General features: G+C 58.1%; 41 protein-coding genes (1 of these 41 running past the window's edge). 12 read left to right on the forward strand and 29 right to left on the reverse strand.

What is annotated here, in order from left to right; genetic code table 11:
• The 3 genes from U9R81_RS10920 to U9R81_RS10930 form a co-directional block, all read right to left on the reverse strand.
• On the reverse strand, window positions 1-260 hold a 260-nt coding region (locus tag U9R81_RS10920), incomplete at its 3' end, for a hypothetical protein (RefSeq protein WP_322495484.1).
• A 317-nt stretch (window positions 261-577) separates the two neighbouring features.
• The gene (locus tag U9R81_RS10925) at window positions 578-1,408 is read right to left on the reverse strand and encodes an alpha/beta hydrolase (RefSeq protein WP_322495485.1); all 831 of its coding nucleotides are present in this window, start codon (window positions 1,406-1,408) and stop codon (window positions 578-580) included.
• Window positions 1,362-3,122 (reverse strand): PQQ-binding-like beta-propeller repeat protein, encoded by a 1,761-nt coding sequence (locus U9R81_RS10930; RefSeq protein ID WP_322495486.1) that lies wholly within the window; start codon window positions 3,120-3,122, stop codon window positions 1,362-1,364. The genes U9R81_RS10925 and U9R81_RS10930 overlap by 47 nt, the downstream gene beginning before the upstream one ends.
• Window positions 3,123-3,513: 391 nt before the next feature.
• Here U9R81_RS10930 and U9R81_RS10935 point away from each other — a divergent pair, with 391 nt between their 5' ends.
• Window positions 3,514-4,026 (forward strand): class I SAM-dependent methyltransferase, encoded by a 513-nt coding sequence (locus tag U9R81_RS10935; protein ID WP_322495487.1) that lies wholly within the window; start codon window positions 3,514-3,516, stop codon window positions 4,024-4,026.
• Window positions 4,027-4,554: 528 nt separating this feature from the next.
• Here U9R81_RS10935 and U9R81_RS10940 read toward each other — a convergent pair.
• The 16 genes from U9R81_RS10940 to gmhB form a co-directional block, all read right to left on the reverse strand.
• Window positions 4,555-6,225: a hypothetical protein gene (locus U9R81_RS10940; protein ID WP_322495488.1), complete on the reverse strand. Its 1,671-nt coding sequence runs from the start codon at window positions 6,223-6,225 to the stop codon at window positions 4,555-4,557.
• A 21-nt stretch (window positions 6,226-6,246) separates the two neighbouring features.
• Window positions 6,247-7,896 (reverse strand): glycosyl hydrolase, encoded by a 1,650-nt coding sequence (locus U9R81_RS10945; protein ID WP_322495489.1) that lies wholly within the window; start codon window positions 7,894-7,896, stop codon window positions 6,247-6,249.
• Window positions 7,893-9,305, reverse strand: a complete 1,413-nt coding sequence (locus U9R81_RS10950) for an O-antigen ligase family protein (RefSeq protein ID WP_322495490.1) — start codon at window positions 9,303-9,305, stop codon at window positions 7,893-7,895. The genes U9R81_RS10945 and U9R81_RS10950 overlap by 4 nt, the downstream gene beginning before the upstream one ends.
• Window positions 9,306-9,674: 369 nt before the next feature.
• Window positions 9,675-10,616, reverse strand: coding sequence for a glycosyltransferase family 2 protein (locus U9R81_RS10955; RefSeq protein WP_322495491.1), 942 nt, complete (start codon window positions 10,614-10,616; stop codon window positions 9,675-9,677).
• Window positions 10,597-11,814, reverse strand: a complete 1,218-nt coding sequence (locus U9R81_RS10960; protein WP_322495492.1) for a glycosyltransferase family 4 protein — start codon at window positions 11,812-11,814, stop codon at window positions 10,597-10,599. Before U9R81_RS10960 ends, U9R81_RS10955 begins: the two co-directional genes overlap by 20 nt.
• Before the next feature lie 48 nt (window positions 11,815-11,862).
• Complete coding sequence (locus tag U9R81_RS10965; protein WP_322495493.1) at window positions 11,863-13,035, reverse strand: glycosyltransferase family 1 protein; 1,173 nt, start codon at window positions 13,033-13,035, stop codon at window positions 11,863-11,865.
• Window positions 13,019-14,005, reverse strand: coding sequence for a glycosyltransferase family 2 protein (locus U9R81_RS10970; RefSeq protein WP_322495529.1), 987 nt, complete (start codon window positions 14,003-14,005; stop codon window positions 13,019-13,021). The genes U9R81_RS10965 and U9R81_RS10970 overlap by 17 nt, the downstream gene beginning before the upstream one ends.
• Window positions 14,005-15,327 (reverse strand): glycosyltransferase family 4 protein, encoded by a 1,323-nt coding sequence (locus tag U9R81_RS10975; protein ID WP_322495494.1) that lies wholly within the window; start codon window positions 15,325-15,327, stop codon window positions 14,005-14,007. Before U9R81_RS10975 ends, U9R81_RS10970 begins: the two co-directional genes overlap by 1 nt.
• Before the next feature lie 12 nt (window positions 15,328-15,339).
• Entirely contained in the window at window positions 15,340-16,785 is a 1,446-nt protein-coding gene (locus tag U9R81_RS10980) for a flippase (protein WP_322495495.1), read from the reverse strand.
• On the reverse strand, window positions 16,782-17,891 hold the full coding sequence (locus U9R81_RS10985) for a glycosyltransferase family 4 protein (RefSeq protein ID WP_322495496.1): 1,110 nt from the start codon (window positions 17,889-17,891) through the stop codon (window positions 16,782-16,784). The genes U9R81_RS10980 and U9R81_RS10985 overlap by 4 nt, the downstream gene beginning before the upstream one ends.
• A 223-nt stretch (window positions 17,892-18,114) precedes the next feature.
• Window positions 18,115-19,281, reverse strand: a complete 1,167-nt coding sequence (locus tag U9R81_RS10990) for a DUF1624 domain-containing protein (RefSeq protein WP_322495497.1) — start codon at window positions 19,279-19,281, stop codon at window positions 18,115-18,117.
• A gap of 150 nt (window positions 19,282-19,431) precedes the next feature.
• Window positions 19,432-21,915 (reverse strand): hypothetical protein, encoded by a 2,484-nt coding sequence (locus U9R81_RS10995; protein ID WP_322495498.1) that lies wholly within the window; start codon window positions 21,913-21,915, stop codon window positions 19,432-19,434.
• A gap of 28 nt (window positions 21,916-21,943) precedes the next feature.
• Entirely contained in the window at window positions 21,944-23,896 is a 1,953-nt protein-coding gene (locus tag U9R81_RS11000; protein ID WP_322495499.1) for a hypothetical protein, read from the reverse strand.
• A 6-nt stretch (window positions 23,897-23,902) separates the two neighbouring features.
• The gene (locus tag U9R81_RS11005; protein WP_322495500.1) at window positions 23,903-25,828 is read right to left on the reverse strand and encodes a lipopolysaccharide biosynthesis protein; all 1,926 of its coding nucleotides are present in this window, start codon (window positions 25,826-25,828) and stop codon (window positions 23,903-23,905) included.
• Window positions 25,829-25,842: 14 nt separating this feature from the next.
• Entirely contained in the window at window positions 25,843-27,411 is a 1,569-nt protein-coding gene (locus U9R81_RS11010) for an efflux RND transporter periplasmic adaptor subunit (RefSeq protein WP_322495501.1), read from the reverse strand.
• Between the two features lie 13 nt (window positions 27,412-27,424).
• Window positions 27,425-28,027, reverse strand: a complete 603-nt coding sequence (gene gmhB, locus U9R81_RS11015) for a D-glycero-beta-D-manno-heptose 1,7-bisphosphate 7-phosphatase (protein WP_322495502.1) — start codon at window positions 28,025-28,027, stop codon at window positions 27,425-27,427.
• A gap of 812 nt (window positions 28,028-28,839) precedes the next feature.
• Between gmhB and U9R81_RS11020 the strand changes: the two genes are divergently transcribed.
• Window positions 28,840-31,164: a hypothetical protein gene (locus U9R81_RS11020; RefSeq protein ID WP_322495503.1), complete on the forward strand. Its 2,325-nt coding sequence runs from the start codon at window positions 28,840-28,842 to the stop codon at window positions 31,162-31,164.
• Between the two features lie 100 nt (window positions 31,165-31,264).
• Here the strand turns inward: U9R81_RS11020 and U9R81_RS11025 are convergent, their stop codons facing one another.
• The 4 genes from U9R81_RS11025 to U9R81_RS11040 all read right to left on the reverse strand — a co-directional run bounded on the left by U9R81_RS11025 (window position 31,265) and on the right by U9R81_RS11040 (window position 35,056).
• Window positions 31,265-31,999 carry a glycosyltransferase 87 family protein gene (locus U9R81_RS11025; RefSeq protein ID WP_322495504.1) on the reverse strand — a complete coding sequence of 245 codons (735 nt, stop codon included), beginning with the start codon at window positions 31,997-31,999 and terminating at the stop codon, window positions 31,265-31,267.
• Window positions 32,000-32,657: 658 nt separating this feature from the next.
• Window positions 32,658-33,455 carry a hypothetical protein gene (locus U9R81_RS11030; protein ID WP_322495505.1) on the reverse strand — a complete coding sequence of 266 codons (798 nt, stop codon included), beginning with the start codon at window positions 33,453-33,455 and terminating at the stop codon, window positions 32,658-32,660.
• A gap of 15 nt (window positions 33,456-33,470) precedes the next feature.
• On the reverse strand, window positions 33,471-34,256 hold the full coding sequence (locus U9R81_RS11035; RefSeq protein ID WP_322495506.1) for a hypothetical protein: 786 nt from the start codon (window positions 34,254-34,256) through the stop codon (window positions 33,471-33,473).
• Window positions 34,253-35,056: a dolichyl-phosphate beta-glucosyltransferase gene (locus U9R81_RS11040; RefSeq protein ID WP_322495507.1), complete on the reverse strand. Its 804-nt coding sequence runs from the start codon at window positions 35,054-35,056 to the stop codon at window positions 34,253-34,255. The genes U9R81_RS11035 and U9R81_RS11040 overlap by 4 nt, the downstream gene beginning before the upstream one ends.
• Window positions 35,057-35,702: 646 nt before the next feature.
• Here U9R81_RS11040 and U9R81_RS11045 point away from each other — a divergent pair.
• Window positions 35,703-36,701 carry a GHMP kinase gene (locus U9R81_RS11045; protein WP_322495508.1) on the forward strand — a complete coding sequence of 333 codons (999 nt, stop codon included), beginning with the start codon at window positions 35,703-35,705 and terminating at the stop codon, window positions 36,699-36,701.
• 94 nt (window positions 36,702-36,795) lie between these two features.
• Complete coding sequence (locus tag U9R81_RS11050) at window positions 36,796-38,226, forward strand: DNRLRE domain-containing protein (RefSeq protein ID WP_322495509.1); 1,431 nt, start codon at window positions 36,796-36,798, stop codon at window positions 38,224-38,226.
• Window positions 38,227-38,234: 8 nt separating this feature from the next.
• On the opposite strand, the gene U9R81_RS11055 is transcribed toward U9R81_RS11050, so the two are convergent.
• On the reverse strand, window positions 38,235-40,643 hold the full coding sequence (locus U9R81_RS11055) for a penicillin acylase family protein (RefSeq protein WP_322495510.1): 2,409 nt from the start codon (window positions 40,641-40,643) through the stop codon (window positions 38,235-38,237).
• Between the two features lie 734 nt (window positions 40,644-41,377).
• On the opposite strand from U9R81_RS11055, the gene U9R81_RS11060 reads away from it, so the two are divergent.
• Complete coding sequence (locus U9R81_RS11060) at window positions 41,378-42,415, forward strand: sensor domain-containing diguanylate cyclase (protein ID WP_322495511.1); 1,038 nt, start codon at window positions 41,378-41,380, stop codon at window positions 42,413-42,415.
• Between the two features lie 127 nt (window positions 42,416-42,542).
• On the opposite strand, the gene trhA is transcribed toward U9R81_RS11060, so the two are convergent.
• Window positions 42,543-43,190, reverse strand: coding sequence for a PAQR family membrane homeostasis protein TrhA (gene trhA / locus U9R81_RS11065; protein WP_322495512.1), 648 nt, complete (start codon window positions 43,188-43,190; stop codon window positions 42,543-42,545).
• Window positions 43,191-43,570: 380 nt separating this feature from the next.
• The gene (locus U9R81_RS11070) at window positions 43,571-45,364 is read right to left on the reverse strand and encodes a S8 family peptidase (RefSeq protein WP_322495513.1); all 1,794 of its coding nucleotides are present in this window, start codon (window positions 45,362-45,364) and stop codon (window positions 43,571-43,573) included.
• A gap of 142 nt (window positions 45,365-45,506) precedes the next feature.
• Here U9R81_RS11070 and U9R81_RS11075 point away from each other — a divergent pair, with 142 nt between their 5' ends.
• The 5 genes from U9R81_RS11075 (at window position 45,507) to U9R81_RS11095 (ending at window position 49,402) form a co-directional block, all read left to right on the forward strand.
• On the forward strand, window positions 45,507-46,526 hold the full coding sequence (locus tag U9R81_RS11075) for a lysylphosphatidylglycerol synthase transmembrane domain-containing protein (RefSeq protein WP_322495514.1): 1,020 nt from the start codon (window positions 45,507-45,509) through the stop codon (window positions 46,524-46,526).
• Window positions 46,523-46,930 carry an HIT family protein gene (locus U9R81_RS11080; RefSeq protein WP_322495515.1) on the forward strand — a complete coding sequence of 136 codons (408 nt, stop codon included), beginning with the start codon at window positions 46,523-46,525 and terminating at the stop codon, window positions 46,928-46,930. Before U9R81_RS11075 ends, U9R81_RS11080 begins: the two co-directional genes overlap by 4 nt.
• 9 nt (window positions 46,931-46,939) lie before the next feature.
• Window positions 46,940-47,803: a hypothetical protein gene (locus U9R81_RS11085; protein ID WP_322495516.1), complete on the forward strand. Its 864-nt coding sequence runs from the start codon at window positions 46,940-46,942 to the stop codon at window positions 47,801-47,803.
• A gap of 109 nt (window positions 47,804-47,912) precedes the next feature.
• On the forward strand, window positions 47,913-48,374 hold the full coding sequence (locus tag U9R81_RS11090) for a hypothetical protein (RefSeq protein WP_322495517.1): 462 nt from the start codon (window positions 47,913-47,915) through the stop codon (window positions 48,372-48,374).
• 29 nt (window positions 48,375-48,403) lie between these two features.
• Window positions 48,404-49,402: a ribose-phosphate pyrophosphokinase gene (locus U9R81_RS11095; protein WP_322495518.1), complete on the forward strand. Its 999-nt coding sequence runs from the start codon at window positions 48,404-48,406 to the stop codon at window positions 49,400-49,402.
• Between the two features lie 72 nt (window positions 49,403-49,474).
• On the opposite strand, the gene radC is transcribed toward U9R81_RS11095, so the two are convergent.
• From radC to U9R81_RS11110, 3 genes are all read right to left on the reverse strand, one after another.
• A complete protein-coding gene (gene radC / locus U9R81_RS11100) occupies window positions 49,475-50,164 on the reverse strand; it encodes a RadC family protein (RefSeq protein ID WP_322495519.1) in 690 nt (229 codons plus the stop codon).
• A gap of 381 nt (window positions 50,165-50,545) precedes the next feature.
• Window positions 50,546-52,261 carry a universal stress protein gene (locus U9R81_RS11105; protein WP_322495520.1) on the reverse strand — a complete coding sequence of 572 codons (1,716 nt, stop codon included), beginning with the start codon at window positions 52,259-52,261 and terminating at the stop codon, window positions 50,546-50,548.
• 368 nt (window positions 52,262-52,629) lie between these two features.
• Window positions 52,630-54,231 (reverse strand): NADH-quinone oxidoreductase subunit M, encoded by a 1,602-nt coding sequence (locus U9R81_RS11110; protein WP_322495521.1) that lies wholly within the window; start codon window positions 54,229-54,231, stop codon window positions 52,630-52,632.
• A 664-nt stretch (window positions 54,232-54,895) separates the two neighbouring features.
• On the opposite strand from U9R81_RS11110, the gene U9R81_RS11115 reads away from it, so the two are divergent.
• Together U9R81_RS11115 and U9R81_RS11120 are read left to right on the forward strand one after the other, a co-directional pair.
• Window positions 54,896-55,696: a TatD family hydrolase gene (locus U9R81_RS11115; protein WP_322495522.1), complete on the forward strand. Its 801-nt coding sequence runs from the start codon at window positions 54,896-54,898 to the stop codon at window positions 55,694-55,696.
• 316 nt (window positions 55,697-56,012) lie between these two features.
• Window positions 56,013-57,671 carry the 5' portion of a transglutaminase TgpA family protein gene (locus U9R81_RS11120; RefSeq protein WP_322495523.1) on the forward strand. It continues 711 nt past the right edge of the window, so the window shows 1,659 of its 2,370 coding nt (coding positions 1-1,659); the start codon lies at window positions 56,013-56,015; its stop codon lies beyond the right edge, outside the window.

Raw genomic sequence — 57,671 nt, forward strand, 5'->3', positions numbered from 1 at the left:
ATGAGCGCGTGACCGTAGACTTGGGTAGTGTCAAAGCCGGTGCCGCTGCCGCCGCAGCCATCGCCGGCAAGGCCGAACACGGCCCCCTCCAGTGCAGGGGGGCACGTTCCCGGTTGATGCACCCACGGCTGCCGGTTGGGAATCGTAGCTGAAACTGAGGCAGGCGGAACCAAACTGCCGATCAGCCAAAGCAGCGCGATCGTGCTTACCAGCGAACCGGCGATCCGGCCAAGTTGCGGAGATATTTGACTTAACTGCACGATGACCCCCTCCCCTTGCGTGAGTGACGCATGTAGTGTAAGGGTGGGAGTTTAACAGCTTTTGAATCTTTTGTGAACTATGGTGAAGATTATGTCATTATTAATCGCTTGGTCATGGTTGTTCGGCTCTAAGGTTTCGGTGGCGCCGTCAACACTACGCCAATACAACACGCCATCATGGAAGATGGGACCGCGCACTGGGGGGTGCCAGAATTGATCGTAGACGTTTCGGTTGTGATAGTACAAATAAAATCCCGGTCCCAGCAGATAGGTGTCCTCCTTGGGTGTGAAACCATTGTCTTGCTGGAGGCGCATCGCTAGACCCGGCACGGTGTCTGATCCAGCCATTCCACCAAACTCGCCATTGCTCCCCGATGATAGCGCTGCACCCAATTCGAGTTGCTCCAGTCGATCGGGCCATCACGAATATCAAACAGGGTATGCTCGGCATCCTCGGCGATGTAGAGGCTCGCGCTGTAAGGCCAGCGCACATTGTGCGCGGCGACGGCATCGAGGCCAATCCGTTGCAAATCAGGCTCGCTATCGGCGACAATGACGTGGACCGGAGCGGCAATTGCACCGATCTCATCCGGGCCGAGCAAATTTGAGAGCAGCGCCACCCCGCATGGCGGAGTTGCGGCGACATACTCGGCAAATGAGGCTGCGACATAGCGTGTGCCAATACTCTGCGCCACAATAAACACCCGCCGCTGGTCGATGCCGGGTTGGGTCACAGCCGCGCGATAGGCAGCCAGCGCATCTGCCGCTTCACAACAGCCATACGAGCCGCCGCTCTGACCCGTGCCGCGTTTATCGAACCGAAAGACGGCATAGCCGCGCGCGACCAGCAGCTCGGCCAGATAGCCGTAAGCGTCACGATCAACCGGCCCGGAATGGTGGATGATCACTGTCAAGGGTGGCAGAGCAGGTTGGCGCGGCAGCGTCAACTCGCCGGCAAGGGTTACGCCATCATCGGCGGTAAACAACACTGCGCGCCGCTCGGCGCTGATCGGGTCGAGGTTAGGGGTAGGCCGCGCCTCCGGGAGGCCGGCGGGGGCGCAGCCGGTAACGATCAGCAGTGTGCTCAGCCACCACGCGATGCTACGGAACCGTTGCGCTCTGTGGGGCCAACGCGATAATCGCGCCATCAACGCTCTTCCAATAGACAATGCCATTCTCATCGATTGCCGGGCCGAAGACGGGCGGAGTGAAAAAGCGATCGTAAACATTTTGACTGGCATAATAGATATAGAATCCCGGCCCAAGTTGATAACCGTCGTCATTAGCGAAGTGGCTGGTTGGGCAATAGTGTTGGACGCTAGCACGTTGATCGCACGTTCCCGGACGGATGGTATTGGAGACAGCGACCAATTTACTAGTGAGAATCGGATTGCTTACACTGCTGCCGCGGCTAGGCGACCGATCGGTGATTTTTACCGCAGCCATTCCCATCCAGTGCGAGTAGAAAAGCGCATCGCTGGCCATGGTCATCGCGCCAAGTTCATCGACTGGCATACGCCACTGCCAGCCGTTTTTATCGACGTCGATGAAGCGAATATCGCCATTACTTATGTTCATTTCACCAACTGCGCCTTCTTCCCGATTATCACAATTGCTTGGCGAGAGACAAGCTTGGCTGTTGCGCCACGTGACATACGCAACCTCACTCCCGTCGCTTAAGCGCCGGATGACCGCTTGCGGCGGGGTTGAATAGTAGTCACCGCCATTGCCAATGCCACCCCCCAAGACCGGCGCAACGTAACGTGGTTGGCCGTTGGCAAGATCGAGTACGAAGAACGACTGGTAGGTAGGGCTTTGGGTGAGGAACTGGCGAATTTCGGCCAGCGTATCGGTTTGACTGATTGGCGGCTCCCATGTCAGCTCCCACATAAAGTAGGAACGGATAATCACAACGCCATTCACCTCTGATATGGCCGGATAAGTATCAGGGAAAGCAACGCACTTACGCCTTGGATCACGTCCTGCGTTAACCGTCTGGCTCCAGACGAGCGAACCGTTGCTCGCGCGCAGCGCGCGCACCGTTTTATCTTCGGCTGCGATGATCACCATGCCGCCATTGGCGGCAGTGTGCGCCGGTGAGGCAAGGATGCCGGCGCCGGGGTCGTATTGCCAGCGCAGTGTCAGATCGGCTGCATTGAGTGCGACTAACCGGCCGCTCGTTGCGCGATAGTTGTTGCAATCTTGGTTGTTGTTCGTGATCGATCCGACATACACGGTATCATCTACCAACAACGGTGACATTTCGATGGGGCCGCCAACGTCATACGAACCAATGATCGTGCCGTCATTGGCATTCAGGCTATAGATACGCCCGTTGGTCGAGCCGACAAACACGCGCCGTAGGCCGGGATGATAAGCGACCGTACCGAGCACCTGCCCGCCGACCGAACGGCTCCACGCTAGCGTGCCGTTGCTCGCGCGCAGCGCGCGCACAATCCCATCGCTATGACCAACAAAGACGAGACCGTTGCCGATCACCGGCTGTACCCCTTTTGGCAAGGCCAGATGGTCGTTTGCCGGGCCGGCATCGCCACTGCCAGCCGGCCCGTTCCAGATCCAGCGAAACTGGTAAGGGCCTTGGACAACGACCGGGGTGTAGCTGGTTCGTTGGGGATTGCCGGCGAGCTGATACCAGCCTACCGGTGACGATGGCGGCGGGCCGATGATAAGGGGGAGAAAGACGCGCCGTATGGTTTGCGCAAGAGTGCTGCCAGTAGTCGTAGGAGTTGGTAACGTTTCATGGTTTGTTGGAGAGATGACCGCAATGCTTGGCGTGTATGCGCAAGTGGCAAGTATGCTGATGAGGCATAGACTAGTGATGAGACGTAGGAGTGCTAACATTGGCATTCTCCTTTACAGTCGTTTTTATCAAGAGTGTTGGCAAAGATGGAGCTGGAAGGTGCTTTCATTGTAGCTAGATGTCGAAGCTAGGTGGGTAGTACTCTAGTACCTATTTGATCTGAAGGTTATTTTATGCTTATCTGATTTTTAGAAAAATTTACTAATTTGACACTTGACATTTTGATTTTATTCATTGATCATAAAACTGTGTCATGCTATTACTCGATCGTATTAAAATTTTTATCGTTTATTTGTTCTTGTAAATTGTCTTATCAATTGAAGAAATAACTATTTTGTTGAAGTTAATTATGCTATAATTCTTTAAAATCGATAGGATGTGTTTAATTCCTTATTTGATTATGCAGATCGTTTACGCGAAAGGAAGAACAACATGAGTTCCAAAGGGATAACAGAGCGGATGCATGTCAATCCTGACAGCTTGTACTATCGGGAGCATGTTGCACGTTACGAATTTGCCCGCAATTATATTAACGATGGGCCAATTCTTGATATTGCGAGCGGCACGGGGCATGGCAGTGAATTGTTACATTCGTATTGTCGTGCGATGGTGGTTGGCGTTGATGTCGATCGGCCATCACTGACGGCTGCACGCCGTGGATATTCCAATCCGCGCATCACGTTCTTGGCTGCAAGTGGGACGCACCTGCCATTTCAGGATGCTTCCTTTGCTGCCATTGTGAGTCTAGAAACGATCGAACATATTCAGGAAGACAGAACGTTTTTGTCTGAATTGCGGCGGGTGCTGCGACCAGATGGCGTTTGTATCATCTCTACCCCAAACCGATTGTACTCACTCCATCATGACATTACGAATCCGTATCATGTGCGAGAGTATGTCGAAACGGAACTGATTGAATTACTCTCGTCTTTTTTGGATCAATAGAAGTTTTTTATCAAGGTTTCGTGCCGGCCTATCACGCCGAGGTTAAGACGTATGCTGAGACTATTAGTTCAGTTGTGAACTATTTCATTCGTAAACTCTTGGGTTTATCCTACCCGCAGCCTCACGTAGCTGATATCACCATTTCTAAGCAACCGGTGCCTGATTTTAGCAACTTTGTGGTTGTCTACCGTAAGGTGGTGCTATGATATGGTGACCGGTATTGCTTTTATCGGCTTCACTTCTATGCCTCTGAGAATCGTATTGTGATGTATCAGCTCAGTATTGACATCGCATGTATTCGTTTGGATCCATGCCATTCACGAAAATGTGATATAGTGTTTCATAACGCGCTCCTAATTAATCGAAAAAGTTGATTTCTGGTAGCTTCCCAAGTACTATCAGAAAATCTCCTTGCTCTGCTGGGTGGCTTTTGTTCATCGTCAAGCGAAGATGACCCAAGCATCGCAACGGTTGTAACAAACTCTGCCTAGTGTCGTAGCAGCTTTGTGTGCAGGGGCTAGCACAAAATTACTGTTTCGGTTGTACCCGATACACCGAGACCGTTGCATTTTCATACACGATCTCTAATTCAGCGGCTCCTTGCTGGCTGAGCTCGGCGCGCGCCCCGTCGCGATCGCGCATCACCACATACGAGACGCTAAACTCATCCAACAGGCGCCGGCGTTGGCTGGCTGGCGTCGTTGGATCCAGCACAATCCGCGCGTTCTCTCGTTTGGTGAAGAAGTCGAGCGTTCCTGCCCAGTGGGCAATATATGCCCGCGCATCGCTCCATACCGGCACAAACTGGCCAAATTCGATGTCTGCCAGCACCACATCAGCGCTCGTCGTATGTTGTTGCAGCCATTGCAGGGCGGCGATTTCGTCGTGGGTCAGGTAGTGCGGTTGTTCGTAGCGAGAGAGGTAGACGAAGCGCCAGCCTTGGATGTACACGCTGGTGACGATGCTTAAGCCAAAGACGGCGGCGATCCCAAGCGCCAGCGCATACCGGCCCCGCCGGCGTAATGCCGGGATGAGCTGTTCGTCGATGAACCGGGTGGCGAGCAACACCATCGGCACTTGCAAACCGAGCAGCATGTGAATTTGGAATTTGAGCGGCAGGTACATCAAGAGAAAGTGAACCACAAACCACGCTGCAATTAAGATATCGCGATCATCGGCGCTGCGGAACATTCGCCAGCGGAGAGCGGCAAGGGCGAGCAAGAGCGGCACGCCGAGTAATATCACCAGCAATGCAGGGTTGGGGGTAAACACACCAGCATTGTCAAACTGCTCCAGCTTGCGCCCCCACGTCGGTTCGTTGGCGACCATGTAGGCCAAATAGAGCGCCCCCGGCGCCGAAAAGATCGCTAGTATCACCCCTTGCCGGAAGAGCAGGCCGGGGAAACGCCGGTCGCGCCACCAGATCAGCAGGCCAAAAAGGCCCAAGGCGCTGTAGACAATGAGCAGATCATAGGCATGTTGCAACGCCAACAGCGCCCCCACGATCCCAGCGGCGACGGCGTAACGTAATTGTTGCTTGCGCCACCCCAACCACATCAGGCTGAAAATCGTGATGATCAAGGCTAGTGCCATCGTGAAGTGCGGGAAGGCTTGCATGATCATCAGCGTGTTTGGCTCAACAGTGTAGATGCTGATGGGGAATGGCGCGTCTGGCAAGTTCGCGATATATTTGACAATAACCCAGATCACGCCGAGGCCGCTGCTGGTGCAGATCAGCCAGAAGGCGATCTGGCGTTGGCGCGGTTGATCCACCATGAGTTGCAAAAAGATGATCAAGCTGCCCAAGAGTGAAAGGATCGCTATCAGACGCAAGATGGTGTAGGCGGTGATGTACGATACACCGGTGATGACGCTAAACCGAGCCGTCACTAACCACAGCAAGTTGAAAAACGCCGGTTCGTTTGCTTCCGGTGTCAGCCGGTTCGCAGCGAGATTGGCCTGCGTAAAGCTGCGCATCCACGCGAAATATTGATTATGGTCGGCGATGCCGTCCACCACCCCCATAAATTGGCGATCGGGCGGCGCCGTCACAAAGGCAAACACTATCGGCGCCCAGATCACGATCATCAGACCTAAGATAACGATCCCGTAGAAGCGCCATTCAGCGGTATCGATCCGCCATCGCTGTTGGGTTTGCTGGCCCGTGGCAGTTAACGGATTTGGTTGGGTAATAGCCATGCTGGTTCTCCTGCGCGCTTCTTACTGGCGTGATCGCACAATCATAATCAGACCGCCAATGATGCCGATGCCGGTCATGGTCAATGCCAATGCCATCCCGATGGCCTGTAATCCTTTCAACTCCCAGTGCATCGGTTCTTGCAAAGCCGGCGCATTGCGTGCTTCGTCCGGCAATGCTATCGGTGTGGCGATGGGCGCAACCGCAACGCCGGCTGCCGTGGTTGGCGTTGCGGGTTGTGGGGTGGGGGTAAAGAGCGGTAAGCCGGGCCGGGCTGGCAGATTGAGTTGGGTAGTACTGTACCACATCTGATAAAAAGGTTGATCTCCCGGACGATCTGCGTCAAACAAATGCGACCGGGTAAACCAGACGGCATGGAGTTGATTGCCATTGTAGACTGCCAGCCGTGGTAATTCTGGATACCGTTCGTTTTGCATGATAATCTGTGGTGGCAGCCAGCGTACGCCATCAAACGTCATGTGAATCAACGCCGGTGGGGTATCGATGTTGGCTACTCCCGTAAATCCAACCATCAGCAAATGGACATTATCGGCGCTATCAGTTGCTATACTGTAATAGTCAAGGTTGTTGTCATTGATGTTACGAGCGCGCACGTAGGGAATCTCGGTTGCCGGCAGCCATGTGTTGCCGCCGTCCAGCGAACGTTGGAAGTACACCCGATCGTTGCGTACGCCGCGATAGACTACTGATGGATTCCCGGCTGAATCGACGGCAATCGCTGTTTGTTGCACTGCTTCAAGGGGCGGCCCATTCGAGTCGCCATTGGTTCGCAGTTCGTTGCCTAGCTGTTGGCGGATAGCCTGCACCGCGGCGGGAGGCAACCTGAATTTGACCGGATCAGTCCACGTGACGCCGCCGTCGTCTGATCGCCGGTAGACGCCGTAGTGCGGTTGGCCCTGTCCGGCGTACCAGTCCGCCCCCTCATCCCAGACAATATGAATCCGGTTAAAGGTATCGACGCGCACCTGTGGCCGGTTTTCGCCATCGTCACTCTGCGAGAGATTTACCACCGGCGACCATGTGGCGCCATTATCGGTTGAGCGACGGTAAAAGAGTTCACCGCACCCATAGCAGCGCGGGTTGGTGTTTTCGGTCACAATATCGCTCCAGAAGGCGTGCAATCCGCCAGTTTGATCAGCCGCAAGTGCGAGGTAGTAACCTGTATCGTTGATTACTCGCCCCTCAGCCCACGCTTGCGGTTTGCGAGCATCGTTCCAGTAGGCTTGGGTGTAGATAATGCCGGTGCCGGCCCGGTAGAGCAGGTGGAGATTGCCATCACGTCCGAGGGCGATCGCGGTTCGTACCGTATAACCGCCGGTTCCCGGCGCAATCAGTTCACGGGCCGGTTCCCACGTACCGTCAGCATTGCGGCGCCAGTACATTAGCAAGTCAATCGTGCCGCCTTCACGTTGGTCAACGATCAAGCCACCGTACCAGACAGCATGAACGCTGCCATCGGGGCCGAGGGTCATATCAGGCAGCCACGACCATCCATAGCGGCGTTCGAGCTGTTCGAGCGGCACTTGGCCGTATTGCAACGGCGAAATTTCAATCGGTGTTGACCATAATCCTTGCCCGTAAGCAGAGGTGTGAGCGCCGGCTAAGAACAGGATTGAGCACATTGCAGCGAGGAGAACCAGCCGTGCCTTCATAGTGTCTCATCCCTCTGCGCCAATTGGTGAACGCTGATCAGCAACCCCACAAATACCCAGCTATACATCGTGTATTTGTAGCCAGCGACTGTCTGATTGTACAGAAAGGGCAATATCCAATCTCCCAGCGTCATTGAGAATTGGGCGGCAATCCAGCCGGAGGTTGCCACAATTGCGGTCGTGCGCAAGATACCCGGTGGCGCGAGTTGAATCGCGCGCCAACCGTACCAGAGGCTGGCGATGGCGAACCAGATCCAGATGCTGAAGCCGACCACACCAAATTGCGCCAAAATGTCGAAATAATTGTTGTGAGTCGAGCGAGCATCTTCTCGGTAATAGGTCATATTGTAGGGTGCATAGCCAGCTACACCGGTGCCGAACAGCCAATGCTGCTTTACGATCAAAAGGTTTCGTTCCCAGATGTCGAGCCGGCCTAGCCCTCCCTCCTCAAGATTTTGATTGATCACCTGATCGATATGGACTCTACCCGGCCCAACTGCTAAGTTCAAAGCCATAATTGCTACTAAGACGAAAAAGACGCGGCGCGAGGTGAAAAAGGCCATCGCCAACAAGCCCACGATGGTCGGCAACCAACCTGAAACCCAGAGCGAATTGCGCACTGCTGCTAGCCAGAGATGCCAGACTAAGAATGCGCTGCCGGCTAGTCGCCAACCCCAGTGGACGTTGGATTGCAAGTAGATGATACCGGCAAGTGAGAGGCAAAACCATAAGCCCCACAAGCCAGCATCGGTGAGGAAGAAGTGATTGATGTTGAAAATCTGAGCGATGGTCATTAAGCCGCCACAGATAATAAACATGCCTAAATAGGCTTTGATCTGCCATTCATGCTGGATAAACCGCCCAACTAAGAAGGGTATGCTCAGTAGGCCGAGGAATGATAACAACGATGCCATCTGGGCAAAGCGAAAGTTGCCCATAACCCGCCAGTTAAGAATAGGGTCGGCCCACAAGATACCCCATGGTACTGAGAAGATGCAGATCAACATGAACGCCAGCAGCGGTTTGTTGAGCGGCGACGGCACAAGTTGCCACGTCCGCCGTTTGATCATCGCTAAGATCCAGATCCCGCTGAGGGCTAGCGTCAGCAGCATGCTGATCGGCAGCTCGCTGCCGTTGCCTGCCGGTACAGAGATTGGCCGCATGGCGAGGCCGGTGAGCGGTAAGATCAACACAAACCACTCAAACCGATAGAAGAGTAAGGTGAGTCCGATCAGGCCAAGTGGCAGTGCCAGCAACGCTAACCCGATCAGTTGCCGGTTGGTGCCGAACATTGCGCCGATGGCAAGGCTGTACAGCGCCAACCCGCCCACCACGCCGCCGATGATCAGCGGGCGCGGCAGGCGTTCCAGCCAGTGCGGGGTTTCAATGTGGCGCAGAAAAGAAAGCATAGCCGTTACTGCCTGAGTTTACTATCGTTCTGGTGTGTGATCGCTGTGCGATGCCTCAACGCTCGCCTCTCCACTCCCATCTCCCGCGCCAGTTGAGGGCAGACAGAACAAGTGTTCGGTTGTGCCCATTGATCGCTGTGCGATGCCTCAAATCCCGGCTCTCCGCTCCCCTCTCCCGCCTAACGGCGGGAGAGGGGCTGGGGGTGAGTGCCAGCAAGCAGCCCGCGCAGCGGGCTTCGTAATCCCAGCCCGGCCCTTCAGGGCCGGGTTTCGGATCAGATGCTTTGTCCGCCCTTGAACCCAGCAGGAGAGGTTTTACTCCCTCCCCCAGCGGTGGAGGGCTGGGGTGGGGGCTATGAAACACTGCCCTTAAAACCGCTCCGGCGCTACCGGTTGCTGCACCCGCCGCCCAATTGCTGCCCACAGCAGGCCGCCATCGCGCACAAATTGCTCACCGGTGGGATGGTGGCCGCCGCCAGCGGCTACCAAGATGCTGCCGATCGTGACCTTGCCGAAAAAGATGATTTGCAATCCGATCCCTAACAGCAAGGCCGCGATTTGGCCGTAGTGCTTGGCGAAGAAGCGCAGTTTGCTGAAGTACAGTTCGGCCTTCATGCGCGTGACCGCTTGTTTGCTGCTCTGGCCGCCGAAATGGATGATCGAGGATGAAGGAAGATAGCAGATCTGCCAGCCGGCCTGCTTGATCCGGTAGCACCAGTCTACTTCCTCTGTATACATAAAATAGGCTTCGTCCAGCAAGCCGACCTGTTTCACAACCTCGCGCCGCAAGAGTATCGCCGCGCCGTCGAGCCAGTCGGTTGCGTATGCCGTTGAGCCGTCTTTGGTTGGATACTGCCGCCGCCACCGGATCTTTTTGCCGGTCAGTTCGGTCAGCAGGTTTGGGAACGTTGCCCACGATGGCTGCAAGGAGCCATCCGCGTTGAGCAATTGCGGCCCCACGACGCCAATTTCGGGGTGAGCGTCAAGGAAGCGCACCAGCCGGGTGATCGATTCAGGTTGGGCAATGGTGTCGCTGTTAAGCAGGAAGACGTACCTCCCGCTGCAAGCCCGGATAGCCTGATTGTTGGCAGTGGCAAAACCGCGGTTGTTGGGGTTGGCAATGATGAAAACGTCGGGGAAGGCCGCGACCACCGCTGCGACGCTGCCATCACGCGAGCCGTTGTCAACCACCCAGACCTCGGTTTCGATGCCGGCGGCAGCCGCCGGTAGCGCCGCTAGACAGTCGAGCAGAAGTTGGCGGGTGTTCCAGTTGACAATAATGATGCTGATATCAGGCACGGGCCATGTCATAGCGGAGCTTCCTTGGTTGGGCGACTTCTTCCAGTACGTCGTTTAAGCGCGGCACAATCACGCGCCAGTCGTAGCGCGCGGCTACCGCCTGCCGTCCAGTTTCGCCGAGCCGGCGGGCGAGCGGCGGGTCGTTGAGCAGATGGCTGGTAGCGCGGGCGAAATCCATCGGTGTATCGGCCACCAGCAAGTGTTTGCCGTCAATCAGTTCTAGCCCTTCCGCCCCTTTGCTGGTGCTGACCACTGGCACCCCTAACGCGAGCGCTTCGAGAATCTTCAGCCGCGTACCGCCACCCTCTCGAATCGGCGTCACTTCCACCGCATGGCGCGCAATCACGTCACGGATATCGTCTACGTAGCCGGTATACTCAACTCCCGGCACGTCCGGCAGCGCGGCGCGCTGCTCATCGGTGACTCGTCCGGTGATGCGGAAACGAGCTTGGGGATGGCGGGCGCGGATCAAGGGCCAGATAGTGCGCAGGAAGTAATCGACTGCGTCGAAGTTGGCGCTATACGAGAGCGCACCGGGATAGATCAGCGTATCGGGTTCGGGCCGGTAGCCGTAAGCGGCGCAAGCGGCACTGTCAACCCCGTTGGGAATGACCGTAATCACCGGAGGGGGTGAACCGGCGATCTGGCGAGCAAGTTCCGCTTCCCGTTCGGAAACGGTGGTAATAGCCGCAAACGCCGGTAAGATCGTTGATACGTAGCGGCGATGCTGAGCAGCCGTCAGCAAGCTTCGCAACCGGCGCAAGCCCGATTGGTGGCGATAATCTTCGAGGATGGAAGCGAGCTCCAATTCCTCCAATACCAGTGGCGTATTGCGCACGAGGCAGGCATACGCGGCGACATCGATCTCTAAAGCGAGCACCACATCGGGTTTCCAGCGGATTGCCGCCGCCACCACTGCTTCAGCAAAGGCGTTGCTCCAGCGCACCCGCACCGACGTCGGCTTCGGGCTGGTGATGCTGCCTAACCGGTCGCTCAAGGTTAAGGGCCGATCGGGTCGCTCAAAGGCTTGCCACGTGCGACAGAGCCGGCTGATCTCGTTGGCTTGCACCGCAGGAGCCGGCCCTTGGCTGAAAGCTAGCAGGTGCAGTTCGTGTCGGGCCGCTAAGCTGCGCAGAATCGCCATCGCTCGCAAGCGCGAGCCGTTGTCGTCTGGTTCAGGCCACCACGTTGAGAGGATGAGGATGCGCATAGGATTGTCCTCGATATGGATCTAACGCTAGCCGCATGTGATGCTATTTTAGAAAGACCCTTCTTTAGGCACGTGTGCTCTGGGTTGGCTTGGGCGAGTTGCGAGCAATGAATGGTATAGTTCGATGACGCGCTGAGCGTTTTTTGTCCAAGAAAATTGCTTAACGCGCGCAAATCCTCGTTGGCGTAAGGTTTCAGCGGCATCAGGATTCGTCAAGAGTTCGACCAGATAGTGGGCAAGCGCTTGATCGTCTTCCGCATCGATAATGTATCCCGCTTGATCGACTACCTCAGGAATTGACCCTCGATTGGAGGCGATAATGGGTGTGCCACAGGTCATTGCTTCTACAAGCGGGATGCCAAAACCTTCGATCCACGATGGAAAGACAAAGACTGCCGCCATCGTGTAGAGCGCGCTAAGATCAGAACGTTGTGGCCGCACGAACATGCGGGCAATGCCAGCCCGGATAGCCTCATGCACGATCGGTAATACATCTGGCGAGCGGGAAAAGAAGATGATTTCGTATTGGTCACGGATGGGCTGTGGTAATCGTCGCCAAGCTCGGACTAAGACTCCCGGATTTTTTAATGCCTCTGCTAAAATAAACGGTTTGTTGAGGTTTAAGCGTTGCCGGACATCGTGTAAGAGTGCGGGATCTTCAATGCGTTGAATGTCATGCGGACAGGCATGATGGACGGCTGCTATCCGTTGCGGCGAAATACCAGAATAGCGCATAATTTGTTGGCGCGAATATTCTGATACTGTAATGATCAGATCGGCTTGTTGCACCGCTGCCCGTGTCATAAGATGGAGATATGTCATCATGGCGATGACCCGCGGTGTTTTTTTATGCCCAGCAATGATCTCTTTCAGTGGCAATAGATTAATCTCATCTTGCAGCGTGATCACACAATAGCTTCCTTTTGGGCCGAAGCCGTAATTTCCAGTAAAATGCGCGATGTCTAGGTTGTCTTGCTGCATGTACTTTTTTAAAAAAAGATCGTAATAGATACTCGACTGCGGCCCATGCCATGGCAATAAACGAACGGTTACGTTGTTTGGTAGATGATGTAACTCGAAAGGCGCTTTTGTGTCAGCGTAAAGCACAATATCATGCTCAACGGCAACCCGTACCAGCGTTTCCGTAAATTGCGCGACGTAGTTTCGCACGCCACCCACTAAGCCATGGGATAAGTACCGTACATCAAGTCCGATTCGCATAGAGCGTATCCTTTGACGATGATCGTGCATCTGATCGATGATTGCCCAGCTCGAGTTGTCGATGATATGGCGCCGGCGCCGCCCCAAACCGTCCCCGCCAGAAATCGAACCATCCCAACCCCATCCCGATCCGGCCTTTGCGTGTCCGCCACTTGGGGCGCAGCCACAGACTGAGGTAGGTGCGCAGGTCTTGCAGAATGAGCGCATTGAGCCACGTGCGCCAGTTAGCCCGCGTGGCTCGCAAGAAGAGCAACCGGTTGCGTGTCATGTAATAGGCGAGATATTCACGGTCAAAGCGGGCGTTGAGCGGGATCTTATGCCAGACTTTAGCTGCTGGCGTGAAATAGCAAGAGTACCCGGCACGTGTGGCTCGCACACACCATTCGGTCTCTTCAAAGTACATAAAGAAGCGTTCGTCGAGCAGGCCAACCTTTGCTAGTGCCGCCACCCGGATCAACATCGCGCAGCCGGTGATGAAATCGACTACACGGGCGGGATACTGGCCGTGATCCTCCGCTTCGCCAGCCATGCGGCAAATGCCGCGCCGCCAGTCGATGCTGCCACCTGCCGACCAGATGCGCTGGGGTGCGTCGTAGTAGTAGATGATCGGTCCCACGGCGGCGATTGGCGGGTCAGTCTCGGCGGTGGCCACCAGCCGTTCGAGCATATCTGGCGCTACTTCGGTATCGTTGTTGAGCAACAGCGCGTAGTCGTACCCCTGCGTTTGCGCGTAGCGTAAGCCAACGTTGTTGCCGGCGGCAAAGCCAAGGTTTGCCCCATTCTCGATCACAATCGTTTGCGGGAACGCACTGCGTACTTGCGCCGGAGTGCCATCGTGTGACGCATTATCGACCACCACGACCGCGTATCGCTCAGAGGGATAATCCAATCGGTAGAGCGAAGCAAGGCAGGCCAAGGTGTCGGCAATGCCGTTGTAGGTCAGCACAATAATGGCGACGCGCGGCTTCATCAAACCCGTTCTCGCATTGCGCCGCGCCGCTCGAGCAGCGCGGTGTAATGTTCCAACAACGTCTGCATTTCGTCGTCAATCGATGGCGGTGGTTGGATGCCATCCCGTAATCGCTCTAACAAGGTCTTTTCCGTCCGCAACCGCTGTAACTGGCGGGCCAAATCGCGGCTGTCGTTCGGCGTGAAGTGTAATCCATCAACGCCATCACGTACCAGTTCGGCCATGCCGCCCAATCGCGACGTAATCACCGGTCGTCTGGCGGCATGCGCCTCCATAATGCTTATCGGGCTGTTCTCGTACCAGATCGATGGCACGACCACCGCATCAACGTTACTTAAGACGGTTGGCAATTGGTCGTGGCTAAACTTGCCCGCTAGGTGGATGTGCGGGTTGTCGCCGATCAGCCGGCGCAGATAGCGGGTATACGCTGGGTGTTGCTCAGTATTGCCGAAGATGGTCAATTCAGCGGTCACATCGCTGTGGGGTAGGCTCTTCAGCGCGGTAATGAGCACATGCACGCCTTTATGCGGCGCGATCTGGCCGATATAGCCGAGCCGTAGGATCGCTCCGGAGCAGATAGGTGGGATATTGCGCAATCGTTCGCGAGCGACGCCTGGCCGTATTACTTGGACTTGTGGCAGTTGCGCGCCGAACAAGCCGGCTAGAAAATGCGATGGCGAAATGATGAGATCAGCTTGCGCCAACGCTACTCGCAACGTCTCACGCCGGGCCTGTTGTTCATCCCTTCCATCATTGCCGGCCAGCCTGACCCATACCCTCCCCGCCAAGCCGCCACTGATCTGTTCCGGCACGCGGTAGCGGCGCCGGTCGAGTTGCAAACACCACGCGCACTCGGCGGGATCGTCTGGTGGTTGCTGGCAGAGCAAACCATCACCGCGCAACAGGGTGATGCGTGGGCAAAGGAACCAGTAGTCGTGGAGCGTTACGACGGTGGCAATGCCCAGCGCATGCGCTGCCGTGATTGCGCCGGCGCCGATGAGATAACCGCTGTGCAGGTGAAGTATGTCCGGTTGCCAGACGCGCATCCGTTCGTGCAGCCACGCCTCGATCGCTGGGTTGGCATAGCTCCAGTTGGCCGGCGCGTCGCGCAGGCCAAGGTGCAAGCGCCATACCGGAATCCCTTCGTAGCGATCAGGTTCGGCCCGCACCCCGAAGGGTTGGGTGGCCGTGAGCATCTCGACGCAGACCACTTCGGCCTCGTGACCACGCCGCAATAACTCGCGCGCCAGCTGCATCGTGTACAACTCAGCTCCGGCGCTATATTTGGGAGGGAAGTGATGAACAGCGAGCAATACGCGCATGATGCCTTCCTCCTACCGGCGCGCTGCCAGCAAATTGCGCACAAAGGAAGCTTCTTCCCCACCGATCACCCGTAGCCCTATCAGTAACCCGCCATAGATCGCGCCGCCACCGGCAATGACGAGCAAGACCGGCCATTCGCGGGCCCCATAGACCGCAACAGCCATCAATCCCACTGCAATCGCTGCCCGCCCAATCGGTTGCCAGCGCATGAGGCGTAGTTGGTCGCGTAACAGCCAAACATATTGCCCCGCCAACACTGCTTCGGTTAGGACGGTGATGATCGCTGCCGCCGGCGCGCCGTACCGTGGTGTGAAGATAAGATTCGCCGCGACATTGACAGCGCTGCTGACCATGATGGAACGCGCTACCAATGCCTCACGGTCGGCAATCACAACCACATAACCGAGAAATTCGGTCAAGAACATCAGCGGCAATGTCCAGATGAGTAAGGCGAGTAATGGCGCGCTGGCTGCATAAGCTTCGCCAAACAGCAGCTTCACGATTGGTTCGGCGAGAATAAAGCCGCCAGCGGTAATCGGCAATGCCACGATCAGTAGATAGCTTAGAATACGTTCGTAAATGCGCGGGAGATTGCCCGGATCGAGCTTGGCCTGCCGTGATAGCGAAGGGTACAACGCCGTATTGAGCACGTTCGAGAGCGTAACCAGCGCAAAAATAAGATTGTATGCTGCGTTGTAGTAGCCGGTAGTGGTATCGCCAAAGCTTACGTTCAGAACAACCGTATCAAACCGGTACGACAGACCGAGCGTCAACCCAATCACCCCAAATGGAAAGGCAGCGCGCAACAAGCGAAGCCAACGATCTCGTTGCCAATGCCCCGGACGGATGCCCAAGCGCCATAGTGAACGAACGACTAGCGTTGTCATGGTGGCTACGCCGATCATGGTGGCAATAATCAACCCGTAGTAGCCAAAGCCGAGCCAAAGTGCTAATCCGCCGAGCGTCACGAAGATCAATTGGTTCACAACTTGCATACCGGCAGTGAGGTCGAGTCGTTCGTAGCCGGCTAATATCGCTTCACTGCTGCCGTGCACGGCGTAGATGAGCAGCGTGAGCCCATTGAGGGCAATTGCGCCGATCATCAAGAGGGGCCGCTCGGTGACGATAGCGGCGCTGACTACCATGATCCCGGCAATTAACGCCAGAATGATGCGCAGGCCGAGCACATCGGCATAGAGATTGCGAATCCGCTCGAGATGATCCGGTTCGCTCCGTAACCGAGCAACTTCACGCACCGTATAGGGCGCTAAACCGAGATCGGCAATGAACAGAAAGACGCTGCCAAAGCCGATCACCGCGGCGTATTGGCCGAAAGCTGTTGCACCCAGTTGGCGTACAATCAGAATTGAAAAGCCAAACGAGAGTATTTTGATCGCCAACTGTGCGATCATACCGGCAACTGAATTGCGCAGTACGGTGCGGGCAAGTGTACTCATAACAATCTACCTGCCATCATCAAGGATAGTTTGGATTTAGGCTCGGCCACCATCCGCTGCACCAACTCTTCCACCCGCATCAACCACTGATCAATCGTAAACTTCTCTTCCATGAACCGGTGCCCGGCCTGCCCCATCGCTTCCGCGCGGTCTGGATTATCCCAAAGGGTGGCAATCGCCGCTGCCATCTGTTCGGCATTGCCCGGTTCAACCAGCAGCGCCGTTTCGCATTCAATCACATATTCGCTCAACCCCGGCCGGTGGGTAGCGATCACTGGTCGCCCCATCGCCTGCGCCGCTTGCACCGAGGTGCAGCCAGCGCTCCATTGGGTGCTGGCCTTGATCGGCACCACGACAATCCGGCTCTCTAGATAACAATCGCGTAACCGATCCGGAGGCACAAATGGTTGCAGACTGATGTTGGCCGGCAGGGTCTCGTTTTCGTGTCCCGCTTTTCCGCTCACCCAGCTACTCCCGACCCGCAGGTGGCAAGGAATGTGTGGCAACCGCCGCATTGCTCGAATCAAGGTTGGGTAGTCGCGATGCGAGAGACCAAGGCTCTGCACAACGCTGGCTAGCGGCGTAACCGGTTGTGGCCGGTAGAAATTGGTGTCAACCGGGGTATGCAAGGCTACTACGCGTTCTGCCGGCATCTTCAGCGCCTGTTGCATTCCGTCTGCCTCGGCTTGGCTAATCGCTGCGGCCACATCCCAGCGCCATTGCAAACCTAATCCCTTGATCAAACGCAATTTATGCGCCGACATACCGTGGTGGAATATAACCAGATGGCGCACGTTGCGGGGCAGTACGAGCGCCAATGGTATCCCCACCCGCTCGGAAAGACTAATCACCGCTTGGTGTCGTTCGCGCCGCACCAGTTGCGCAACCTGCCGTGCCAACCGCAAATCTATCCGGAGCCATTCCTCTAGCCGTTGTAGTATCGGGTTGGCACGGACGATGCCGTAATCGATATGCCGGCTGCCAAAGCGGGTTGATAGTTCGAGGTAATCAACCCGCTGGTGTTTACCATCACGCACCGCTGCCGCTAGTCCCGGCGCCGGCGCATTGGTTGCGATGATTAATGTACGTGGCAATTGATTGTTCATCGTTTATACCCTATCACTGTCGGCTGACAGCCTGCTAAACGAACAGCAGTGGTTAGATGACACCATTGTCATATCGGTTCAGCCTACACACCTCCTTCTGTAGAGATGGATATGGATTGCGGCGCCAAGCTGCCGCAATCCCTATGATGGCACAGCCAGTATTCCCTGATCAGTACGGACGCAATCTCTTCGCGCGTTGGCAAGCAAGGCGCAAGGCGCTTCCTTACAGATAGCTTAACACCCGCGGATACCGCTTGCGTTGCCGGCGGTACCAGTAGCCAAGCGGCACCAACACGGCCAGCCCGATCAACCACGCGCTATAGCCCCAGATGATGCGCGGCCCGCTCAGTGAGAGCTGGTTCATAATCAGAGCGACGAGGTGGTAGATGATGATGTGGGTGACGTAGAAGAAGAGCGAGACCTGCCCGACCAAGGGCAGCCAGCGCAGCCAGCCGGTTGTGAAGAGGTGCGGGGTGGCATACGCCCATGCCAGTATCAGCGCCGCAATGCCGAGGTTGAAGGCGAAGTAGCTGAGGCTAGGGGGCGCTTTGCTCATGATCAGCCAGTGGGCGGGGGTGTCACCAATCGCAGCAACCGCGCCGAGATCGCCAAACCCGCCGCTGAGCCGCAGCACGAGCCAGAGGATGAGCAACCCGAACCCAATCCGTGCCCAACTGCGCGGCTGGCGCAAGGCTGGGTGTTCTTGCCAGCGCCCTAGCGCATAGCCTAACCAGAGCAGCGGCCCCCACCCTAATACGGCAAAGCCGATCGCTGGGTTAGTATCGTAGCTGTAGGTCAGCCAGAACGCTTGCCAAAAGGGTTGCGGCGCATTTGCCGCGAGGTCGCTCGCCATCAAGCCAATCCATGCTTGATGAATCAGCAAGGTGATGATGGCAACGATGCCAATGTGACGTGGCGTGAGGAAGTGCCGCAAGCCGGCGAGAATGATCATTGCCGCAGCGATGCTGGTCAACACGTGGACGTAGGGCGTAGCGCCGCTCCAGAACCACGAGCAGATCGTCAGATCGAGCGCCAGAATGACCAGCGCCCGGATGAGCATAAATCTGGTGGCGGCTTGCGGTGGCTGGCCGCGCCGCGCCTGCGCCGCAGCGTAAAGCGCTAAGCTGTAGCCACCGAGAAAGAAGAAAATCGGTGAGGCGAGATTGGTAAGCAATCCGCTCAGCCAATAAGCGGCGCTTTGCAACACGACCGGCTGGCCGCCATACGACTCGGCTTGCAGGCTGGCCCCTACAAAGAAGGCGCTATGGTCGAGCGCCATTAAGATCAGCGCTACGCCGCGCAGTGCATCGATCGCGACAATGCGCGCACTGCTGGCGCTGCGCTCGGCAATGGTTGGCTGCGCTTCGGCGACAAGGCTGGCAGTGCGCATGGTTATCCTCCTTTGCATGGAGTGCGGCAGTTGGACTGCCGCGCGCTCGTGACCCTGTGGTATGGAGTGCGGCAGTTGTACTACCGCGCGCTATCATCACCCGACCGAACTAGCGTTGTTTATCGTGAACAGCTCCGTTCCCGACAGTAATCATCTTGTGACTGGCTTCACCGGTGCGTCAGCGGTAGCTTTAGCTGTTGCGCTGACGGTTGCCGGATCACCCGCTGTTACCTTCCATAGTGCACCGCCGACCATAGCCGCCAGCGCATAGCCGGCGGCGCCGCTCAGCATTGCAGTGGTGAAGTTGCTCGCCATGCTGACCACGATCACCAATACTGATCCGAGCACTGAGAAGACGCCGTTCATCCCCCATGCCCAGACCACCAGCCCCGGTGCGCGTGTATTGAGTTGGCGCAGGCCCGCTGGGAAAGGGATGCCGAGCATAGTGGCTAGCGGCGCGATGATGAAGATGCTGGCGACGATCCGCGCCAAATCAGGCCAGTGCATCCACATTGCGAAGATCGGCGGCAGGGCAACGATATAGATCGCTGTCAGCGCCGCAATACCGATCAACGCCATCCGTAGCCCATTGGCGGTTCTAATGCGTTTGCTGCCTAACAGACTGCCCAATGCGGCAAAGGCCAGCATACTAGCAATGGTCGTGGTTGTCGCATGGATCGGGTAGCCAATAAAGAGCGTAAAGCGCTGGATCAGCACGATCTGAATGAACATATAGGCGGCGCCAAGCAAGCTGAAGTAGGCCAACGTAGCGATAGCGCCGGGCATGCGCAGCCCATCGCGCTGGTAACGCGCTAACGGTAACACGATGAATGCTACCGCTGCGCCAAGCGCGAAGCTAGCCATAGTCAACAAAATCAGGTTGCCGATCGGAAAACGGTTGAGCCGCCCTTCATAACTGCGATCGAAGTGCAGGTTTTCCCAGCGGAAGTAGTTGTAGAAGAAGGGGTTGTCATCGGTCACTGGGAAGATTTGGAATGGGTAGGCCTGCTCAAACGCTCGCGGATCAGCAGCATGCAGGTAGCTGGCGAAAGGAGTATCCAACCGCACCAACGGGTCGTGCAGCATGGTGAAGTTGTTCGCCGCACCCCATGCGCGCAGCCGTTCGATCTGTTCCGGCTGGAACGGCGAACGGCTGACCAGCAACGTGGCATTAACCCCGCTCTCGTTGGCGATGATCGCGATATGCGCCGCCGGATCACTCACCCCCATCCGGCGCAACGCTTCCGCCGCTAGCCCGGTTAAGCGCAGCATCTCGCGCGGCGGACTGTTGACATCGCGTGTCCACGAGAAGATGCCGTTTGGGGTGAGCGCGTTCAACGCTTGTTCAAGCGAATCAACCGTATAGAGGTATGACTCGGCGAGTACGTAGGCTCCGCCCGACAATGCGGCCAAGTTGTCAAGGCCAATGCCTTGAATGATATCGTATTGCTCGGTTGTGCGACTGAGAAAACTGCGTCCTTCGACGACGATCAACTCGGTTGAGGGGTGCTCAGCGAGCCGGCCAGTGTAGTCGGCGTAACGATCTTGTAAGAGACTAACGATCGTCGGGTTAAGTTCAATGGCAGTGATCTGTTCGGCGCGGTAGAGCCGGGCCAGCAGAATGTCAAGCCCGCCGCCGACCCCGATCAGCAAGGTGCGTGGGTGTTCGTTGCCGAGCTGGTAAGCGGCGCTGATCACCGCGTGGTCGAGGAAGCGGAACCGTTCGAGATCAGCATCGCTGCCATCAAACCGGTACATCCCGGTCATCGACGTGCCATCAATCGTTACCAGTTTCAGCGGCAGCTCTGGCCGGTTTTCTAACGGGTAGCTTGAACTGACCGCACCGACAATCATCGGTTCGGTGACAGTGATTTCTGGCATCACATCCACCCGCCCAACCGGATCCCAGCGGGTGAATTCGGGGCCGGTTCCTTGCGTCTGCATCGCCCAACCCAGCTCCTTCGAGCCGGGTACGGCGAGGGTGGGTGGCCGCGCGATCAGTGCTACCAACAACAGCGCTTCCGCGCCAATGATAGCCGGCAACAGCCAACGCTGGCGTGGTTTGGCTTCGTAGCCGAGCAGCACTGCCGCCAACGCACCGATCAACCCGATCAGGGCAATCACTGCTAGGCCGCCAATCGTCTGGATCACGAACAAGACCGTCATTGTGGCGATGCCTGCCCCCAGCATATCGGCAAAATAGAGCCGGTGGGCAGCGCCGGCCCAGCGCCCAAAGATGGCGGCAATCACTAGCCCGCCGGTAAAGAACGTGCTGAAGAGGCAGATGAAATAGATGCCGAGGCCAATGATTGCCCAACCGAGCTGCGCTGTGCGCAGTGGATCGATGGCGATGGTAGTGATCGCAATCAGATTGCTCAGGCTGGCAAGGCTGAAGAGTAATGCCAACGTGCCGAGACGCTGCTGGAGCTTGGCAGGCCCCCAACGGCGCACGGCAAGGAACGTTCCGGCTGCTCCGCCGCCGAGCAAGGCGATGCCGATCACCATATAGGTGAAGTGATGCCAGATCATCAACGAAAAGATACGGGTGAAGGTGATTTGGAGGGCGAGAATACTGCCGCTCAGTAGCGTGAGGCCGAGGTACTTGCCGATCGATTGCAGTGGTGGAAACTTCATGCCATCGCTCTCTTTACTGATGAACGTATCACGAGGCGTAGTCGGCGATCAACTGTTGTTGTCCGCTGGTTAGCCTGATCACCCGATATGACCTTCCGGCAATCTCACGCCGTTGCGTGGCCGCTTCGCCATCCGCGAGCATGATTGTGCGCAACTGCGTGTTGCGGTGTTGATCTGGGAGCAAGACCGTGAGTGGCAAGGGTGCTGATGGTATGGTGATCGTGCCTCGTAGTCGTTGCCCGTTCCATTCGATATTACTGAGATCGCTGGCGTTGCGCGCTTCAATGAAGCGCAGCCATCGTTCGGCGGCGATGATGGGCGCTTTGGCGCCGGCGGCATAGCTCAGCGTCGTGTCGAGCCAGCGCGCCACTTCGCCGGCAATCGGATCGCCGAGCAAAAATGGATCGACATGGCATTGCAGCCCTAACGCGGCCGGGTAGCGATCGATGCTGGCCGCAATTTGTCCAATCGTCTGATTGGCAGCGGTTGCGCCGTCAAGTCCCACATCATACCCGGTTTGAAACACTGGCATCAGATGTTCATCGACCAGATGGGTAGCTTGTTGATATACATCGATGATCGTGCCGTCTTCGGCGACAAACCGCAGCGGTAAGCCGCTGCCATTCAAATACCCCATCGTCCATGTACCGTCAGGTTTACGCACTGCCGGGCCGCTGTGGTAGTGATCGAGATTCATGCGAATGCCGTACCGCGCTTGTACCACGGCATTGTCTACCCAGCCGTGCCACAGAATGCGGTGGGTGCGCACGGTTGGCGGCAGCGGCCCGTAGCCAAGCTTGAGAAATTCGCTCCAGTGCCGGTAATAGCCTTCTTCTAGCCCATCTTCGATATACGGATGCATGCCGAATTCATGGTCGCGGGCGCGCCAAGCGGCAACATGATGCGGCCCCGGCAGCGGATCGTCGCCGCCGAGCGTCGAGCCGATCAGCGGCGTTCGGCTGAGCGTCCAGCGCAACTTGCGCGCTAATCGTCCGCTGGCGTTCGTTGGCGGCGGGGTATAGTAGATCGAAGCGGTGCCGCCGTGCCGTTCGACGATCGCCAACAACTGTTCGATATGGCTCACCCGGCTGCCGTGGGCATCGCCGGTGGCGATGATCGCACTGGGTGCATTGTCGGGCAGATACCAGAGCCGGGGGAGCGGCAGCGGGCTGATCTCGTCAATGACCCGGCTCAGCAAGCGTTGATGCTCGTCGGCTTGCGGGATGGCGATGCGTTCAAGGTTGATCCATCCCGCAAAGAGGTCGCTGGCGCGCATTCCCTCCATCTGGTCACGTTCCTGATTGGCCCACGCCGGGTTACCCTGCCGGATGAGGGCAATCGTCTGCGCTAGATCGAACGTCCAGAGCGCAGCGACTCCCTGCCCAAACCGATGGATGGTTACGAGCGGATCGCCATTGCTCGCCGTCGCAAGCGCCTTCGCCCCGCGCAGTTCAACCCGGTCATACACGGTATGGATCTGGAGCGGCCCAGCGATGCCGGTGGCCGGCGCCGGATAGCATGTATCATCGATGTGGCTGGCGCCGAGATACCTGACGCCCAACACCTCTGCTAACGCCGGGTCAGGGCGAATCGCGACTAAGCCGCCGCCAGCGCTGACAAATTGGCGCAGCCATCCTTGGCTAGCCAGATTGAGGGGTGTCGATCCTAACACAATAACGGCGGCTGTGATAGGGTGATCCAGTTGGCGCAAGCTGATCTGGCGTAGGCCCAAAAACCCTTCTACACGCAGGATCTCGCCGAGGTACGCCGTGAAATCAGGCTGCGGCGCCGGATCGGCGACCAACGCCAATGGCGCAAAACCGTTGGCAGGCGCTAGTGAAACAGGTGGCGACGGCGATGTGGTTGGCGCAGGCAGTGGCCACTGTTCGGCGCCATAGGCTACGATGCCTCCGAGACCTGCAGCGGCGAGGGTGCTGGTCAGAAACGCTCGTCGGGTGACAGGTCGCTGCAAGTAGTGCATAGCGCGTTACGTGCGCCGGCAGCGACCGGCGATTGGGCGTCGCCGGGCCGGCGATGTTGCGGCTGGCGGCTTGGCGGCATGCTTCGCTGTTTGTTGCGAGACTGCCGTCCACACCGTCGCGCCTAAGGCGCGTTCCTTCAGCCCATTGCTGTGTTGTTCGCCGCTAGATGGCTCCACCACGACTGCTTGATGTTCATGCACCGGCGGGGTCACAATCACGCGCGCAGCGACCGGTTCGGCGCGAACAAAGCTGTTATTGTCCGCTGTCGAATCGGATGTTGGCGCATTGGCAGGCTGCTCTTCCGATGGTGTCGTTTCTGGCTTCCCCTTGCCGGGATTAAGCAGCCGCAACGGCATATCGCTCAACAACTGGCGGAGGTTAGGCAAGAGCAAGTGCGGTCGCTCGGTTTGCCCAGCCAACGTATGTTCATCGGTTAACATCACTGCGCCAAGCACACTATCGTTGCGTTTCAGCGTCAGCCGCTTAAGACTTTGTTGGATGTCGCGGCTGCTGTCTTCAGCGGGTTTGAGCGCTAGCACCACGCCATCAACCATCGGCGCTAGCAGCGCAGCTTCAACGCCGCTAAGTGTTGATGGGCCATCGAAAATTAAGATATCAGCAGCGTGTTGCAGTCCCTCGACCAACGCCGGCCATGGTTGCGATGGCGGCAACGGACGACCATCTTCGCCGGTATTGCGGGCCAAGAGCAACACGTTCTTCATCGGCGTGACCCGCAAACTCGACCACACTTGCGCTTCGCCATCGATCATAATCGGTTGCAGCACCGCCTCAGGATTGCCAAACAGTTCGCTCAATGCAGCCTGCTCAGTTTCGGCGTCAACCAGCAATACCCGATAGCCCGATAGCGTATAGCAATGCGCCAGATCAATGACCAACGCGCTCCGTTCATGCGAAGGGCGCGGCCCGCTGACCATCAAAATGCGGGTATTGCGGGGCAAGCCGGCCAGCACAATTTGGGTGTGGGCTTCTTTCACGGCGCTAGCGCGCATGCGCGCTTCTTTTTCGCTCAAGCCAATCAATGGTCGCTTGCCGGGCACTGCGCCGAGGAAGTTGAGGCCAAACCGGCTGCGCAAGTCATTATGATTGCGCCAGCGAGTGTCAATGGCTTCAAGCACAAATGATGCCATCAGTCCTAACAACAACCCAGCCAATCCAGCCACGGCCACCGTCAGGTTGCGCTTGTTCGGCAAGGGTGCTCCCGGCACTTTTGCCGCTTCAAAGACCGAGAGACTATTAACCATGCTGGTATTTTGCAGCCGTAACAACTGGGCGTACGCATTTTGCGCCGTATCGCGAGCCAGTTCCAATTCTTGCAGCCGGTTGCGCGCTTCGCGAAGATCGGTGGCGCTGGTGGCCTGCGCTAGCAGATCGCGCGTCTGCTCAATCTGACGATCAAGCGCCGTAATCTCGCGTTGCGCGCGATCAATCTGCTCATTCAGCAGGCTCCGTTGCTCCGCCACATTCTCAGGCGAGTTCGGGCCAAACTGGATCAGTTCGGTGGCAATGGCATTGGCAATCGCTGCCGCGCGTTGGGGGTTCGTATCGGTGATGGTAATTTCCAGTAAACTAGCCTGCCGGTTGACGCTTGTTGCCAGCATGTAGTCTCTGATCACAGGCCATGGGAAGGTCAAGCCGAGCTTTTCTGCCACGGGGGCTAAAATAATCTCACGTTTGGCCATTTCCCCGTAGAAGCTGGCTACAGTATTGGTCTGACCGATCATCTGCGGGTCAGGCGCGGCAGTTGAGAGTGTATCGCCAACGCGCAGGGTTACCCTGCTGATGTAGTAATTAGGCTGGCGCATGGCAAAGATCAGTGCAGCACTGGCGGCGAGAAGAGCGGCGAGCAGGGCAACCCACCACCAGCGTAGCATGATGCGAATATATGACCAGATGTCGCTCCATGTGAGCATGAACGCGCTCCTTCTTAACTGGATGCCGGCAAGATAACCAGATCGCCCGCTTCCAGCCCGCTCACAATCTCCACTTTGCCATCGACAATCAGCCCGAGTTGCACGTCAACTCGTTGAGAGCCGTTCTCGGTTGGCACTAGGACGTGCGGGCCGCCATCGCGCCGGATGGCTTCGATCGGCAGCCAGCGCACACCTTCACGTTGGCCGAAATCGATCGTTACCAGCGCCGGATCGCCAGCTACAAGGGCGAGATCGCCGGCGTTGTACGTGATGTGCAGTTCTGGCGCTTGCAGTGGGTTGTTCATCGTCGTCGTCTTGCGCACTACGCCGGTAAAGGTGCGGCCGGGATAGCGCACAAACGTGATGCTCACTGTCGCGCCATTAGGGATCCGTTCAATATCTTCGGCGCTCAATCCGCTGACCGTAATTTGCAAGCCAGAGTTATCCATCAGCCGTAACACCGGAACCTCGGCCTGCACCGGAAAGCCTACCAAGGCATCAACCGCCGTGATCGCGCCGTCGAAGGGGGCATAGATCCGGCGCGCCTCGATCTGGCGTTCGATCTCTTTGATGGCTAGTTCCGAAGCAGCCAGACTCTTGACCAACAGCGGATCGGGGGTAAGCCGCTGGCGCGCAGCATCGAGTTGGATCTGCGCCTGTTGCACAGCTCGCTGCGCAGCAGTAACTTCAAATTGATCAGGCCCATTCAGCAAGCGATCAAGCCGGGCGCGGGCTAATTCGACATCGGCTTCGGCGGCTTGCACGGCAGCAATTTCGTTACCGCGAGCGGTGTCGTATTCGATCTGGGCTAGCGCGACCGCGCTTTCCGCGGCCCGCACGGCGGTAGCCACCTGATCGACCAGCGCGCGCACCTCGGGCGTATTTTCAACCTCGAGCCGGGCGCGGGCCTGCTGATAAGCGTCTTGCGCCCGTTGCAATTCGGCTTGCCGGTCGAGCAGCGCCCGCTCGGCGCGCGTCTTCACCGCCGAAGCGTCATTGCGGGTGCGGGCCAGCGCAGCTTCGGCCCGTTGCAGAGCGGCGCGCGCTTCGGCGATCGCAGTCGCTGAAGGCGGAGTGGTCAATGCGTTCAGCCGGTCACGGGCCGAGGCCAGCGCCACTTCGGCAGCGCGCACGTCGATTTGCGCCCGCGCGGTCGCCTGATCGATCGCGCGTCGATCTTGTTCGGCATTGATCCGCGCTTGGCGGAGTTGATCTTCTAAGGTGCCGAGATCGATCTCGGCCAGCAACTGGCCAGTGGCAACTTGCGCGCCAACTTCAACGTACAGATTGCGTAAAATGCCGCTCTGCCGGAAAGCGAGATCGCGTTCAAGCACCGGTGTGACCTGCCCGCTCAGTTCGCGCCGGTCATTGAAGGCGCCGATCGCCACGGCGACCGTGCGGAGCTGTGGCGGCGCCGGAGTGGCGGTTGGCGCTGCCACGACCGTGGTTGGCGTTGGGTCCGGCGGCGTCCATGGCTCCGGCGTCGGCGCGCCAACCAATGAGCCAATGCTACAGCCGCTCAGGCCAATCGCGAGGCCCATCGCCAATGCGCTGCGAACGGCAATCTGTACGTAACGCTCCATATCTTCCTCTTAATTACTGTGGCAAGACAAATGCGCCGGGCAGCGGTAGCGTTGCAAATGGCGCACTCACCGCCTCTTCGGTCAACATCCAGCGCACTGCGCCTAGCAGATCGGGTGCGATGAACGACGGTTGGTAGCGCCGCAATTCCGGCTTCTGTAATTCGCTAGCGCCACGCCCTGTCTTCACAAGGATGGTCTGGCATCCCATGCGCTGCCCTGCCGCAATATCACTGAGCACATCGCCAACAAGGTACGCCATGCGGCAATTGATCCGGTGCCGCGTGGCGAGATCCTCAAGCATCCCCGGTTGGGGTTTCCGGCAATGGCATTGCTCTTCCGGCCGGTGCGGGCAATAGCGAATGTCGTCAATCTGCGCGCCGTGGTAGCTGGCGATGTCGCGCAAGCGGGCGTGAATCTGTTCAAGGGTTTCAACCGACATCAATCCGCGCCCAACCGCTGCTTGATTGGTGACGACAAAGATGCGAAAACCGGCATTGGTTAGGAGACGGAGCGCGGTGAGCGCCCCCGGCAGAAATTGGAATTCCGACCAATCTTTGACGTGGTCTGGCCGGTTGTAATTAATGACGCCATCGCGGTCGAGAAAGACAGCGCGCATGAGCCCCCCCTAGCGCTGCAACTAGATTATAGCACGTAGTAGGTCGCAGGCTACGATGACAATGCTATAGTACACCTTGTGGTTGAAGATCAGCTAACAGTGGAGTAAAGAAATTGTGACAATGCGTTCATCTTAGTGTAAGACATCTCGCGACAGGTGATTGGTTGGGGCGATTTTCTTACATGCCGCTCTTCTCATCATTGCTTGCTGCAAGTGTTCCGCCTGCTGGGATGCGGGCGGTAGCCGTACTTGATATTTGAATATCTCTGTAGATTGTGTGAATTGCGAAGATTTTCTGGTCATTTTGAAAGGATGACTGTTTATTTGGCTTTTGTGTTGGTTTACTGTGTCTTTTTACTAGTTTGGTTTATTAAGGCATGGGTTAAATGCGCCTTCTCAAGATCGGGTGTTATGCGATCCGGTCGAGATTTATTTTTATGCAAATAGTTTCCCTATCTTAGCGCAGAATAATAAAGTACTATGGTGCTACTGCTTCGTGCCTATGGATCAATTATGATAAGCATATCTTGCGTCTTCATTCCTATAGCTTGATTGCTATTCATCAGCGTGGTGAGCAATGAATATCGTTATCAGATGTCGCATCTCTTAACGTCTGCGCCGCTGGCTACCGCTCTGTACTAGCAATGGCCTACGTCTGGCAGTTTAGACAAGACCTAATGTTACCAAGTCCTATGCTCGCCTGATCTGGGACCAGATGACGCCAGCAAGAAAGCCTCTCATTATCCGCTCGATATCTCGCGTCGAGGCTAGCGCTTGCGCGCCCATCATCTGCCCCGCCTAAGGAGGTTGTAATGTTACGTTGGCAGTTCTGGCAGCGCGCATTTCGGGTGCTGGCGCTTGCGCTGATCATTGTTACGCTCCCGTTATTTGCGCGCGATGCGCACAGTGTCGCAAGCTCTTCCTATGCGATCTATCTACCGCTCGTATCAAAGCAGACGATGCCGCCGATCGTATTTGTCTCGCGGCAGATTATGCCCCAAGGCAGTATCTACTGGGATGTGCCCAAGGGCTTGGCGGGTGTTGGCCCGTATAGCCGGTTTACGGTGGCGGCGCCGGGCAAGCTGATGGTGCTGGAACCCGATGGCCGCGTGCGGGTGTTGATTGACGGCGCCAACCCCGCTTCCACTGCGCCCTACAACCTGATCGATGTCAATGCGCCGGACGTTTCGTATGACGGAACGACGATTGTGTTCGCTGGGCTCCCGCAGGGAAGGTATGAGTCAGGCGCGCTGACTAATCCGGGGGCTTGGCGCATCTACACGATCAAGGCTGATGGTAGCGGTCTGCGCCAAGTGACGACCTCTAACCAACGGCTTGATCTCACCCAATTCGGCCCGGCAGCCGGCGGTTTAGCCGCTTATGACGATACTGATCCGGTGTGGTTGCCCGATGGCCGGATTGTCTTCTCCTCGACCCGCTGGCCTGCTTATGCCCATTATAGTGGCGTTCGCGTCTCGAACCTGTTCGTGGTCAATGCTGATGGCAGCAACGTGCGCCGGATTACGTCAGAGCGCAATGGTGCCGATCGGCCGCTGGTCGACCCAATCACCGGTAAAATCGTCTATGCGCGCTGGTGGCGTAATCACCGCTTCCCGGTCAATGATATGTCCACCATTCCCGATCCCAATGGCGGCTATATTCAGCGCGACGGCTTGACGGCGAACCGGAATAATCCGGTTGGCGGCGAGACTATGTTTCGCAATGCTTGGCAGGCGGCTACCATCAATCCAGACGGGACTGAGTTGGTGATGTGGACTGGCGTCTTCCGCAACGAAGAAGCCAACCATGTCTACGGTGGCGCTTTCACGCCAGAGGGGGATCTGATTGCGAACTATTTTCCGATGTACAACATGACGGAAGCTGCCGGCTTTGGCGGTTTGCGCCGCTACCGTCGCGACGCCGGCGGTTATACGCCCCTGATGGGGGTTGCAACCTTTACCCTCGACTACGTCAACCCCCGGAATCCAACCTCGTTCGGCATTTTCAAAGGGCAGTACGTGACCGATCCCGAGGTGTCGAACAACTGGATGGTAGTGTCGCTGGCGCGCGACATTGGTCAAGACTATGGGCTGTATCAAACCCAGATCGATGGATCGGGCCTGCGCCTGCTCTACGATAACCCCGGCACTGCCGAGGTGCGAGCCCGTTTCCTTGCTCCGCGTTCGTTGCCGCCAATCATTCCCGATCGCATTACTCAAGTGCCGAGCCTCTTGCCGCCTCCCGCAGCCGGGCCGTACGACAAAGATGGCACGTTTATCTTTGACGCGCTCAATGTGTATGCCAACGGGCCGGTCGATATGGACATCGTGAACGCACCGCCGGTCGGCTCTGCCCGCACCATCCGCTTTTTCATCGATCATCAGCGGACGAGTCCGGGATCATTTCCGAATCTCGACTGGCCCATCCTGCTCGGTGAGCTAGTAGTCCAACCGGATGGGTCGGTGCGCCACGCGAATGCACCCGCGAATGTGCCGCTCTTCGAGCAATTGCGCGGGCCAAACGGGACGGTGCCGCTGACGGGGAGGCGTTCCGATCCGGATGGTGCAGCTCATGTGGCCGGAATGAATTTTGGCCGTCCGGGAGAACGGCAACGTTGCGTTGGTTGCCACGCCGGCCATACGCTGATACCGGTGCCGCCAACCGATGAAGCAGCGCGGTGGAGCAATCTGGCGCCGGGAGCAACGATCAGGGTCTCGTCGGCGCTCGACTCGCGCTACGTAAGCGGACTCACCGATCGGCGCGTGATGAAAGGCGAAGTGTGGCAGTATTGGCGGAGCGCTGCGAATCAAACCAGCGGGCAGTGGGTGACGTTGACCTTCCCGGTACCGGTCACGGTGCGGCAGGTGCGCCTCTACAATCCGCGCAGCACGCCCAACACCGATCTCCAAGTGCATCAGGCGACGGTGCGCCTCTTTAGCGATGAAGCTGGAACCATTGAGGTTGCCCGGCAGACAGTTGGGCCGCTCACGACCTTTGGCGCAGGGGCCGAGTTTGCCGATGTGCGGGTGCGCGTCGTGCGGGTCGAGATCAACCGCGTCAGCGGGCGGGTCGATGGGGTGACATGCGCGAGTTTGGCCGAGATAGAGGTGATTGCGCGTGGCGAGGCGGGGAATTGATCCACCGGTTGTTGCGCGGCGTGATGTGGCTGGCTGGTTGTCCTCAGCCGGTCACATCACGCCAGTTCTGCTATCGAGCCAACCCAAGTACGCGGCCAGCTTAGGATTTCAGCTCTGGCCTTACGCTGGCCATATTGAACCAACGGCGCCAGTAAAGCGTGCGGTTTGACTGGAAGACGAGCGCGGCGATAAAACCAAACAGGATCACCAGCGCAACCAACCGCACATCAGCAAAAAAATACTCGCGCAGATAGTCGCCGCTCAAGAACCACCACCCGCGCTTGAATTGCCACTGCCCGAAGCGATTGAGGGTGAGGTTCTCAAATGCAATCAGCATGTAGCTAATCGCAAGCACGATAGCGAGTGGCATAGTGCGCTGGGCATTCAAATGTACCAAATAACCGGCTGTCACCGCCACGACCAAAAGCGTCCAAACGAGGTGGTGTGCCCACGTGATTGGTGAGATAAGGTGCATGCCCAGCACCCATAGCCCGAATAGCAGTCCGAACACGGGATCGTTGGCAGGCTTTTGCGGTAGACTGGACAAACTCAAGACACCGAGAACAACTAGAATTGCCAGCCAGCGCAATCCCTGCTCAAGGGGCGCAATGTTGAGTGCGCCGGCGAGCCGGTGCAGAAAGGCGGCTGGCGAAGCGTTATCTATCCAATGCACTTGGATCGGAATGCTGTTCATGAGACTGATGTTGATGAGTCCGGTGATCGATGATGGCCCCACCGCGAGGGCGGTGAACGCGGTGAGCAGCGCTATTGATGCTACAAAGCCCCAGATGGCCTTCCATTGGCGTTGGAACACAAATAAGCCGATCAAGAGCAATGGACTGATCTTGATCATTGCGGCAATCCCGATCATCACTCCGGCCAGAAACATCCGTTGCTAGAAGGCGCTGGCGAAGGCGGCTGTGATTAGCAAAAGGATGAGGATATTGATCTATGCCAATATCAATCGAAAGATGGAAGGGATACATATTCCCAGCGAGGATGACCAATATGGGCAGCGACCAACGTTGGAACATCGGTAGGCTCTTGCTCAGCAGCAGCAGTGTTCCGGCGAGGAAGATCTGGTTGATGATAACCCACGCCTTGTACGCGAGCAGGTATGGCAAGGCGCTGAGCGGGCCGAGAACGATCGCTAAGAGGGGCGGGTACAGGTAGTATGATATATCAGGATAAGTGACTGAAAGATGGACTAAGGTGAATTGAAGCGCTCGTTCACGATCATAGATGTCCTCGCCGGCGCGCAGCATCGCCGCGGCAATGTAGTAGTTCTGAAAATCTCCGCCTTGGCTCAGACTCCGTCCCATGATCGGTAGAGCAAAGCCATCAACCGCATAGCGAGTGATCGAGAATACGAGGACGATCGTCACGAGCATCGCGCAGATCTGCTCTCCCTGCCATAACGAGCCATGCTGATCGCTCATCGTCTCCCCCCTGCGTGCTGTGGAATGGCTTGTATCCAATCCCTCACGGCGCTGTTACCGGCCAGCGGAGAGGGCCAATTGCTCGAACCGGCGGTTGGCGCACACGAATGCCGGTTGTTGGTGGAAGCTATGTAATGCGGTGTGCGCTACGCCGGTGTGGGTGAAAAACCATGCCTGTTGGGCTGGCCCGTAGGAATCCATGTCTCCGATGAAGACCCGGCCACCGCTCGTCTGTCGCTCACGAATCACCTCTGCGATGGTCGTGACGAGAGCGCTATCGCCGTTGACCCGCGCCGAGAGATCGATCAAGCTTAAGGTATTGCCTCCGTAGAAATAACTGAGATATCCGCCAAACGACCAATCTGTCTCGATCAACACATCGCCAGTGCGCAGATGCTGGGCCACGCATGCCGCCGTTTCGAGGTTGGGATTTGGCACGGTCGCGCGCGGCCAAATAGCGGCCTGAAAGTTTCCCAGTCCAATTAGGAAAATGCACGCGCCAGCAAAGATGGTCGTTGGGCGCGGCAGCGCTGGCGAACCCCAAATGACGGCAATGGCGGCGGCGAGAAACAGATTCGGCGCCACAAACCACTTTGGCTCGTAGGGATCCCACCAGATGATGAAGGGCAAAAAGAGCGCGTAGGCGGCGCCATGCCACACGAGTTGCCGGTACGGTAGGTGGTGCCGGCGCACTGCGAGCCAGATCGACATCCATGCTAATCCCAGCAACGCCAGCAGGCTCAACAGGGCAGGGATCTTGTCGATCGGCACCGAACCGCTGAGCAGATGCCGCAATCCGATCCCGCTCCACAGGGGGATGATGCTGGCGATCGCACTGATCCCCGCCGGCACGATGCGATCTGCCGACTATGTGCCCCAGACCGGCAGGCGCGCGCCGCCATAATTGACCAACCAGTTTATGATCGTAGGGAGATCGCGATGGCCATAGACAAAGAATGCAACTGACAAGTAGCACAAGCTGAGGATAACGCCGCAAGCGCCAGCGACGATTCCAACCGCGCTGAGCCGGTTACGGAACGGTTGATCTTGGCGGTTCACCAGCGGGCTGATGGCGATCATTGGCACGAGAAATACGCATGCTTGCCATGTAAGAATGGCGAGCGCACAGCAGAGACCGGCAAGCAGGCTGGCGGCAATGCGGGGCGAATCCAAGCTGCTGGCGAAGGCTCCTGCGCTAAACGCGGCTGCTAACGAAATGTAGTAGATGTCGGTGCTAAAACTCCACTGCGCCCAAGAGAGGGCGAGAAACGCGATCCCTAACAGAGCGCCGCTTGGCGTTGCCGATAATCGCCGCAAGGCGAGGCCGGCAAGGCCAATGGTCGTCGCACCCGCTAGGGCGGTGATGAACTTGAGGATCGGATCAACCGGCCCGGCATAACCTAGCGTTTGCGCCGTTGTATAGGCGAAGCGCCCGATGATGCTGTAGAGCATGTGGTTCGGGCGGAAGATATCGTGGCCGCCGCGCGTGATTGCTATCGCTTCGGCGACGCCGTTCAAATCGTGCTGGATGGAACCGAACGGCAGGTACAACAAGAGACTGCTCATCAACCCGCCCCAAAACCAGAGCCATGGCGAGAGTGGCACTTGGCGCTTGCCGGTATCTAACAGGTGATCTACATGTAAGGCGCTCATAGTGTCCGGCCTTTCTCTGCGCTAAGGCTTGAGTCTGCCGGTTGCAGCAGGGAGTCCTGATAGGCGCCACGCCAAGCATTGAACCGGACCCGCAGTACGTCACGCAGGTTGCGCCATGAGTCGCGCACCGGATCAACCTTCGTTTCGGTACCGTAATGCCACAAGACCGGCACTTCGGCAATGCGATACCCGCGCTGGCGCGCCAGAAAGAGGAGTTCGACATCGTAGGCGGTGACAGCGGTCCCCTGTACCATCGGCGCATCATCACCGTATATCCGCACGCGCCGGAAGAGATCGTGGGCTACTGAGAGCCGCAACGCCTTAAACCCGCATTGGCTGTCATTGATTCCCGCTAGGGCGATCATCTGCACCAGCAGATTAAAGATGCGCCCCATCAGATGGCGGTGGAATGGCTCATTGTACCGCTGCGCGCCGTTCCCTTCCCGCGACCCGATCACCACATCGAATCCGGCCCTGAAATACGGCCATAGTTTTTCCCACTCTTCGATCGGCGTGGCCAAGTCGGCGTCACACAGCAGCACATACTCGCCGCGCGCAGCGAGTGCGCCGGCGCACACGGCAAACCCCTTGCCACGGTGATCGCAGCGGAGGACGTGGACGCCGGCGTAGCTTGCGGCGAGGCCGGCAGTGCCATCGGTGCTGCCGTCGTCAACAACGAGGATTTCAGCGGGGAAGGATTGCCGGGCGAGGTAGGCGCTGATGGCTGCTAAGGTGGTTGGCAAGCGGCGGATTTCGTTGTAGGCGGGGATGACGATCGATAGAAAAGGGGTTGCGGCCATACATCACTCCTGTGGTTGAGTGGACAGAATGAGCTGGTGGTACGGTGGGTTGGGATGTTGAAAGGGGAGGAGGTAGTTTTGGTGTTGTGATAGTAATTGCGAAAGATGATTTTTGAATGAAAAAGAAATAAAAATTGATTAAAATACCAACATAAAAACATACAACAATTATTTGCTTTCAAAAATATTATCGTTAATTTTTGTATTGCAACTACATCGCGATTGCGAGCCTACATGGTTCGTCCGGCAATGGTGCGGCTTTGGCGGCTGGTCAGATCAAGGTGCTATGCCTGCAATTCATCGTGGGGCTGTAGGCTATCGAGCAGGGAAGCATCCGCTCGCGCTACCGTCCTGCCATCAGATCGGGCAGGCATTCTTGCTGATAGGTATGTGATGCCTTGCGCCACGGCGCAATGACCATTGCCACGCTAGGTCTCTGCAATGCCTTCCGCCGCGGGCGATCGCGCGACGTAAACAAATTGTTATCTCTTGGGCGCCTGTGAGTGAAGTCTTTGTCATTCGCTTGTGGTACGTTCAGATTATACTGATGGCGGTGTGGAATGGGCAGATCATGCCGTGGTGTTCAGTTATTTGTTTGCCATGCGATGCAGAGAATTGTTCGATCTGAACGATAAGGGGCAATGCCATGATTATCTCGCGCACGCCGTTGCGGATCAGTTTTGCTGGTGGCGGCAGTGATCTGCCGGCCTTCTACCGCCATGAACCGGGGGCGGTGGTGAGTACGGCGATCAACAAGTATATCTACATCACTGTCAATGAGAAGTTTGACCATCAGATCCGGGCCAGCTATTCAGTGACCGAGATTGTTGATCAGGTGGATGACCTTAAGCATCCACTGATACGGGAAGCGTTGCGTTTGGTGGGGCGGCAGCATTCGATCGAGATTACCTCAATCTCCGATATTCCCTCGCAGGGCACCGGTCTTGGCTCATCAAGCACGTATACGGTGGGGTTGCTGAACGCACTCTATGCCTTTATTGGCCGGTTTGTCGGCGCTGAACGGTTGGCCCGCGAGGCGTGCATTATTGAGATTGATCGTTGTGGCGCGCCGATCGGGAAGCAGGATCAATATATCGCCGCCTACGGCGGATTGCAGTTTATTCAGTTTAACCCTGATGAGACGGTGTTTGTTGATCCGATTATCTGCCGCGCTGAAACGAAGCAACGCTTGCAGCAGCGGTTGATGATGCTGTACACCGGCGCTACCCGCAAGACGAGCGATGTGCTGCGCGAGCAGCGCGAGAATACCGAGCGTGATGAATCGCGCCGCCGGCATTTGCGCCGCATGGTGGAGTTGGCGCATGATCTGCGCCTTGCCCTGCACCACGATGATCTCGATGCGTTCGGCGAGATTTTGCACGAGGGTTGGATGCGCAAGCGCAAGTTGGCGAGCGGTATTTCGACGCCGCAGATTGATGATTGGTACGAGCGGGCGCGGGCTGCCGGCGCGATCGGCGGTAAGATTCTCGGCGCTGGCGGGGGCGGATTTTTGCTGGTCTATGCGCCAGAAGAGCGGCACGACGCCATCCGGGCTGCGTTACCCGAATTGCGCCACGTTCCTATACAATTTGAGCCGCAAGGTAGTAAAATAGTCTACGTGGAAGAGCGGTCGTTGGCTTCGTGATTCGTCACGCGGCCAACCCTCGCTTCCAATGACAGGGGGGAGCGAGAAGCGCGTTGAGCTTCTCGCTGGGCTTCGATTCAGGAGGTGCCCCTTGATGTATCGCTCCGTGCGCTTCAGTCTAGTCTCCCTTATCGTCCTCGCCCTCATCCTTCCCCTCGCCATCACCACCGCTAATAATCCACCTTTCCGCCAATGGTTGCCCGCCGTCTTCGCTCCATCCGGCGAACCCCAGTATTGGATCAATGCGCCATACTTTCCGGTGGCCAACGTTACCAATGACCGGTTCGATGAGATGGCGATCTTCTGGTTTGGTCAAGTCAGTTATACCAGCAACTATACCGATGTACGGATTGGCTATAACAACGAGGCGCTCTACCTCTATCTCGCGGTTTTTGACCGGCAACTCTGGTACGATACCACTCCCGCTGCCGCCGATCTGACCGCGTGGGATGCGGCGACCGTCTTCATCGACACTAGTGGCGGCTCCCAGCTTGGGGCAACCAGTTACCGGCTGGTGGCCCAGTTTCGCGGCCCGCCTGAGCCGGATGCGCGCTATCAGTTGAGCCAGCGCGCCAGCGGCGGCAGTTGGGCGGCGGCCACGGTCGCGTTCAGCACCATCCCCGGCTGGCGCGGCGACGCACCCAACAACGATAACGATGAGGATCGCGGTTGGGCGATGACTTTTCGCATCCCCTTTACCAGCCTTGGTCTCGCTGGCCGGCCCGCCAATGGCACGCAGTGGCGATTGGGGGTGATCGGGCATGACCGCGATAACGCTGCCGGCACGCCGATTGCTGATCAGGTATGGCCGCCGAACCTCAACCCGAATCAACCCCGCACGTGGGGCGGTCTCCGTTTTGGCTTGCCGGTCTACACCCCGCCGCCGGTCAGCGCCACGCAAGAATACCTTCTCCGCCACGGCCTGAATGGTGTGACGGTAGCCGATGCCGGTGTGGGTGGTCAGGATGATAATATGTGTAATGCTGACGGCAATTTCTGGGATCGCTGGGGCAATTGGTCGCAGCCGGTGGACAAAGCCGACACTAGCGTCCAAAATCAGGCTGATATCGCCGATTGGCCGTGTTTTGCCAAGTATTATCTCACCTTCCCGCTAAACAGCTTGCCCGCCGGGCGAACGGTGGTTTCGGCGAAGCTGATTCTGAGCCAGATGGGGAATGCGCAACCCCAAGACGCCAAGCCGTCGCTGATCCAAGCAATGGTGGTGGGTGAGGATTGGAACCCCAATGCCCTAACGTGGAATAATGCGCCGCTCGCGCGCGAGAACATCGGCAGCGGTTGGGCCGGAGTGATGTTCGGGCCTCCCAATTGGAACAATCTCCCGAAGCGTGAAATTGACGTCACGCGCGGGGTAGTGCAGGCGTATGCCAATGGCCAGCCGCTGCGGTTGGCGCTCTACTCGGCGGATAGCGCCTACCACAGCGGCAAATATTTTGTCACCAGCCGCACCGGCGATTGGAACGAGCAGAATCGCCCAACGTTGGTCGTGGTGTTGTCAAGGTCGTGATCTAGCCGTTACGGCGCCGGACGCAAGACCAATGTTTCGCCCTCGATCGCGCCGCCAAAGCGCATCGGGATGTCTTCGACTCGCTGCCACCGCTCAAGGAAGTCGCTGTAGCGACTGCTGAGCACGTTGCCTGATTGGCCAGTGGTGTGCATAAAGCGCGAGTTGGTGAGGTCGCTCAGATCGACGATCTGGCGGTACGAGGGCGCGTTGTATTGCAGGTACGGCTCGGTGATGCGCACCGGCGCGACGTTGACGGTGAAGGTGTCGCCGCTATTGGGGATGCGCCGCTCAAACAGGCCGCGCAAGGCTCCCACTTGGCTGAAGGGGTTGTGCGGGAAGACCGCTTGGTGGACGCGATCCCAGCGCCAGCGCGCTGGATCGCTCTCGCCTTGCGCCGCCGCCATCGCGGTCAGGCCGTTGCTGAGCGCCTTGGCTAACGTCGCGGGACAATCCTCCTTTTCCCCAATCGTTGTCACATCGTCGCACCATTCGCGCTGGCCATCGAGCAACACTGCCCGTAGCGCCAGCGCCGGGAAGTCGCGCCGGTTGCGGTAGGTAGTGGTAAAGTACTCACGCAGCTCATCGGCGAAGATCGCTTCGAGGGCGGCGTAGTAGTAGCCTTGATAGACGGCGGCGGCGGCGCTGTCACCGCGCATCGCGCCATCCCAACTGCGCAGCAGCTCAAGCGCGGCGGCTTCACGCTCGCCGGCAGGGGTCACGTTGCGGAAGACTGGCAACAGCTCGCGGGCCTGTGCTGAAACGACATCCCCCAACATTGCCCGCATATCATCCACCGTCAGCCGGTTGCCCTGCTCGATCAGCTCGATGATGCGTTGGGCGCGGAACGGGGCGGCCCACGATGTGCCGAGCAGGTAGGGGTAGTCGTCGCTCACCACCTTGTTGTTGGCGGTGGCGACATAATCTTTCGGCGGGTTGTAAATGTGTGGCAACTCCTCGAACGGAATGTAGCCAATCCATTCGTATTCGTCCGTCCACCCCGGCGCCGGCACTCTGCCATCACCGTTGCGCCGGATCGGCACCGCACCCGGCGCGTAATAGCCGATATTCCCGTCAATATCGGCATACACGAAATTCTGCATCGGCGTCTTGTAATCGCGCAACGCGGCGACAAACTCCTCCCAGTTCTGCGCGCGGTTAATGTTGAGGAACGCGCGCATGGTCAGATCATCATCGTCGAGCGCCGTCCATCGAAAGGCGAGCGTATCGGGCAGATCGCTCTGGACATCACTGATGATCGGGCCGTGGCGCGTGATGCGCACCGTGAGCGTGATCGGGTCAGCGCCTTTGACCTGAATCATTTCGTTGATGAGCGTGACCGGTTCGCGCTGGCCGTTGTATTCGACATAATTTTGAGCGTCGATTCGTTCGATATACAAATCTTGCACATCTGGGCCAGTATTGGTCACACCCCACGCGATCCGTTCGTTGTGGCCGATTACAATCGCCGGCAAGCCGGGGAAGGTCGCGCCGATTGCGTTGATCCGGCCACCCTGCATGTGGGCCAGATACCAGATCGAGGGGATGCGGTTGCCGAGGTGGGGATCGTTAACCAGCAGCGGCTTGCCGCTGGCCGTGCGCGAACCGCCGATCACCCAATTGTTCGAGCCAGAGAGCAGGTCGCCGAGACCGGTTGTCTGGTGGATCGTCTCCCACAGGTCAAGCATTGCTTGCGCGGTGGCGGGTTGGATCGGTGGGCCGGCGTGACCAATCGTTGTGAGATCCGGCATACCTTCAGGCAAGATCAGCGGCCCGTCGGTGGTATAGGTCTGCATCAGAACGTTGGCATCTTCGCGGCCAACTTTAGCGATCAGCAAGGCGCGCAGCACCTCATCGCTCCAGTTACCGCCAAGATCCCATGCCATCATCTTGGCCCACACCAGCGAATCGATGGGTTGCCACGGTTCGGGTTGCACGCCAAGGATCAGAAATTCAGGTGGCAGCACCGGATTAGTGGCGAGAAACGCATTGACGCCAGCGGCATAGGCTTCCAACATCGCCAGCGTCTCGCCGTCGAGCTTCGCCAGCGCACTGCGGGCGGCGCGGGCCACGCCGAGCGTGCGCAAAAACTTATCGGTACGTAGCGTCGTCTCGCCAAACACCTCAGACAGGCGGGCATGGCCGATCCGGCGCTGCACTTCCATTTGCCAGAGCCGTTCTTGGGCATGGACAAAACCCAAGCCAAAGGCAGCATCGGTCTCGGTAGCGCCGGTGATGTGGGCCACGCCGTCGCGATCGCGCACAATCGTCACCGGCCCGCTGATCCCGCGCACCTGAATCTCGCCGGTGGTTTGCGGCAACGACCGCCGCAGCCAGAGATACCCGCCCCCACCGCCAACCACCACGACCAACAGCACTAGTGCTAACACCCAGCCGGCAATGCGCATCAGCAACCGCATTGTTGCCCCTCTTCACTTCAACGCACTTCAGTTGTGGCGGTGATTATAGCATAGGTCGGTAAGGATCGCGATGGCGAGGGGTGCGGGCATCAATAGCCACGAAAAGACACAAAATACGCAAAAACGTGCTATTTTTGCGTCGTTTGTGTCGCTTTGTGGCTATGCGGCGCAGTGCCCTTACCCCCTTCCCCTCTCCCGCTGGGGTTGCTTAGCCACCACCCCCAACCCCTCCCGCGCTAGGGGAGGGGCGCTTGCTCCTCCCCCCACTGGGGGAGGCTGGGAAGGGGCATTAGGTGAGTGGGGGCAGATGCCCGCCGCGCACGCCGCGAGCTAACACTACTCTCCGCGCCCTCGGCGGTAAACAGACCTTCCCCCCTCCCCTTTCTCATTGGCGCGGGAGAGAGGCGCTGCTGTGTTCCACTCCTGCTATGCCTCGTCCGCCCATCACGCAGCTCCCCCTCTCCCGCCGTGAGGTGGGAGAGGGGGTTGGGGGGTGAGGGCCAACAACAAAGGCGCAGCGCGGGCCGAGGCGCAGAGGTTTCAAACGCAAAGGCGCGAAGGACGCAGAGGGTTCTGGGATGGTGGTTATCCTCTGCAGACGCAGAGATGAGGTACATGTTGTGCTTTTTTTGTGGCTCTTTGTGGTTATTCCACAGAAAACATCCTAACACCTTGTTGCAGCCGTGATTGTGGCTTGTGGTATAGTTATATACTATATTATCAGTACGATTGATGTGCTGCTCACCAGTAATCTCCTGTCTGCCGAACCGTCTGACAACCCAGCCTTGCCCCTGCCGCCTATCCCTCCCAACGAGGAGGAGCGACTGCGTGAGCTGGAGAGCTACCATATCCTCGACATTTTGCCCGAGCAGGTGTACGAGGATATTGTCCGGCTGGCGGCCTATATTTGCCAGACCCCGATGGCGCTGGTCAATTTGATCGACCGTGACCGGCAGTGGTCGAAGGCGCGGTTGGGTTTTGCCGATAACGAGGTGGATCGCAAGCTGGCCTTTTGTTCATACACGATCAATTACCCTGATGATGTGTTTGTAGTGCAAGATGCGACCTGCGATCCCCGCTTTGCTAATAACCCATTTGTGCGCGGCGATCCCTATGTTCGCTTCTACGCTGGCGCACCGTTGGTGACGGCCAACGGCTACGCGCTTGGTACGGTGTGTGTGGTCGATCGGCAACCCCACCAATTATCACCCGAGCAGGTTGAGATGCTGCGGGTGCTGTCACGCCATGTCGTGCAGCATCTCGAAATTCGCCGTGATCTGTTGCAGCTCGAGCAACGGCTGCTGGCCCACGAACAAGAACGCCATTCGCTTCAAGCCTATTTGCACAGCCTCGAAACTCGGCTTGCCGAGGTGCAGCAGGTGTTGACCGATCCGCTGACGGAGGTGCTCAACCGGCGCGGGTTTGATTTACGTTTGAACGAGGAGTTCGATCGCGCTCGCCGCTATCAGGCGCCGTTATCGTTATTGTTGATAGACGTGGATCACTTCAAAGCGTTTAACGATACTTTCGGCCACCTTGCCGGCGATGAGACGTTGCACATCGTAGCGCAGGCATTGAACGAAGGCAGCCGCAAGCATGACATCATTGCCCGTTATGGTGATGAGGAGTTTGCCGTGATTTTGCCCGCCACCGGCAGCGACGGCGCCTATGTGCTGGCCGAGCGGCTGCGCCGGCTGGTGCAGCAAGCGGCATGGCCGCTCCGTCCGGTGACGATCAGTGTGGGGAGCGCAAGCCTACTGATGAGATGCTGAGTGTCTGCGATCTGATCGAGCGGGCGGATCAGGCGTTATATGCCGCTAAGCGGGGCGGGCGCAATCTGTGCGTGGTGCGGTAGACGCTAACATGGAGTGCGGCAGTGCCACTGCCGCACTTGTTTGCTTACAACACCACCGAAATCACCGCGCCAAAGTGCAACACACTGCCTAGCAACACAAAGCCGTGCCAGATGTTGTGCATGTAGCGCCGTTGCGAGAGCATATAAAATGGTGTTCCGGCAGTGTATGCCACGCCGCCGGCAACCAGCAAACCGATGGTCAGTGGGGTGAGCGCGGTAAAGACTTGATCGGCGGCAATCACCACCAGCCAGCCGAGCGCAACGTAGATCAGGGTCGAGAGCAGGCGAAACCGTCCGGTTAGAAAGAGTTTCATTACCACCCCAGCTAACGCCAGCCCCCAAACGAGGCCAAAGAGTGTCCATCCCAACGTACCGCGCAAACTCACCAGTGTGAATGGGGTGTACGTGCCAGCAATCAGCAAAAAGATTGCGCTGTGGTCAAAGATTTCGAGGATTGCCCGCCGGCGCGGTTCACGGCTGGCGTGGTAGAGCGTCGAAGCGAGGTAGAGCAACGTCAACGTTACGCAAAAGATCGTCGCGCCGGCGATTTGCCAGCCGTCGCCACGTTGCCAGACTGCGCTGAGCAAGATCGCGCCGGCCAGCGCACTGAGCGCCGCTCCGGCGCCATGCGTGATCACGTTGATCAGCTCTTCGTGCGGCGAGAAGTGTTCGGTTGGTTGGAGTGTCGTCATAGCAGCACCTGTGATGACTATAAAAGGGTTTTACCTCATCCGAAGCAATCTCCTGCGAGCACGGTTTGCGCCTGCTCAGGCACGATTTCCGCTGGACGCGGGAGATTGCTGCGGTCGGGTGGCAGCCAGCAGTGCTGGCCGCCCCACTCCCTCGCAATAACCCATTGGTCTCTCATGGCAAGCCGAACACAAGGGCAGAGCGCCGCTCTGCCTCCATGCGGCGAAGTCTTACCTGTTTGAGTATGCAATGGCAGAAGGTTCTCGGCTAGTGTCGCTCGTCCTGAAGAGGTTATGACTGTAGTCACCGAGAGGGTATGGGGTGCGGCAGTTTGACTGCCGCACCCCATACCGTTACTGATAAGGGTACATCGTATCTTTCCTTACCTTCCCACCAACTCGTTACCGAGCAAGCCCAGCAACACCCTCCCATCTGGGTGCAGCTCGAAGCGCGCCCGTTCAAACCACTGTGTGATCACCACTGTGCCGGGCCGGGTCTCTTCGATCTGCGGCTGCGAGAGCGGTAAGCCAAACAGAGCGAGACTCTCGGCGTAGCTCTTGCCGGGCCGGCCATCGAATTCGAGGCCGTTGCGCCGCCAGTAGCTGAGGAATGGCTCGCACAGCGACTGATTCGTCTCGGCAAAGTAAAGGCAACCGGCAACCGGCCCGCTGCGCTCAAAGGTATACCAATCGCGACCTTGCCGGCGCAGCAAATCATCACCTATCCGCGAGAGCAAGACGTTGTAGGGCGGGGCATTTTCTGGCCGCCACTCGAAGCGGTGGCGCTCGAAGTATTGTACGGTGACCGGGCGGCCATCGCTACCGATTTCGGTAAACTCTTCGCTGATTGGAAAGCCGAAGATCGGCAGGCCGCCGTTTTGTTCCCAGTACGCGCGAAAGCCACCGCCGAGGGTATGGCCGGTTTCGGGGAAGAACAGCCGGCCATCGGACGGTGGTTCAACGCGGGTAAAGGGATCGAAGCCGGGGTTGGCAACTGGCGCCGGCGTGCCCAACGGGCAGCCGCCATAGGTAGTGGCCGTTTGCACCGCATTCAAAACGTTCAACCGGCCATAGCCATACTCGCCGTCGCGCCCCGGTGCGCCGCGATCTTCGGCGGAGATCGCCAACACACAACGCACGTCATTACTGCTCAGATCGGGCCGTACCGTCATCACCAGCGCCGCCGCACCCGCCACAAAGGGGCTGGCGAACGAAGTGCCAGTAGCAGTTACGTAGCTATTGCCCGGCAGCGTGGTGGCAATATCAATGCCCGGTGCAACGAGATCGATAAAGTCACCGGTATTTGAAAAGCTGGTAACTTCATCGCTGTATCCCGTTGCCCCTACGGCGATCGTTTCCGGATATGCAGCCGGATAGTTGGGTGCATTGCTTTCGGCCCGCTCGTTACCGCTGGCAGCAATAATCAACACTCCGCGTTCGGTCGCGTAACGCACGGCATCTTGCAACGCGGGGGAATTCATCGCCCCGCCCAAGCTCAGGTTAATGATACGCGCGCCGCTGTCAGTGGCCCAGCGAATTGCGCTAACCACGCTCGAATCGCGGCAGCGGCCATTGTTGAAACACGCCTTCACTGGCAAGATCTGGCATCCCCAGCAGATACCGGCAATACCCGTACCATTGTCGCCGGCGGCGGCGATCAAACCCGCCACTGCAGTGCCGTGACCATTATCGTCATTGGTGTTGGTGCTGCCGGTAATCGTATTGAGACCGCTCAGCACCCTCCCACTCAGATCGGGATGGCCGGCGTCAACCCCTGTGTCGATCACTGCGATGATGATTGGCCCGCCGGTCGTGATATTCCAAGCGTCGTAAGCGCCGATCGTGTTTAATGCCCATTGCTGCTGAATAAAGGGGTCGTTGGGTGTGCGGGTAATGGCCCGTTCGTAATCAGGCACGGCGTAGATGACCCCCGCGAGATTACGGATGCGTTCGCCGGCTACAGTGGCCGGCATCCCGGCAGGTAGGCGAACGAGATAGGTGTGATCGCCGATCAGTTTCAGGCTTTGGACGCGGAGCCGCTGGCTGAGCGTAACGGCTTGCTCGGTATCAGCCAGTTTGACGATCCAATCAGTGGTAGGTGCGGCCTGTGCGGGTGGCGCCGGCACAAGACTGATCAAGAGGATCAGCAGGCCGGCGAGGGCAAAACGGGCAGGCATGAAGTTTCCTCGTGTAATAGATGCCATACCTACCGGCATTGTACCTGATCGTTCTGCCTACCGCTATAGGAGTCTAGTCCCTTTCATTGACGATCGGCCATCAAAATATCACCGGCGCTGCTATGCTATAATTGAGGTCGATATGAAACAACACAAACCGACAACCTCCCTGCGCGCCGGGTTGCGCAAATCAATTCTCACCTCGCTCGTGATCGGTTTGGCGGTGGTGATCGTGATCAGCTTGTTCAGCGATCTCCGCGCCGTTGGCAACGATTTGCGCACCTTCGACTGGCTGCTGCTGCCGCTGATCCTGATTGGCACTGTCATCAATTACTGGCTGCGCTGGCTCAAGTGGGACTATTATCTGCGCTATTTGCGGCTTGACCGTAACATTGACCATGCAACGAGCGGTCTCATTTTTACCGCCGGATTAGTGATGTCGGTCACACCGGGCAAGATGGGTGAAGTGCTGAAGTCGTTTCTCTTGCGCCAACGCAATGGCGCGCCGATCAGCCGTTCGGCGCCGATTGTGTTGGCCGAGCGGTTGACCGACGGTGTTGCCATGCTATTTCTGATGGGATTGGGGTTGACCCTTTACCCGCCGGCGCGCCCCTTGTTCGTGGCGCTGGTCGTGGCGACTATCGCCGGGATTGTGGTGGTGCAACGGCAAGAGTTGGCCTTCGCCGTCATCCGGCTCGTGGCGCGTCTGCCGTTTGGCGCGCGTATTGCGCCGCGACTCGAGATGGTCTATACCACGACTGCGCAATTGTTGCACTGGCGCATTTTGCTCGTCTCGACGCTGATCAGCGTGATTTCGTGGGGTTTTGAGTGTTTGGCCTTCTTCGTGGTGCTCATGGGGGTCGGTAGCGAGCCGTCGTGGTTGCTCCTTTTGCAGGCGACGTTTATCTTCGCGGCAAGCACGCTCTTTGGCTTGGTCTCATTTTTACCCGGCGGGTTAGGCGCTTCAGAAGTGAGTAGCGTCGGTTTGCTGATTGCGCTGGTTGGAGTGAGCGCCAGCGCGGCAACCACGGCGACGATCGTGATCCGTTTTTGTACGCTCTGGTTTGGGGTATTGCTCGGGGTGATCGCGCTGGCGTGGCTTGGCCAGCGCACAGGAACAGAAGACAATCTGGCTGCGCTGGATACTTCGGAGGTCGTATGACGTCGGTGTTTACCCGAATTGTGCGTGGCGAGCTGCCTGCATTTAAGCTGTACGAAGACGATCTGACTCTCGCCTTTCTCGATATTAATCCGGCGGCGCGGGGCCATACGCTGGTCATTGCCAAGCCAGAATTGCCCGGTTTGCTCGATCTGCCGCCCGAACTGGTCGCAGCTACGGCGCTCACGACCCAGCGTGTGGCGCGAGCTATTGTCGCAGCACTGCAACCCGATGGCTTTAATATTATTCAGAATAATGGCGCTGCTGCCGGGCAAGTAGTGTTTCACTTCCACATCCATATTATTCCGCGTTGGGATGGTGATCGGTCAGTGAAGCTGTGGCGTCCCAGCGCCGCTACTACCGACGATCTGCAGGTGGTAGCAAGTGAGATCATCGCTCATATTTAGGAGCGGCCAATGAGCGGAACCGTCTCTTCCCCTTCTAGCCAGCAACCGCCAACTGCACCATCAGGCCCGGATCAGGGTCGCCAACCGGTTCCGCCGGCCTCTGCTGAGACTCGTCCTATCCGCCAGCGACCGGCGCGCAATAACCGTCTGCGAGTAGGGATGGTTGTGCTGCTCGTAGTGTTGTTCTTGATCATACTGGCGCTCGTGATTGCCGGGATCGGCGGGGTGCGTTGGCCGGCCTTGTCGCAAAACCGGGTGACGCCACGTGAGCTGATTTTACAGTCCTCTACCGTTGGTGTAGTGGACGGCGGCCAGTCACCGGCTCCAGCCGTCAACGTTGATATCGCGCCGCGTTTTGCCGCTGCGTATGAACGGCTCGGCGGCTTGCGCCGGCTTGGGTTGCCGATTAGCCCGGCTTTGTTGCACAATGGCCGTGAAGTGCAGTGGTTTGAACGCGCGCGGGTTGAATATTGGCCGGAACTGAGCGGTACACCCTACGAATTTCAAATTGGGCTTGTCGGGGTGGAGTATGTCGCCGGGCGTACCTTTCTTCGCCCCGAACCATTCCCGTCACGTCCCGATCTCCGCTACTTCCCGGAAACCGGCTTTGGCGTCGGCGGCTTGTTTTTGCAATATTGGGAAGAAAACGGGGGCTTGACATCATTCGGCTATCCGATTAGCGCCGAATTTGATGAGGTGCAGCCTGATGGCTGGGCTTTCCGTGTGCAATATTTCGAGCGCGCCCGGTTTGAGTTACACCCCGAAGCGGCGGGGACGCCGTATGTAGTGCAGTTGGGTTTGTTGGGATCAGCGCTCTACTTCGGCGAGCCACGCCCGCAAACCGTGCAACCCCGGCCAACGTCGGTGCCGTAGCATAACGTCGCGCAGAGGAGCTTGGTCGCTTGCGATAGGAAGCCCGCAGCGCTGGCAGCACACGATCCGCAGCCATAGACGATGGGCGGATGCGCGAAACGGAGTGGGTATGGCGGCAACGCAAGTTGATCTCGCAATTTTGGCCGCAGCCGTGCGGCAGGCCGGCGGTGAACCGGCGCAAATAGCACAGGTGTTAGCATTGTTCCACCAACGGCTTATTGCCGATGGCCAGCCGTCGCCCCAGACGCTGTATGTCTATCGCACCACTGGCGCTGCTGCCAGTTCTGATCCGTCAGCGCCGGCGCCGTCCTCCCGTCCTCGCCGGTTGCTTGCGTTTCTTAGCGCCGATGCTGCCGTGAGTTTCGCCCAACGCACCGGTTTGGCCCGCGTACCGCGCTTGCTGACGCTCTCACTGGCACGTGTGCTGGCAATTATCTTGCAACAACCGGCAGTGCGGGCATTGCATATCGCGTATGATGACATTCCGGCTGCCAACGGTTTGCCGGCTGGTTGGAATCTGTCCCGCGCCGAAGTGCTGGCGCTGTTTGGCATTGATTCGGGCGTTGTTTGAGTTGCGCCTTACAGGGTAAGGAGGAAGGAATGGGAAGCCGCTTCGACGAGATGCGGATCTTTGCCGGCAATGGAAACCCGATGCTTGCATGCGCGATTAGCGAGCGTTTGGGGGTTCCGCTCGGTGATGCGACGATTGTGAAGTTTAGCAATGAGAATATCTTTGTCAAGCTCAACGAAAGTGTGCGCGAAAAAGATGTGTTTGTGATCCAGTCGCTGTCGATGCCCGATCTTAGCGATCGGATTATGGAGCTATTGATTATGCTCGATGCCTGCAAACGGGCATCGGCAGGCCGGATCACGGCGGTGATCCCCTATTATGCGTATGGCCGCACCGACAAGAAGGATCAGCCGCGGGTGCCGATTACGGCCCGTCTGCTGGCCGATATGATCCAAGTGGCCGGCGCCCACCAAGTGATGACGATTGATCTGCACGCTGGGCAGATACAGGGCTTTTTCTCGATCCCGATGGATGAATTGACGGCCATGAATTTGCTGGTGCGCTACTTTGCCGATAAAGGGTGGGACGATATGATCGTCGTGTCGCCCGACGTCGGCTTTGCCAAGCGCGCGCGCAATTTTGCCGAAGCGTTGAATGCGCCACTGGCGATTGCCGAGAAGCGGCGTGTACAGTACTTTGATCGCAAAGATGGCTCGCTCACCGCGCCCGAAGTGCTCAACCTGATCGGTGATGTGCGCGGTAAGCGCTGTATTGTAGTTGATGATGAAATTGCCACCGGCAGTTCGATCCTTGAAGTGGTGCAGTTGCTCGAACAGCAAGGGGCGCGTGAGATTTACGCCTGCTGCGTGCATCCGGTCTTCGCCGGCAATGCGGTTGAACGGCTCCGCGCTAGCTCGATTCGCGAGTTGGTCGTGACCGATACTCTGCCGGTGGCCCCGGAACGGCGCTGGCCCGGTTTGACGATCCTCTCGGTCAGTACCTTGATTGCCGAAGTGATCCAACGCATCCATAGCGGGGTCAGTGTCGATACCATCTTTCAACACCGCCGCCATCCGGTCTTCAGCTAGGGGCAACGCATGCGTTGCCCTTACCCGCCTTTCGTCCCGGCGCATACGCCACTCTAGCGTATGCGCCGCCTGTTATTCAAACCCTAAGCCCCGCTCGCGCAGGCTGACATAATGCCCGCGCCCAATAATGAGGTGGTCGAGCACCTCGATATCGAGCAGGCGACCGGCAGCCACCAATTGGCGTGTTACCTGAATGTCTTCCGGCGAGGGGGTGGCTTCACCCGATGGGTGGTTGTGGACGACGATAATCGCGGCGCTGTTGCGCCGTACAGCATCTTTGAAGACTTCGCCGATCCGAATGGTGGCCGAATTGAGACTGCCGATGTAGATCGTGCTGATCTGCTGCACCCGGTTTTTGGTGTCGAGCAAAACGGTGCGCAGATGTTCTTGATCGAGGTGGCTCATCTCAACCATCAAGAGGGCCGCGACATCAGCCGGCGAGCGGATCGGAAATCGTTCGTCAACGCTAATCCGCGCTAGCCGGCGGCCAATTTCCAGCGCCGCCTTGATGCTAGCGGCTTTGCTTGCCCCAATGCCGGCTCGCCGGCAGAGATCATTGTAGTCGGCGCGCTGCAAGCCGAGCCATCCGCCATAGTCACTGAGGAGTTGTTGGGCCAGTTGTAAGACGTTGGTGCCGCTGACGCCAACTCGCAGCAGGATGGCCAATAGCTCGGCATCGCTCAGCGCGCCGGCGCCGAGCCGGGCTAGCCGCTCACGGGGTTGGTCGTTGGTGGGCAGTTCGTTCATGCGCAGTGACAGCATACGTTCCTCACGCTGCAATTTCGGTTCCTATATAGATACCGCGCGAGCGCGCGAAAAGATTCGCTGTTTGTGATTAAACAGGGGCAATTGCGAAAGGGAACTAGGATTACGAAGTGCGTGCTGATGGCCCTCACCCCCAACCTCTCTCCTACGGTAAGGCGGGTGAGGGGGAGCCGCTGGGTAAGCGGAAGAGACACTACTGGCGTGGGAGGCAACAGTGCCCCTCTCCCGCTAGCGCGGGAGAGAGGCTAGGGGTGAGGGTGTCCCAAAACCTTTTGCGCTCTTCGCGTCCTCTGCGTCTTTGCGTTTGCGTCCTCTGCGCCTTTGCCCCCTTTGCGTCGTTGCGTTGACCGTCGTTGAGCCGTTCGCCTGTTCCTCAGCCTACTGGCAAATCAGCGTGGGCAAGCGCCGGGTGCGCAACAACGCTTCGGTGGTTGAACCAATCACCAGATCACGGAGCGGGTCGCGGTGGCCGTAGCCGCCCATCACCAGCAGGTCAGCACGGGTCTGCTCGGCGGCGTGGATAATGGCCGGCGCCGGTTCGCCGCGTTCAAGGATATAACCGGCGGCGATGTTGTAGCGCTCGAGGGAGCGGAAGGCGCGCATGCGCACCGCTTCGGCGCTGGCTTTGCCATCGAGCACAGTGACAACGTTGAGCGCCAGTTGCCAGCGCGCAGCCAAATAGGCGGCGAGGTAGAGCGCCTCTTCGGCTTTGCGGCTGCCATCATAGGCCAGCAAGAGCCGTTCAATCCGTTCAACCGCATGCGGTACGGTCAAGACAGGCCGCACCGAACAGCGCAAAATAGTGCGCAAGCCGGAGGTAAGCCGGGCCAGCGGCGATGTTCCGGGAGGGTAATTGATTTGGATGGCGACTAGATCGACGAGCCGGGTGCGTTCGCGAATAGCGCGGTCGATCGCGCCTACCTCAATGGCGCACTCGCCGGTGACACCGGCCGCGGCGCAACGCTCGCCAAATTCGCGCACCACTGCCTGCGCCGCCGCTGAATCGCGCTGGCGGAGGCTGCGCACGACATGCAGGCCAAGCGGACGCACCGTTTCCCGTTTGGCCCACGCCAGCACCTGATCAAGCACCTGCCAGCCATCAGCCTTACCGTTTACCGGCACCAGCACCTCACGAAACAGCCAGTGCGCCGGATCGAGCGTGCGGTTGCGCCGCCACACGCCCGCCGGCATGGCTGGTTCAAGATAATCGGGAATGACCCGTTCGATCAACTGCTCAGCCCGGCTCGGTGTTTCAGCGAGATCATCAATCGCTCGGGCAAGGCTGATGTCCCAACCGAGATGCTTGCTCAGCTCATCGCGATGGTGGCACAGCCAGAGGTAGAGATCGGTTTCGGTGCGGTCGGGAAAATCGCGCAGCAACCCGCGCTCGCGGATCGAGTCAGCGATCGGACGATAGATGTGGTCATACCACAGTGCAGCCGCTTCCGGCAACGATGGCGTCTGATCGGCGGTAGCCAGCCGTTGTTGCATGTGCTCAATCTGGTGGCGCAGTTGCGCATACTGGCCGGCCACTGTGACCCGCAAATCGCAGCCGGGTCGTAATTCATCGAGGCGGGTGGCTTCGAGAAAAGCGGCGTATTCCCCGGCAATCACGATCTCTTCGAAGGTCATCGATGGATCGATCGGCGCGCGCGAGACGAGCGGTATGACATACGCCTGAATATGATCCATTCCCAATTGGCGCGCAACCGATACCCGGTGGTTGCCATCAATGACAAAGTAGGCTTCGCCAATTTGGTACACCTCAATCGGCGGCCAGCCGTGCATGCTATCAACCGCGGCCATCACCCGTGACCAGCGTTGCCAGTCATCATCGCGCCGGGGCAAAAAGCTGCGGTTAAAGTCGTGGTAGCGGCCAACGCTGCCCACAATCGCGGCCAGCGGGATTTCACGCAACTGGCGTTCGCCGGCCATGCGCGCATTGACCCGTTGCCGCACCTCTTCAAAGGGCAACAAATCATCGGACTGGCCGCGCAAACGGGCCAGCAGATGTTCCAGATCGGCGCGCCAACGCAGCCGTTGAAAGTCGTGTAACGCCGCCACCATGCGGCCATCGGTTGGTTCATCCATCATGGGAGATACTATATCACACGTTCAAGGGCGGACAGAACATGTGATCCGGAACCCGGCCCTTCAGGGCCGGGCTAGGTTTACGAAGCCCGCTGCGCGGGCTGGTGCCCCTCACCCCCCCCGCCCCTCTCCCACTGGCGCGGGCGAGGGGAGCGGAGAGCTAAGCTTTGAGGCATTGCCCAGCAATCAACGATCGTAATCAATCAAATGTTCTGTCGCCCCTCAACGTTAGTGGGAACGGGAAGCGCAGCACCGATCTTTCAGGCATCGTACAGCGAATGGTTGTACTCAACCAAATGTTCTGTCCGTTCCTACAGTTGCTTCGCCCCTACGATGATGAGCAGGCATATGGTTAGGAAGAAATGCCTAACTTACCGCCATCCGTTCAATTGGGCCGCCGCCTGCACCGCCGGCGTGAGTGCATCGACCAAACCTTGCACCGAGCCGGTGGTGCCGCTCAGCAGCAGATTAGGGAACAGGCCCAGCGCAATCATCACCGCCGCCAGCGCGCCGAGCGCCAACAGTTCGCGCCGCTTCAGATCGGGCAAATCGAGGTTCGCCGTATTCCGCACTTCACCCATAAAGCCCAAGTGGAATAGGCGCAGCGCATACACCGCGGCCAGAATGATCCCGATGACCGCGCCAAAGGCGAATGGCCAACCCAGCAACGGCGAGGTGAAGATGCCTTGCAACATCGTAAACTCGCCGACGAAACCGCTCAGGCCGGGCAACCCCGCCAGCGCCAGCAAGGTCAGCAGCGTCAGACCGGCGTACACCGGCGTCACGCTCCACAATCCGCCGAACGAGCCAAGCTCGCGGCTCTCGCGCCGCTCTTCGATGACAGCCACGATGAGCAGCAACGCCGCCATAATCACGCCGTGGCCCACCATCTGCAACAGCGCGCCATTGATGCCCATCGTATTGAGGGTCATCACTCCAAGCGCAATAAAATTCATGTGGCTGATCGAGGCATACGCGATCATGCGCTGCATATCACGCTGGGTAAAGGCGATCAGTGCGCCGTAGATGATGCCGATCACGGCCAGCACGGCAATCGCTGGCGCCGCCCACGAGGCCACTTCGGGGAAGAGGGTCAGGTTGAAGCGGATCAGGCCATATACGCCGAATTTGGCCATCAACCCGGCTAGCACAATCGCGACCGGCGTGGGTGCAACGCTGTAGGCGTCGGGCAACCACGTGTGGAACGGCCAGAGCGCCAATTTGATCGCAAAGGCGACGAAGAACGCGCCGAACAGCAACCGGGCCACCATCGGATCGAGCGTAAAGATACCGGCCCGCATATCGGCGACGATTTGATTGAGCGCAAAGGTGCCGGCAAAGCCCGGCTCGATGGCGGCAACGGCGTTGCGGTGCAGAATATGCAGCCCGATCATCGCGAACAGCATCAACAGCGAGCCGCCAAAGGTGTAGAGGAAGAGCTTCAAGGCTGCTGACGCGCGCCCATGGCTGCCCCACATCCCGACGAGGAAGACCATCGGCAGCAATGCCAGCTCGTAGAAGACGTAGAAGAGCAGCATGTCTTGGGCCAGAAACACGCCGAGGAACGCCGTCTCGGCCAGCAGCAACAGCGCCAACAAGAGCTGCAGACTGCGCGTCTGCCGCTGCCATGTCGCGGCAATGGCAAATGGGGCGAGGAATGCCGTCAAGCCCACCAGCCACAAATTGATGCCATCAACGCCAATCAGGTAACGAGCGCCGACAGCGGGCAGCCACGCGACCGAGTCAACAAATTGCAGCGGCGGGCCAATCACCAGTCCAGCGGTAGGGCCGTAAGGGCCAGTGTAGAACAGACCGATGACTGTTCCAGCGATGATCAACGTCGCTATCGCCACGCCCATCGCCGTCCAGCGATACAGAGCGGGGCGACCACGCGGCTGCAACAGAATGACGAGCGAGCCGAGCGCCGGCAGCCAGAGCAACAATGACAGGATGGGCAAGCCAAGCAGGTTCATGGCGTTAGACCTTCTTTCATTTGCGGTAAAGACGACAACAGCCACCTCAGTGACACATCACGTGTCACCGGTCTCGAGCGAACTTGGCCTCGTTACCTCTTTGACGACTTCGTCAGGAAGGATACCGGTATGGCCAGCGGCAGTGTGATACGTTCTTCCGAATCTGTATTGCTTAGCCTGTCACACGGGCTTGTTGCTGCCGGGCCATCACAGCGTTCGGTAAGCGCTTACCTTTGTGATAAAACTCACGTTCACATCACACGTAATGTTATAGCCCGATTCCGTTTTCTTGTCAACTGCTGAAAGTTCGGTTTTTTACGGATGTCTATTTTGTGAAAAAAGTTACAAATTATCGCGGAAGGTTCTCAACGGTTCAATAATTCGTGAGATATTTCACGAGATTTGTCGAGCTGTGACGGTGGTGGGCCAAGCGGGTGCGATGCGCTGTGGTTCGGGTGAGTACGCGCGTTGCGCAGGTATCCCGTGTGTGCCGTCGTTTCCTCGGTCAACACGGCTGATTTGGGTTGTGATGCTTGTGCCGTGCTGGGAGATCACCGTACACGGTGCTTTGGTTTGGATTGGGTGATTGTCATCCGATGATCGGCGTGGGTATAATACGCCTGACTTGACGAAGGCATCTGTGCTACAATGGGGTGGAATGCCTATGAATACTCCTATTCGCCTAATTGACACTCATCTCCACCTCGCCTCGGTGCAATTCGATGGCGATCGCAGTGACGTCGTTGTGCGCGCGTTTGATGCGGGGGTCGCGGCGCTGATTGAAATCGGCTACGATTTGGCTTCCAGCCACGCTGCGGTCGCGTTGGCGAATGCCCATCCGGCCATCTTTGCCGTGGTTGGCATTCAGCCAAACCATTTGCACGATTTGCCTGCCGATTGGATCGAACAGGTTCGCACCTTAGCCTCCCATCCGAAGGTGGTGGCGATCGGCGAGATTGGGCTTGATTACTACTGGATGAAGTCACCGCCGAGCGAACAAGAAGCGGCGTTTCGCGCTCAACTGGCGCTGGCCGGCGAGCTTGGCTTGCCGGTCGTTATCCATTCTCGCGATGCGATGGCCGAGACGATTGCGGTGCTCCGTGACGCTGCGCGCGGGCCGGGAGTGATGCACTCGTTTTCCAGCGATTGGGCGGCAGCGCAAGCATGTCTTGAATTGGGCTTTTACCTCTCGTTTTCGGGGCCGCTGACCTTTCCGAAATCTACCGCCTTGCACGAGGTCGCTCGCCAAGCGCCGTCCGATCGGATCCTGATCGAGACCGACAGCCCGTATCTTAGCCCGCATCCGCACCGTGGCCAACGCAATGAACCGAGCCGTCTGATTTACATCGGGCAGAAGCTGGCCAAGCTGCGCGAGCAGTCGTTGGCCGAGCTGGCCCCCCAGCTTTGGCAGAATGCGCTCAATGCCTTCCCTCGGTTAGCGGCGGTGTTAGGGGAAGAGCGGTAAGCGTCTAGCCGGGAGAGTATCGCTCTGCTTGCTCTGTAGTTCTCGCTCTTGGGGTTGAGGAGCGGTCAGAACATCGGATTGCGTACAACCGTTGATCGCTGGGCAATGCCTTCACGCTCGTTGCTGATCTCCCCTCTCCCGCACCAATGGGAGAGGGGCAGGGGGGAGGGTACACCAGCGCATTTCAAAGCCATACATCATATCTGAGCTTATGCGCTCTGTCTGCCCTTGAACCTTTTAGGGGGTAGCTGGTGCGGGAAGCGTCTGATCGGGCAGAGCATCGCTCTGTCCATACATGGGATAAAGGCTTTTTTTCATGGCCAAGTCTTCATTTACAAAGTCGCCGTCTCGTTTCCCGAATCTCTGGTGGATGCTGCCGAGGATCATGCTGGTCTTCCTGATGACCGGCGCCGTAGTGCGCAGCTTGGCCGAGTCGGGTTGGGCGAGCGGCTTGTCGATCCTGCCGGCAGTGTCTGGCATGGCTGTGGCGGTTGGCGTGGCGCTGGCCGCTTGGCCGCGGTTGAACCGTTGGGCGGCCCATGGGTTGTCGCTGGTGCTGGCGTGGGTATGGATCGTGCAGCAGATTGGGCCATTGCTCGACAACCGGCTGCTGAGCTGGCGCGATTGGGCGGTCGAGTTGACGATCCGTGCGCTCATGTGGGCGCGGGTGCTGGCGAGCGGCGGGCGCGGTGAAGATATTGTGTTATTTGTGTTGGCATTGGCAGCGCTATGTTGGTGGCTCGCCTATGCGACGGTATGGGTGGTGGTGCGCCAGCAACAACCATGGCTGATGATAATTGCCAATGGCGCTGTCTTGCTGGTCAATTATACCTACGTCTTTCCCAAGCCCGATCTCGAAGCGATGGCGTTTGTGGCCAGCGCCTTGCTGTTGTTGGTCTATCACCATGTGATGCAACGCCGGGCGGCGTGGGAGACGCAGCAGATCAGTTACCCGGATCTCTTGCCGTTGCGCGCCATATGGGCCGCCACTGTGGTCGGGGCGGCGCTGATTGCAATCACGGCCTTCTTGCCGGCGCAGATTACCGCCGAACGCGCCTTGCAGACGTGGGAATCGCTGCGGGCGCCGTTTCGGGCGGCGCGGGCAGCGTGGGAAGATGCCTTTAGTACGATTAATGCCCCTCCCGGCGCCGGCAGCATCTCGTTTACGGCGCGAGTAGCGCCGTTGGGCGGTTCGCGCGCGCTCGGTTTTGATGAGGTGATGACGGTGCGTTCGGCGCGGCTCGATTATTGGCGCGCGGTTGCCTTCGATCGCTACGATGGCTCAGGTTGGTCTAATACCACCGGTGAACTGGCGCGGGCGGCGCTGGGGGTGGCAACGGCTGAACAGGCACGTACGCCGCTAGCTGCAGGGGAAACGATCCCACTGACTGACCGGCGGGCGCGGCAGGTGATTACTCAGACGATCACCTTAGCCCAAGATCGGAACGATGATCTGTTGCTAGCAGGGGGCACGCCACTCCAGTTTAGCCTCCCGGCCAATCTCGAACACGTGATTGCCCGCGCTGACAGTGGCGGCATCGTGCCGATCTACGATGATTTGGCATTGGTGACATCCGCAACCCCATTAGTAGCCGGTATGACGTATACCGTGACGGCGTTGGTCTCGTTAGCTGATGTGCAGACGTTGCGCAACGCCGGAACTGATTATCCGCAATGGGTGCGCGAACGGTACCTGCAATTGCCGGCCAATTTGCCGGCGCGCGTGCGGGCGGAAGCGGCGCGGGTGATTGCGGCTGCAAATGCCGAAACTCCGTACGATCAGGCGATTGCCATCGAAGCGTATTTGCGCCGGCTGACCTACAGCGAAGATATTCCGCCGCCGCCGAGCAATGCCGATCTGGTTGATTGGTTTTTGTTTGAACAGCAAGCCGGATATTGCGATTATTTCGCGTCAGCGATGGTGGTGATGCTGCGCTCGGTGGGAGTGCCGGCGCGGTGGGTGCGCGGTTATGCC

The organism is Chloroflexus sp., from assembly GCF_034435895.1.
Classification (GTDB): domain Bacteria; phylum Chloroflexota; class Chloroflexia; order Chloroflexales; family Chloroflexaceae; genus Chloroflexus.

Coding starts and splice junctions, on each gene's coding strand:
- U9R81_RS10970 (WP_322495529.1), bottom strand. CDS start 14,005: ATGAAGCCGCGCGTCGCCATTATTGTGCTGACCTACAACGGCATTGCC.
- U9R81_RS10980 (WP_322495495.1), bottom strand. CDS start 16,785: ATGAGTACACTTGCCCGCACCGTACTGCGCAATTCAGTTGCCGGTATG.
- U9R81_RS10950 (WP_322495490.1), bottom strand. CDS start 9,305: ATGCTTTCTTTTCTGCGCCACATTGAAACCCCGCACTGGCTGGAACGC.
- U9R81_RS10995 (WP_322495498.1), bottom strand. CDS start 21,915: ATGAAGTTTCCACCACTGCAATCGATCGGCAAGTACCTCGGCCTCACG.
- U9R81_RS10930 (WP_322495486.1), bottom strand. CDS start 3,122: ATGTTAGCACTCCTACGTCTCATCACTAGTCTATGCCTCATCAGCATA.
- U9R81_RS10975 (WP_322495494.1), bottom strand. CDS start 15,327: ATGCGCGTATTGCTCGCTGTTCATCACTTCCCTCCCAAATATAGCGCC.
- U9R81_RS10955 (WP_322495491.1), bottom strand. CDS start 10,616: ATGACATGGCCCGTGCCTGATATCAGCATCATTATTGTCAACTGGAAC.
- U9R81_RS10925 (WP_322495485.1), bottom strand. CDS start 1,408: ATGGCGCGATTATCGCGTTGGCCCCACAGAGCGCAACGGTTCCGTAGC.
- U9R81_RS11105 (WP_322495520.1), bottom strand. CDS start 52,261: ATGATGGATGAACCAACCGATGGCCGCATGGTGGCGGCGTTACACGAC.
- U9R81_RS11055 (WP_322495510.1), bottom strand. CDS start 40,643: ATGCGGTTGCTGATGCGCATTGCCGGCTGGGTGTTAGCACTAGTGCTG.
- U9R81_RS11080 (WP_322495515.1), top strand. CDS start 46,523: ATGACGTCGGTGTTTACCCGAATTGTGCGTGGCGAGCTGCCTGCATTT.
- U9R81_RS11045 (WP_322495508.1), top strand. CDS start 35,703: ATGATTATCTCGCGCACGCCGTTGCGGATCAGTTTTGCTGGTGGCGGC.
- U9R81_RS10985 (WP_322495496.1), bottom strand. CDS start 17,891: ATGAACAATCAATTGCCACGTACATTAATCATCGCAACCAATGCGCCG.
- U9R81_RS11040 (WP_322495507.1), bottom strand. CDS start 35,056: ATGGCCGCAACCCCTTTTCTATCGATCGTCATCCCCGCCTACAACGAA.
- U9R81_RS11075 (WP_322495514.1), top strand. CDS start 45,507: ATGAAACAACACAAACCGACAACCTCCCTGCGCGCCGGGTTGCGCAAA.
- U9R81_RS11095 (WP_322495518.1), top strand. CDS start 48,404: ATGGGAAGCCGCTTCGACGAGATGCGGATCTTTGCCGGCAATGGAAAC.
- U9R81_RS11020 (WP_322495503.1), top strand. CDS start 28,840: ATGTTACGTTGGCAGTTCTGGCAGCGCGCATTTCGGGTGCTGGCGCTT.
- U9R81_RS11010 (WP_322495501.1), bottom strand. CDS start 27,411: ATGGAGCGTTACGTACAGATTGCCGTTCGCAGCGCATTGGCGATGGGC.
- U9R81_RS10945 (WP_322495489.1), bottom strand. CDS start 7,896: ATGAAGGCACGGCTGGTTCTCCTCGCTGCAATGTGCTCAATCCTGTTC.
- U9R81_RS11000 (WP_322495499.1), bottom strand. CDS start 23,896: ATGCACTACTTGCAGCGACCTGTCACCCGACGAGCGTTTCTGACCAGC.
- U9R81_RS11050 (WP_322495509.1), top strand. CDS start 36,796: ATGTATCGCTCCGTGCGCTTCAGTCTAGTCTCCCTTATCGTCCTCGCC.
- U9R81_RS11035 (WP_322495506.1), bottom strand. CDS start 34,256: ATGAGCGCCTTACATGTAGATCACCTGTTAGATACCGGCAAGCGCCAA.
- U9R81_RS11085 (WP_322495516.1), top strand. CDS start 46,940: ATGAGCGGAACCGTCTCTTCCCCTTCTAGCCAGCAACCGCCAACTGCA.
- trhA (WP_322495512.1), bottom strand. CDS start 43,190: ATGACGACACTCCAACCAACCGAACACTTCTCGCCGCACGAAGAGCTG.
- U9R81_RS10960 (WP_322495492.1), bottom strand. CDS start 11,814: ATGCGCATCCTCATCCTCTCAACGTGGTGGCCTGAACCAGACGACAAC.
- U9R81_RS11115 (WP_322495522.1), top strand. CDS start 54,896: ATGAATACTCCTATTCGCCTAATTGACACTCATCTCCACCTCGCCTCG.
- radC (WP_322495519.1), bottom strand. CDS start 50,164: ATGCTGTCACTGCGCATGAACGAACTGCCCACCAACGACCAACCCCGT.
- U9R81_RS10990 (WP_322495497.1), bottom strand. CDS start 19,281: ATGCGCACTGCCAGCCTTGTCGCCGAAGCGCAGCCAACCATTGCCGAG.
- U9R81_RS10965 (WP_322495493.1), bottom strand. CDS start 13,035: ATGCGAATCGGACTTGATGTACGGTACTTATCCCATGGCTTAGTGGGT.
- gmhB (WP_322495502.1), bottom strand. CDS start 28,027: ATGCGCGCTGTCTTTCTCGACCGCGATGGCGTCATTAATTACAACCGG.
- U9R81_RS11005 (WP_322495500.1), bottom strand. CDS start 25,828: ATGCTCACATGGAGCGACATCTGGTCATATATTCGCATCATGCTACGC.
- U9R81_RS10935 (WP_322495487.1), top strand. CDS start 3,514: ATGAGTTCCAAAGGGATAACAGAGCGGATGCATGTCAATCCTGACAGC.
- U9R81_RS10940 (WP_322495488.1), bottom strand. CDS start 6,225: ATGGCTATTACCCAACCAAATCCGTTAACTGCCACGGGCCAGCAAACC.
- U9R81_RS11110 (WP_322495521.1), bottom strand. CDS start 54,231: ATGAACCTGCTTGGCTTGCCCATCCTGTCATTGTTGCTCTGGCTGCCG.
- U9R81_RS11070 (WP_322495513.1), bottom strand. CDS start 45,364: ATGCCTGCCCGTTTTGCCCTCGCCGGCCTGCTGATCCTCTTGATCAGT.
- U9R81_RS11090 (WP_322495517.1), top strand. CDS start 47,913: ATGGCGGCAACGCAAGTTGATCTCGCAATTTTGGCCGCAGCCGTGCGG.